A 55,921-nucleotide genomic window follows, 5' to 3' on the forward strand; every position below is an offset into this window, starting at 1 on the left:
CCCGGGCGTGGCGTGGACCGGCTACCACCGCCTGGAGAAGGACCTGTGGGTCACGGGCCTGCAGCCCGACTCGGCCGCGATCGGCGACCAGCTGATGGCCGACCTGCGCGACCTGCAGACGCGCGCCGCCACCGTCCAGCTCACCCCAGTGCAGCTGGCCAACGGCGCCAAGGAGCTGCTCGACGAGGTCGCCACCGGCAAGATCACCGGTGAGGAGGACCGCTACTCGCACACCGACCTGTGGGACTTCCGCGCCAACGTCGACGGCTCGCAGGCGGCGGTCGCGGCGCTGCGCCCCGCCATCGACCAGCGCGACCCGGCGCTGGGCCCGACACTGGACCAGCGCTTCGCGGACGTCGACGCCGTGCTCGAGCAGTACCGATCGGGCGACGGGTACGTCCTCTACACCCAACTGACCGAGCAGGACAAGCAGCGCATGACCCAGGCCGTCGACGCCCTCGGCGAGCCCGTCAGCCAGGTCGCCGGCCTGGTGGCCGCATGACGAGAAGGACCGCATGACCCGCTCCGGACTGCGTGGTGTGTCCCGGCGCCGGCTCCTCGGATGGACCGGCGCCGGGGCCGCCCTGGCCGGGGCCGGCGCGGTCGCCGGCTTCGCCGCCGGCGAGTCGGCCGTGGACGCGCCACCCGACCCCTCGGGCGGCGTCGTCCCGTTCCGCGGCCCGCACCAGGCCGGGATCGTCACCCCGGCCCAGGACCGGCTGCACTTCGTCGCCCTGGACCTGACGACGACCGACCGCCGGGCCGTGACCAGCCTCCTGCAGCGGTGGACGACCGCCGCGGAACGGATGGCCGCCGGCGCCGAGGCGGCGCCCGGCGGGGCGGTCAACCGCAACCCGGAGGCCCCGCCGAGCGACACGGGCGAGGCGCTGGGCCTGCCCGCGTCGGCGCTGACGATCACGTTCGGGGTCGGCGGGAGCCTGCTCGACAAGCTCGGCATCCCGCGCCCGCCCGAGCTCGCCGACCTGCCCCCGTTCCAGCAGGACCAGCTCGACCCCGCGTTCTCCGGCGGCGACCTGTGCCTGCAGGCGTGCGCCAACGACCCCCAGGTCGCGGTGCACGCCGTCCGCAACCTCGTCCGCATGGGATTCGGGACGACGTCGGTGCGCTGGTCGCAGCTCGGGTTCGGGCGGACGTCGTCGACGTCGACCGCCCAGCAGACCCACCGCAACCTCTTCGGCTTCAAGGACGGCACCAACAACCTCAAGGCCGAGGAGGGCGCGCTGCTCGACGAGCACGTCTGGGTGCCGCCGCAGCAGGGTCCGGCGTGGCTGACGGGCGGCACGTACCTCGTGGCGCGCCGGATCTCGATGCACGTGGAGACCTGGGACCGCACGTCGCTGGCCGAGCAGGAGTCGCTGACCGGGCGCACGAAGGGCGAGGGCGCGCCGATCGGGCAGGCGCAGGAGTTCGACCTCCCGAACCTGGGGCCGGGCTCGCCGATCGGGGCCGACGCGCACATCCGCCTCGCGTCGGCGCAGAACAACGGCGGCGCGAAGATCCTGCGTCGCGGCTACAACTTCGTCGACGGCTCCGACGGGCTCGGGCACCTCAACGCCGGCCTGTTCTTCGTCGCCTTCATGCGCGACCCGCACCGGCAGTTCGTGCCCATGCAGAGCCAGCTGGCCCGCTACGACAAGATGATGGAGTACATCGACCACACGGGGTCGGCGGTGTTCGCGGTCCCGCCGGGGCTCGCCGACGGCGCCTTCTGGGGGCAGTCGCTGCTGGGGTGACGACCCTGGCGAGGGCGGGATCCACCGCCCCGTAATCTCCCTCTCGATGAGCGCGCCCACCGATCGGGACCCGGGTTCCCGCGACCGCCTGCCGTCGCCGCGCCGGTCGACGGTGCGCAGCGGCACCGAGGGGGAGCAGGCCCCGCCCCCGCGGCGCCGGCTCGCGGTGCTGGGCCGCCTCGGGCTCGTCGTCGTCCTGCTCCTCGCGGTGGTCGCGACGGTCGTGCTGGTCAACCACCAGGGCGAGTTCGGGCGCGAGGACGCGGGCGCCGAGGAGATCCCCGCACTCGAGGTCGAGCCGGCGCCCGTCGCGCTGGGCACCGTCGCCCAGCCGGGCGCGCTGGCCGTGCCGACGCTCGGGGGCGGCGCCGCGACCGGGGCCGCGCCGACGAGCGGCTCGCTCGCGAGCTGGTCGGAGGGCATCGCGAGCCGCGCCGACGTCCCCGCCCGCGCGCTGCGGGCCTACGGCGCCGCCGACCAGGCCGTGAAGCGCGAGGAGCCCGACTGCAACCTGTCGTGGGTCACGATCGCCGGCCTCGCGCGCATCGAGTCCAACCACGGCCGGTACCGGGGCGCCTCGATCGCCGACAACGGTGACGTCACCCCGCGGGTGATCGGCGTCCCCCTCGACGGCACGGGCGGCAACCGGACCATCGGCGACACCGACCGCGGCGTCCTCGACGGCGACGCGACGCTCGACCGCGCCGTCGGCCCGCTGCAGTTCATCCCGTCGACGTGGGCGAAGTGGCGCTCGGACGGCAACGGCGACGGCGTCGCCGACCCGAACAACATCGACGACGCGGCCCTCGCGGCCGGGCGCTACCTCTGCGCGGGCGGGCGCGACCTCGCGACCGGCCCGGGCTGGCGCTCCGCGGTGCTGTCGTACAACAACTCCGACGAGTACGGCCGCCGCGTCTACGCCGCCGCCGACCAGTACGCCCGCGCCAGCCAGGGGTAGGTCACGCTCCGCGGTCCGCGCGCACGGCGATGTTGGCGCTGACCTCGCCCAGCGCCTCCTGGTACTCCGGGCGCGGGTCCATCGCCGCCGCCATCCGCAGCTGCGTGCGCGCCTCGACCAGCCGGCTCTGGCGCTGCAGCGTGCGGCCCAGCGCGAAGCGCGCGTAGTGGTCGGACGGGTCGAGCTCCAGCACGCGCAGGAAGCCCTCCTCGGCGCGCCGGAACTGCGCCGACGCGAGGTAGGCGCGCGCGGCGAGCAGGTGCACGGACGCGGCGGCCTGCTCGGTCTCCAGCAGCGGCGCGAGGGCCTTCAGCGCGTCGAGCGGGCGCCGGCGTTCGAGGAGATCCTCGGCGCGACGGAACTCGGCCACTGCCCCCCTCGGGTCCAGCTCCGCTCCGCTCCGTGTTCCGGGGCTGTCCGATTCGGCGGGGTCGTGCTGCGCGGCGGACATCTAGGTCACCGTAGGCGGAGTCACGGAACGGCGCGAGGCCCGCCGTCTCCCGTGCACGGGTCGAGCTCCGCAGGCTCCGTCTCCCAGAGCGTGGCTCACCGATCGGGTCAGGGGCGGCGTCTACGATGCGGGCGACGTGCCGTGCCCCGGGGCGCGGCGAGACGATCCATCGTTCGGAGGCATGGTCCGTGGCGGTCATCGAGCAGGTCGGCGCGCGGGAGATCCTCGACTCGCGGGGCACACCCACGGTCGAGGTCGAGGTGGCGCTCGACGACGGCACGCTGACCCGCGCCGCGGTGCCCTCCGGGGCGTCGACGGGCGAGCACGAGGCCGTCGAGCTGCGTGACGGCGACGACTCCCGCTACCTCGGCAAGGGCGTCGAGCGCGCCGTGGCCGGCGTCCTCGACGAGATCGGCCCCGGCCTCGTCGGCATCGACGCCGCCGAGCAGCGCGTCGTCGACCAGAAGCTCATCGACCTCGACGGCACGCCGGACAAGTCGCGCCTGGGCGCCAACGCGCTGCTCGGCGTGTCGCTGGCCGTGGCCCGCGCCGCCGCGGAGTCCGCCGAGCTCGACCTCTTCCGCTACGTCGGCGGCCCGAACGCCCACGTGCTGCCGGTGCCGATGATGAACATCCTCAACGGCGGCGCCCACGCCGACTCGGGCGTCGACGTCCAGGAGTTCATGATCGCGCCGATCGGCGCGGAGTCGTTCCGCGAGGCCCTGCGCTGGGGCGCGGAGGTCTACCAGTCGCTGAAGAAGGTGCTGAAGAAGCAGGGCCTGTCGACGGGCCTGGGCGACGAGGGCGGCTTCGCGCCGTCGCTGCCCAACAACCGCGAGGCGCTCGACCTCATCGTCGCCGCGATCCGCGACGCCGGGTACACGCCGGGCCGGGACATCGTGCTGGCCCTCGACGTCGCCGCGAGCGAGTTCTTCAAGAACGGCGTCTACACCTTCGAGGGCGAGACCCGCAGCGCCGCCCAGATGAGCTCGTACTACGGCGAGCTGCTCGACGCGTACCCACTGGTCAGCATCGAGGACCCGCTCTCCGAGGACGACTGGGAGGGCTGGACGAAGCTCACCGGCGACATCGGCGACCGCATCCAGATCGTCGGCGACGACCTGTTCGTCACCAACATCGAGCGCCTCGAGGAGGGCATCGAGCGCCGCGCGGCGAACGCCCTGCTCGTCAAGGTCAACCAGATCGGCACGCTCTCGGAGACGCTCGACGCGGTCAGCCTCGCCCAGCAGTACGGCTACCGCTGCATGATGAGCCACCGCTCCGGCGAGACCGAGGACACGACGATCGCCGACCTCGCCGTCGCCACCAACTGCGGGCAGATCAAGACCGGCGCGACGGCCCGCTCCGAGCGCGTCGCGAAGTACAACCAGCTCCTGCGCATCGAGGAGGCCCTCGGCGACGCCGCGCGCTACGCCGGCGACCTGGCCTTCCCGCGCTTCGACCCGGACGCCTGAGCGGCGTGCCCGCCGACCGCAGCACCTCCGACGGCGAGGGCCCGGCCGACCGTTCGTCGGGTCGGTCCGGGACGTCGCGCGGACGCGGTCGGCGGGGCGCGACGCCGGCGAAGCGCACCACGGGCGCGTCGTCGCCGACGCGCTCGCGCACCCGCGCCCGCCAGGGACCCCGGCGCGACCCGCAGCGCGTCGTGCGGCGGCGTCCGCTGCGCGTCCCCACCGGCACGGCCGCCGCGGCCGCGCGCGCCCGTCGCGCCGCCCAGGCCACCGGGGGCGCGCTCGGGCTCTCGACGGCACGCCGCGCCGCGGTGCTCGCCGTCGTCGTGTGCGCGGTGGCGCTGACGGTCGCGGTGCCGCTGCGCAACTACGTCACCCAGCGCCACGAGCTGGCCGCCGTCGCCGCCGAGCAGGAGCGCCTCGCCGGCGACGTCCGCACGCTGACCGACGAGCGCGCCGCCCTGCGCGACCCCGCCCACGTCGAGGCCCTGGCCCGCGAGCGCCTCGGCTACGCGCGGCCGGGCGAGGTCCCGTACCGCGTGCAGCTGCCGGGCGACGCCGGCCGGCCCCGCGACCCCCGCGACACCGACCCACGTGCCGGGCTCCCGCCCGCCGAGGCCGAGCTGCCCTGGTACGCCCGCGTCGCGCGGACGACCCTGGGCACCACCCCGTGAGCGAGCCGGGCGACCTGCCGACCGACGCCGACCGCGACGCCGTCGCCGCGCAGATCGGCCGGCGTCCCCGCGGGCTGCGCCGCGTCGCGCACCGCTGTCCGTGCGGGCTGCCCGACGTCGTCGAGACCGCGCCGCGCCTCGAGGACGGCACCCCGTTCCCGACGCTCTACTACGCGACGTGCCCGCGCCTGACCTCGCGGATCGGCACGCTCGAGGCCGACGGGCTCATGCGCGAGCAGACCGAGCGGCTCGCCACCGACGCCGACTTCGCCGCCCGCTACGCGAAGGCGCACGCCGACTACCTCGCCGAGCGCGACGCGATCGAGTCGCTGGGCACCGACGTCAGCGCCGGCGGCATGCCCGAGCGGGTGAAGTGCCTGCACGTCCACGTCGCCCACACGCTGGCCCGCGGTTCCGGCGTGAACCCCGCGGGCGACGAGGCGCTCGACGCGCTCGACGCCTGGTGGCAGGCCGGGCCGTGCGTCGGCCCCGGATCCGACGCAGCACGCGCCGACCCCTCGGGCTGACGTCCGCAGCCCCACACGGCGACGCCGGGGCCGGGGCGGGAGGCACGCACCGTGGCGAGCGCGCCACGGAACGGTGGCGCTGCCCCCTGGCCCGGTCACGACCCCCGTCCCAGATTGATCGTGGCCGTCCGGCAGACCAGACTGGAGGAGCCGGTTCCCCCGACCGGCGCAGCGTGACGGTGCGGACGGCCCGCCGCGCGACCGGGCGACGACCCGCCGCATGGCGCCCTCTCGAGGCTGCCCGACGGGTGGTTCGCCCGCGGACCGGTCGCCGGACGGCCCCTCCCGCCGGGGGCGTCCGGCGACCGGTCCGACACGCCGCGTCACCGGGTGCCCCCCGCGCACGGCACGGACCCGGGGACGTCAGTAGCGTCGTCTCCAGCCCGGTCCACCGGGGAGGCGTCTGGTGCAGGGAGCGCCCATGCCACGGGTCGCGGCCGTCGACTGCGGGACCAACTCGATCCGCCTGCTGGTGGCCGACGTGACGGTCCGCGAGGACGGCTCGGCATGGTTGCGCGACGTCCACCGGGAGATGCGCATCAACCGCCTCGGCCAGGGCGTCGACGCCACCGGCCGCCTCGCCCCGGAGTCGCTCGCACGGACGCGCGAGGCCATGAACGCGTACGCCGAGATGCTGCGCCGCCACGGCGTCGCGGTCGGCCCCGACACGGTGCGGGTCTGCGCGACCTCGGCGACGCGCGACGCGGAGAACCGCGAGGAGTTCTTCGGCGCGGTCCGGGAGGTGATCGGGGTCGACGCCGAGGTGATCACCGGTGACGAGGAGGCGCGGCTGTCGTTCGCCGGCGCCGTCGCCGACCTCGACCCCGACGAGGGCCCGTTCGTCGTCGCCGACGTCGGCGGCGGCTCCACCGAGCTCGTCACCGGGACCTGGGACGCCGTGAACGCCGAGATCACCGGGGCCCGCTCCACCGACGTGGGCTGCGTGCGGCTGACCGAGAAGTTCCTGCACGACGACCCGCCGAGCGCCGCACAGACCGCCGAGGCCGAGGAGTTCACGCGCGCCACGCTCGCGCCGGCGTTCACCGAGGTCGCGGTCGGCGACGTCCAGACCTGGGTGGCCGTCGCGGGCACGGCGACCACGCTCGCCGCCGTCGCGATGGACCTGCGCACCTACGACCCCGAGCGCATCCACCTCTCGCGCCTCGGCCTCGACGACGTGCGGGCCACCGCCCGGCGCCTCGAGGGGATGCCGCGCGACGAGCGGGCCGCGCTCGGGCCGATGCACCCGGGCCGCGTCGACGTCATCGGCGGCGGGTCGCTGGTGATGCGGGTGCTCGCCGACGAGCTGGCCGAGCGCGCCGACATCACGGAGCTGGTGATCTCCGAGCACGACATCCTCGACGGGATCGCGCGGGCGCTCGCCGCCCGCTGGTGACGGCCTGATGACGGCCCAGCCCGCGTACCCGCCCGGGGCGGGGGTGCTGCCGCTCGCGGCGCTGGTGCTGGCCCGGCGCGTGCGGGCGCTGGTGGCCGTCACCGTCGTCAACACGACGGTCCTGGCGGTCGCCGCCTGGCTGATCGGGAACGGTCCGACGCTGCCGAGCGTGGCCGCCTTCGCCGCGCACCTCGCGATCTCGCTCGGCGCCGCGCTGCCGGTGCGCTGGCAGTTCGCGGGCGACCCGGCGCGCCGCGAGCACCGCGCCGTGCGCGCGATGACCGTGTCGTTCGTGATCCTCGCGGTGTACAGCGCGGTCGACGCCGTCGTGGACGCGCTCGCGCCGGCCCGGCCGGGGGAGACGCTCGTCGGCGGCGTCCTCGGCCTCCTCGCGGCCGTCGCGCTGCCGGTGCTGGTGGCGCTGGACGCGCGGACCTCGCGCGCGGAGGGCGCGGACCGCGACCCGAGGGTCCGCCCCGCCGCCCCGCCGGTGCTGGTGGTGGCGCTGTGCGCGGTCCTGGTCGCGGCCTCCGGCGTCGACCTGCTCGCGAGCACCGTCGTCGCCCCGTCGATCGCGGCGCCCGCGGTGTCGGCGGTCGTGGCGGTGCTCGCCGCACGGGAGGCCTGGGGTGCCTGGTACCGCTGACACCGACCCGGCCACCGTGCCCGACCTGGCCGCCCTCGACACCGCCGTCGCCGACTGCCGCGCCTGCCCGCGGCTCGTCGCGTGGCGCGAGGAGGTCGCGGCGACCAAGCGCGCCGCGTTCCGCGACGAGACCTACTGGGGTCGCCCGGTGCCGGGCTTCGGCGCGACCGACGCCCGGCTGCTGATCGTGGGCCTGGCGCCGGCGGCGCACGGGGCGAACCGGACCGGGCGGATGTTCACCGGCGACCGCAGCGGCGACGTCCTCTACGCGGCCCTGCACGCGGTGGGGCTGGCGTCGCAGCCGACGTCGGTCGCGATCGGCGACGGCCTGGAGCTCTTCGGGACCCGCATCACCGCCCCGGTGCGCTGCGCCCCGCCCGAGAACAAGCCGACGCCCGCCGAGCGCGACACCTGCCGGCCGTGGCTCGCCCGCGAGCTCGCGCTGCTGCGCGACACCGTGCGCGCCGTCGTCGTGCTCGGCGGCTTCGGGTGGCAGGCCCTGCTGCCCGTGCTGGCGACGCCGGACCCGGCGGGCGGGCACCCCGGCTGGGTGGTCCCCAGGCCGCGCCCGGCCTTCGGCCACGCCGCGCACGTGACGCTCGCGCCGGCCGACCCGGCGGCCGCGGCCCCGCTCGAGCTCTTCGGCTGCTACCACGTGAGCCAGCAGAACACCTTCACCGGACGCCTCACCCCGGCGATGCTCGAGGACGTCCTCGCGGCCGCCGCCACGTCCGCCGGCCTGGATCCCCGCCCTCCCCGAGACGACCACAGCTAGGCTGCCCAGCGGTTCCGGCAGCCGCCACGGTGTCGGGACCACTGGACGCGGCGCCGCAGGCCTGCAGGTCGGGCGACGAAGGAGTCCGAGCTGCCGGTTCGGCTTGCCGCGACTCCTGGCCCCTGTAGCCCAATCGGCAGAGGCAGGCGACTTAAAATCGCCGCAGTGTGGGTTCGAACCCCACCGGGGGCACTGGTCGTCGCCGGTCAGCGGCCGGCTGCCGGCGGCGGGCGAGGAGCAGGATCTCGCGTGCGCCCATGGCGAGGGCGAAGCCGGCGAACGCGACGCCGAGGACGACGCCGTCGAGCGCCAGGGCGAGGAGTGCTCCGCCGGCGGCTCCGGGGACGGCTCCGAGGCCGACGTAGCCGCTGATGCGCGGTGAAGCGGTGCCCCGGCGTAGGTGGACGACGGCTCCGACGACCGAGTTGGGGACGAACAGCAGCAGGGACGTCCCGGCGGCGGTGTGCAGGTCGGCGCCGAAGAGCACGACGAGCGCGGGGACGGCGAGCAGTCCGCCGCCGAGACCGAGAGCCGCGGCCCAGGCCCCGATGACGATCCCGGCGACCACGGTGACCGGGACGACGAACCAGAGGCTCGCCAGCAGCGCGGGAGAGACCGCGGCCCGGCCGGCGAGCGGGTCGAGGCCGGCGGCGTCGAGGGAGAGCTTGGCCGCGGTCACGAGGACGACGACGATGAACAGCAGCCGCAGGACGCGATCGGGCAATCGGGAGACGATGTCGGCGCCGAAGAACCCGCCGATGATGCCACCGATGATCAGCCCGGTTCCGGCTCGGAGGTCGACCGCCCCGCCGGCGAGGGCGTAGACCGCGGCTCCGATCACGCAGACGGCGATGTTGGCGGTGGTCGCGGTGCCGTGCGCCACCGCGCGGGGTAGGCGCGCGAAGCGGTCGAGGCGGGGACGAAGAGCACGCCGCTGCCTCCGCCGAACAGTCCACTGACCGCACCGCCGACGAGTCCGATGCTCGCGGCCCCCACGGTTCCCAGGGGGCTGTCGGTGGCGTGCTCGCCGCTGGCGTCCATGGGTCCTCCTCGCCGACTCTGTAACCATCACCCGCGTTGTCGAGATTACACAGCTGGTAACCTGCCCGCAGCTCGGGCCGGTTACAGTGGGACCCGTGACCGCCGTGCCTCATGTGCCCACCTCCTGGCTGGTGGAGCTGGTGAACGGGTACGGCAGCCGGCCCCGTGCGGCCGCCGCCAGGACCGACGAGCCGTATCCCGACCTCGGCCCCCTGGTCGACCTGCCCGGGGCGACCACGCTCGGCGAGCGGGGGCTGGTCGACCTCGCCGACCGCCTGTGGCTCCTCTTCGCCTCGACGGACCCGTCCGAGAGGGCGACGGTCATGAACGACCTCCTGGTCCGTTCGCGACTCACCCCGTACCTCGATCACGAGGCCCGGACCTGCTGGTCGACATCAGTGACCGCGCCCGACGAGCTCCTGGCCGCCGGCTGCGCGACGACCCTGATGGAGGTCCTCGCCCACGGGGGCTGGCGCCGTCTCGGGACCTGTGAGGGCGAGGACTGCCAGGACGCCCACCTCGACCTGCCCGGACGCAGCCGCCGGTACTGCTCCACCACGTGTCTCAACCGCGCCCGCGTCCGCGCCTACCGGGCACGCCGGCGCTGAGGCGGACCCGACCTCTCTGGCCACCTCGCGCCGGAGCCCGCGCGACGGGGCTACGCACCCCGCCGGAGCAACACCGCGCGCGAGGTCCCCCGTCCACCCCGGGTGGTCGTCGCAGAGTCACCGTCGGCACACCGGCAGGACGCCCCTTCGTCACCCGCCCGTCGCAGTGGTCGTGCGGAGAACGGTTCCCCACGCGGGCCGGGACGGAGCTCCGCCGGGAGTCCTGACCGCTCGGGCACCCCGGACGGACCGCTCGACGCCGACCCCGCGGAGCTGCTCCGAACGGGCGAGAAGATCAGCGACACTTTCCTCGAGGGAGGTGAGCGTCGTGGCTGACCAGGTGGACCTGTCGGGTCGGATCCCCGCTCCCGGGGACGCCCGCCCACCGTGGCGCGAGCTCGAGGGGCTGCGCCCGCTGACGTTGCGCGCGTGCCGGCGGCTCGTCGTCGTCGCCCCGCACCCGCGCGACGAGATCCGCGCGGCCGGCGGGCTGCTGCGCCGTCTCGCCGCGCGGCACGCCTCGGTCGACGTCCTCGCGCTCACCGACGGTCCCGGTCGCACGTGCACGCCGCCGGAGGGCCTGGCGCTGCCCGCCGCCGAGCCCGACCGTCCGCTCGGCGATCTCGTGGTGCGCCCCGACGACCTCGCGGACCCGGACACGCTGGCCTCGGTGCTGGCGCGTCTCGACGAGGCCGCGGACGACGACCCGGTCGCGGAGTCGCCGGGCGACGCCGAGGAGGCCGCCCTCGACGAGGCGTACGAGGCGCTGGGCGTCGCGGAGGTCCGCCGGCACCGCCTCGGGCTGCCCGACGCGGGCCTCGCCGGGCGCGAGGCCGACGTCGTCGCCGCCCTGAGCGAGATCGTCGGCTTCGTCGAGGACCCGCACGGGCTGTGCGTGCTGGCGCCGTGGTCCGGCGACGGCGACGACGACCACGAGGCCGCCGGGCGCGCCGCGGAGATCGTGTGCGCCGCGTACCGCGTCCGCCTCGTCCGGTGGCTCGACCAGGCCTGGAGCTGGGCCGGTCCGGAGTCCGCGGAGGTGCCGTGGCGGCGGGCGCGCCAGCTCGCGCTGTCGGAGACGGTGCAAGCTCGTAAACTGGCGGCCAGCGCAGCGTTCGGTGGCCGTCCCGGACGCGACCGCGAACTGCCCGACGGCTCGGCCCCTGGTCCCCGCGAGGTCTTCCTGGTGTGAGCACGTCTCCCGTCGCCCGTCCGGGTGTCTCCCTACCCTCTGTTTCGCCCGCCCGGTCGGCGCGTCGCGACGACGTGCCCTCGTCCGGGCGTCACACCCGGACCGGTCACCGGGTGGGGCCGATAGGCTCCGTCACGTGACGGGCTGGACGAACGGCGACCACGGCGAGGTGGCGACGGACCTCTCCGGGCCGGCCCCCGACCTGGGTGCCGACTACGCGGCGGAGGCGCAGCGCGTCCGTGACGCCGTGGCCCCGCCGAGCGGGCTGAACCAGACGGACCTGCCGCAGGTCCTGCACACCGCGCCGGCGGCCGTCGCGCTCATCGACCTCGGTCAGGGTCTCGTCACCTACGCCAACGACTCCGCGTCCGGGCTCACCGGGGGCCGCGCCACCCTCCCGCTCGACATCGACGCGTGGAGCGAGGCGGCGGGGCTCACCGACCTGTCCGGGCGCCCGATGCGCGACACGGCGTCCCCGCTCTCGCGCGTCGCGCAGGGCATCCCGGTCTCCGGCGAGCCCGTCGCGGTGTCCGACGCCGCCCGCCGCGGCTCCTACGCCTCCGAGGAGGAGCGCGAGGAGGCCGAGGGGCGGCTGCTGTGGGTCACCGGCTTCCCGCTCTCGGAGGCGGTGAACGCCGACCAGCGCCGCCTCGCCCTGGTGGTGTTCCTGCAGCTCTCGGGCGCGGGCGCGCAGCGTCACCTCGAGATGGTGCGCGACCGCGCGGTGGTGGCCACCGAGCTGTCGTTCACGATCTCCGACCCGGCGCGCGAGCAGAACCCGCTGGTGTGGGTCAACCCGGCGTTCACCCGCCTCACCGGCTACGAGCTCGACGAGGTGATGGGCCGCAACTGCCGCTTCCTGCAGGGCCCGAACACCGACCCCGCCTCGATCTCGCGCATCCGCACGGCGCTCGACGAGGAGCGCGCGATCACCGAGGTGCTCCTCAACTACCGCCGCGACGGCACCGCCTTCTGGAACCAGGTGTCGATCACGCCGGTGCTCGACGGCGGCGGACGCGTCGTCAACTTCGTCGGCGTCCAGTCCGACGTCACCGAGCGCGTGATGGTCGAGAACGAGCGCCGCGCGGCGCTCGCCGCCGCCGAGGAGACCCGTGAGCAGCTGCGGCTGCTCACCGAGTCGACGCAGGCGATGTCGGCGAGCCTCGACACCACCGGCGTCGCGGAGGCGCTCGCCGGCATCGTCGTGCCCGCCATGGCCGACTTCTGCTGCGTCGACCTGCTCGAGGAGTCCGACGGGACGTCCTCGGTGCGTCGCGCGGCGGTCAACCACCGCGACGAGTCGAAGACCGACGAGGTGCGCGAGCTCGGCCGCTGGGTCAGCCCCACCGACGACGGCCGCGACCCGATCGGCGAGGCCCTCTCGACCGGCACCCCGTCGCTGCTGGCCGAGCTGCCTGTGCGCCCGGCGGGCATCGCCGACCAGCCCGACCTGCTGCGGCGCTACGAGGCGCTGCGGCCCCGGTCGGCGATCGTCGTCCCGCTGCGGGCCCGCGGCCAGGTCCTCGGGTCGCTGACGCTGGGCACCGAGCTGCCCTACGGCCGCCGCTACGCGCAGCGCGACCTCTACCTCGCCGCCGACCTCGCCGCGCGCGCCGGCCTCGCCCTCGACAACGCGCGGCTCTACGCCCGCGAGCACGGGGCGGCCGAGACGCTGCAGCGCAGCCTGCTGCCCGCCGTGCCCGAGATGCCGGGCATGTCGATCGCCTCGCGCTACCTGGCCGCCACCGACGGCGCCCAGGTCGGCGGCGACTGGTACGACATGCTCGCCCTGCCCGACGGCGCCGTGGGCCTCGCCGTCGGCGACGTCGTCGGCCACGACCTGCGCGCCGCCGCCGCGATGGGCGAGCTGCGCGGGGTGCTGCGCTCCTACGCGTGGGAGGGCCTCGGTCCCGCCACCGTCGTCGACCGCTGCGACGACGTCGTCCAGGGTCTCGGGATGGCCGCGATGGCCACCGCCGTCTACGCGCGCTTCGAGCGTGGTGAGGGCGGCGGCTGGCTGCTGCGCTACTCCAACGCCGGGCACCCCCCGCCGCTGCTGCGCCGCGCGGACGGCACGGTCGAGCTGCTCACGGGCAACCTGTCGCCGCTGATCGGGGCGACCCGGGCGATCACCCGCGAGGAGACCTCGGTGCGCTGCGGGAAGGGCGACCTGCTCGTCCTGCACACCGACGGCCTCATCGAGGCGCCCGGCGCCGACCCGGACGACCGAACGCAGCTCATCGCCGACACCCTCGCCGCCCAGGCGGCCGACATGCCCGTCGAGGAGCTGTGCGACCGGCTGCTCGGCATGCTCGGCGTCGACGGGCTCCGCGACGACGCGGTGCTGCTCGCGATCCGCATCGAGGGCGAGGACGGGCCGGCGCCGGTCTAGCCGCCCCGGGACGCACGACGGCCCGGCCCCGCGGGGCGGGACCGGGCCGTGCTGTCGTGCTCTGTCGTGCTCTGTCGTGCCGGGCCTCAGGGGCGCGGGGGCTCCTCGCCCGGCGGGGGCGGCGGGGGCGCCTGGCCCTCCTGGCCCTCCTGTCCGCCGTGCAGGAACTCCTTGGCCTTCTCCCCGGCCTGGTCGACCTGCTCCTCGTGGCCGAAGCGCTGCCCGACGAAGTCGGCGCCCTTGTCCACGAAGCCGTCGGCCTTCTCGGGGTTCTCCCCGGCCCAGTCCTTGGCCTGGTCCGCCATCTTGCCGAAGTCCACCATCGACACCCCTCCTCGTCGCTGGTTGCGAGGTTGCGTCCGCAGCATGCCCCGTCCCGTCGCGGGCCGACACCTCCGACCCGGGCGGGTGCCTCCGATCGGGCGGATAGACTTCCTGACGGACCCCAGGACGGGGCGAAGCGGACACGCTGCGTTCACGACCCATCCGGTAAAGTTCTGTTTACCGAGACGGGAACCGATTCACCCGGCCCATCGTTGGACCGGGTGGACGAACACAGTCCGCGGCCGACCCGGCCGATGACGACCCGCCATCGGTGCCGGCTCCGCGTTGGAGGAGGACCAGAGGTGCGCACCAGCAGCAACCCGGCGTTCCGCAACCTGCCCACCTCTCCGGGTGGGTATGCGCGGTTCGGCGACGCCCCGGCCGGCATGGCCGGCGCCGGCGGCATGTTCGGCGGGGGCGGCAGCCCCATGCCGACCGCGGCGGCGGACGACCGTCCGCTCACCGTGGACGACGTGGTCCAGAAGACCGCGCTCAACGTGGTGCTCGCCCTCGCGGTCGGCGTGGCCACCGCGTGGAGCGGCATCTACGCGCTCGGGCTCCTCGGCTTCGTGGTCGGGCTGGTCCTCGCGCTGATCATCATCTTCAAGCAGAGCACCAACAAGTGGCTGGTGCTCGGCTACTCGGCCTTCGAGGGCATGGCGCTCGGTGCGATCACCGGCGTCTTCCAGAACATGGCGACCTCGCCCAGCGGGTCGAGCTTCGCCGGCATCGGCGTGCAGGCCGTCCTCGGCACGCTCGGCGTGTTCATCGGCATGCTCGTCGTCTACAAGACCGGCGCGATCCGCGTCACCCCGCGCCTCACCAAGATGGTCATCGGTGCGGCGATCGGCGTGATCGTGCTGATGCTGGCCAACCTCGTCGGGAGCTTCTTCGTCCCCGGCGGTCTGGGCCTGCGCGACGGCGGCGCCCTCGCGATCATCTTCAGCCTGGTCTGCATCGCCATCGGCGCCTTCATGCTGATGCTCGACTTCGACCAGGCCGACCAGGCGGTCAAGGCCGGCGTCCCCGCGCGCTTCGCGTGGTACCTCGCCTTCGGCTTCATGACCACGCTGGTCTGGCTCTACATCGAGATCCTGCGCCTGCTGAGCTACTTCCGACAGTAGTGGCCCACGAGTAGGGCGCTGCCCGAGACGACGGCCCCTTCCGGGAACGATCCGGGAGGGGCCGCCGCACGTCCGGGGTCAGTTCAGGCGCTCGAGCACCATCGCCATGCCCTGCCCGCCGCCGACGCACATGGTCTCGAGGCCCAGGGTGGCGTCGCGAGTGCGCAGGCCGTTGATCAGCGTTGTGGCGATGCGCGCGCCGGTCATGCCGAACGGGTGCCCGACGGCGATCGAGCCGCCGTGCACGTTCAGCTTCGCCTCCATGTCCTCGTCGCTCATCCCGAGGCCGCGGGCGGACGGGATGACCTGGGCGGCGAAGGCCTCGTTGATCTCGACGAGGTCGACGTCGGCGATGCCGAGACCCGCGCGGGCCAGCGCGCGGGCCGAGGCCTCGATCGGCCCGAGGCCCATGATCTCGGGGGACAGCGCGCTGACGGCCGTCGACACGATCCGCGCCAGCGGGGCGATGCCCAGGGCGTCGGCGCGCTCCCGGGACATGACCACGAGCGCGGCGGCCCCGTCGTTGAGCGGGCACGCGTTGCCCGCGGTGATGCGGCCGTCGGGGCGGAAGACGGGCTTGAGGTCGGCGAGCGCCTCGTACGTGGTGCTCGGGCGCGGGCTGTCGTCGTGCTCCATGACCGAGCCGTCGGCCAGGCGCACCGGCGTGATCTCGCGCGCCCAGAACCCCGACTCCTGCGCCCGCGCCGCGTTCAGCTGGCTGCGCAGCGCGAAGCGGTCCATCTCCTCGCGGGTGACGCCCTCGGCGAGCGCGACGTTCTCGGCGGTCTGCCCCATCGCGATGTAGGGGTCGGGGTAGAGGCCGTCGGCGCGGGGGTCGTGCCACTCGGTGGCGCCGGCCGCGGCGACGTCGGCCGTGCGCTGCTCGGCGTCGGCGAACAGCGGGTTGTGGGTGTCGGGCCAGGAGTCGGAGTTGCCCTTCTCGAACCGCGACACCGTCTCGACGCCCGCGGCGAGGAAGACGTCGCCCTCCCCGGCGCGGATGGCGTGGGCGGCCATGCGCGCGGTCTGCAGCGACGACGAGCAGTAGCGGGTGATCGTCGCACCCGGCAGCGTGTCGAGGCCGAGCTCGACGGCCACGATCCGCGCGAGGTTGAAGCCCTGCTCGCCGCCGGGCAGGCCGCAGCCGAGCAGGAGGTCCTCGATCTCGGCGGGGTCCAGCGCCGGGACGGCGTCCAGGGCGGCGCGCACCACCTGCGCGGTGAGGTCGTCCGGGCGCGTCGCGGCCAGCGAGCCCTTGCGGGCGCGGCCGATGGGCGAGCGGACGGCGGACACGATGACGGCCTCGCGGGCTGGGTCGACCATGCCGCCGACCCTACGACCGCGCGGCGGGCCCGTCGTCGGGGCGAGTCGGCGCGCATCGACCCGGTGATCCGCCGCACGTCCGCGGGGGCGAGCGGCGAACGAGGCCGTCAGCCCGGAAGATGGTGGTATGCGCTACGTCGAGCACGTCGCCGACCTCGTCGGGAACACCCCGCTGGTCCGTCTCAACCACGTGGTGCCGACGGGCCCGGACGCGCCCCTGGTGCTCGCCAAGGTCGAGTACTTCAACCCCGGCGGCAGCGTGAAGGACCGCATCGCCGAGAAGATGATCGACGCGGCCGAGGCGTCCGGCGAGCTCAAGCCCGGCGGCACGATCGTGGAGCCGACGTCGGGCAACACCGGCATCGGGCTGGCGATCATCGCCCAGCAGCGCGGCTACCACTGCATCTTCGTGGTGCCCGACAAGGTCAGCGTCGCGAAGCAGGACGCGCTGCGGGCCTACGGCGCCGAGGTCGTCGTGTGCCCCGCGGCCGTCGAGCCGGAGAGCCCCGAGTCGTACTACTCGGTCTCCGACCGGCTCGCCCGCGAGACCGAGGGCGGCTGGAAGCCCAACCAGTACCAGAACCCCGCGAACCCGGCCTCGCACGTCGCCAGCACCGGCCCGGAGATCTGGGAGCAGACCGAGGGCCGCATCACCCACTTCGTCGCCGGCGTCGGCACCGGCGGCACGATCTCGGGCACCGGGCACTTCCTCAAGGACATCTCGGACGGCCGGGTGAAGATCGTCGGCGCCGACCCCGTCGGCTCGGTCTACTCCGGCGGCGACGGCCGGCCCTACCTCGTCGAGGGCGTCGGCGAGGACTTCTGGCCCTCGACCTACGACCGCGACATCTGCGACGAGATCGTCGCGGTGCCCGACGGCGAGTCCTTCCACATGACCCGGCGGCTCGCGCGCGAGGAGGCGCTGCTGGTCGGCGGCTCGTGCGGGATGGCGGTGTGCGCGGCGGCGGAGGTGGCCGCGTCCGCCGGGCCGGACGACGTCATCGTCGTCCTGCTGCCCGACGGCGGCCGGGGCTACCTGTCCACGGTCTTCAACGACCAGTGGATGTCCTCGTACGGCTTCCTCGCCATGGACACCGGCGAGTGGACCGTCGGCGACGTCCTGCGCCGCAAGGACGGCTCGATCCCCGACCTCGTGCACGGCCACCCCAGCGAGACCGTCGCCGACGCCGTGTCGATCATGCGCGAGTTCGGCGTCTCGCAGATGCCGATCGTGCGCGCGGAACCGCCGGTCATGGCCGCGGAGGTCCGGGGCGCGGTGACCGTGCGCGACCTGCTGGACAAGGTCTTCAACAACGAGGCCTCGCTCACCGACCCCGTCGAGCGCCACCTCTCGAAGCCGCTGCCGAGCCTCGGCAGCGCCGAGCCGATCTCGAAGGCGGTCGAGGCGCTGCGCGGCGGCGACGGCGCGCTGGTGGTCGTCGACGGGCGCCCCGCGGGCATCGTGACCCGCGCCGACATCCTCGCGTTCCTGGCCACCGGCAGCCGCTACGACGTCGGTGGACCGGCGTGACGACGGTGTGCCTAGGGTGGACGGGGTGAACGGCTTCTCCACCCGCGCCCTGCACGACGGTCAGGAGCCCGACCCGACGACGGGCTCGGTCGTCGTGCCCATCTTCGCGACGTCGACCTTCGCCCAGGACGGCGTCGGCGGCCTGCGCTCCGGCTACGAGTACGCGCGCACCGGCAACCCCTCCCGGACCTCGCTGGAGACGACGCTCGCGTCGCTCGAGGGCGCGCGCCACGCCCGCGCGTTCGCGTCCGGCATGGCCGCCGAGGACGCCCTGCTGCGCGCCGTCCTGCGCCCCGGCGACCACGTCCTCATCCCGCTGGACGCCTACGGCGGCACCTACCGGCTGATCTCCACGGTCTACGCCGACTGGGGCGTCGAGTTCACCGCGGTCGACACCGCCGACCTCGAGGCGGTCCGGGCGGCGATCCGGCCGAACACGAAGATCCTGTGGTGCGAGACGCCGACCAACCCGCTGCTCGGCGTCGCCGACATCGCGGCGCTCGGCGCGCTGGCCCGCGAGCGCGAGCTCATGCTCGTCGTCGACAACACGTTCGCCTCGCCGTACCTGCAGACCCCGATCGCGCTCGGGGCGCACGCCGTCGTGCACTCGACGACGAAGTATCTGGGCGGGCACTCCGACGTCGTCGGCGGCGCGCTCGTCACCGACGACGACGGGCTGCACGAGAAGCTCGGCAAGATGCAGAACGGCATGGGCGCCGTGCCCTCGCCGTTCGACTGCTTCCTCACCCAGCGCGGCATCAAGACGCTCGCGGTGCGCATGGAGCGCCACAGCGACAACGCCGAGCGGGTCGCCGACGTGCTGGCCGCGCACCCCGCGATCACGGCGGTGCTCTACCCGGGGCGCGCCGACCACCCCGGCCACGAGGTCGCCGCCAAGCAGATGCGGCGCTTCGGCGGGATGGTCTCGGTGCGCGTCGCGGGGGGCGAGCAGGCCGCCCGCGCCCTGTGCGCCGCGACCCGCGTGTTCACCCTCGCCGAGTCGCTCGGCGGGGTGGAGTCGCTCATCGAGCACCCCGGCGCCATGACCCACGCGTCGACGGCCGGCTCGCTGCTCGAGGTGCCCGACGACCTCGTGCGCCTGTCGGTGGGCCTGGAGGACGCCGACGACCTCGTCGACGACCTCCGCCAGGCCCTCGACACGCTGGCCTGACCAGCGAGGACTAGCCCCGGACGCTGTCCCCGTAGATCCGATCCACGAGCATGACCATCAGCACGCGGCGGTCGGCCACCATCGTCGCGCGGTACTCGTCCCAGTCGGGGTGCTCGCCCGCCGCCGTGCGGTAGTACTCGACGAGCGCGTCGACCTCGGGGGAGTGCGGGTCGGTGCCGGGGCCGGTCAGCGTCACGGGGCCCTCGGCGGTCGCCCACGCCCACCCGTCGGCGGCGGTGACCTCGAGCGCCGCGCGCGGGTCGCGCCGGAGGTTCGCGGTCTTGGCGCGGCCCTCGGTCATCGAGACCGACACCGTGCCCGCCACGGGGTCGTAGAACGGCTGGACGGGGGAGAGCTGGGGCAGCCCGCTGGCCTTGATGGTGGCGAGCACGCCGAGGCGGCTCTCGGCGAGCAGGGCGACGGGGTCGAACGAGGGGGCGGTCACCCCCCGATGATGCGCCTACCCGCGCCGCGACATGGGGTCGTGATCGCTCGCGTCGCCGACCAGCGGGTCGATGTCGGCGGGCTTGAGGCAGCCGCCCTGCAGCGAGATGCCGTCCGGGGTGCTGACGTACCGGGCGGGGTCGTCGCAGCCCGCGGAGCCGACCGTGCCGACGGCCGCGAGCGCGAGCAGCGCGGCGAGGAGCAGCGGGAGGGCCCGGGCGAGGCGCGTCACGCGCGCGTCGGGAGGCGACATCGTGCCCACGGTGCCCACCCCCCCTCCGATCGCCGCCGGCGGAGCCTCACGCCGATACCACAAGGCTACCGGCGCTCCGCGAGTGCGAGCCCGACGCGCACGATCGGGCGACCGGCGACGGCGGAGGCGCGACGACCGGTCGTGCCGGACGGCCTCACAGCGCCCTCACCGCTCACCGTCCGCTCGTCCTGAGCGGGACCTGAGGAGGGCCTGAGCGGGCCCCGAGCGAAGCGCGCGGGCGTGGCTGCCAGGATCGGCGGCGTGGAGCTCGTCCGTCCTGCCGACGTCCGGGCGGCGCGGGAGGCGCTGGCCGGGGTCGTCCGCGAGACCCCCGTGACGCCCTCGCGGGCCCTCGACGCCGTGACACGGGGCCCCGTCCTCCTCAAGTGCGAGAACCTCCAGCGGACCGGCAGCTTCAAGATCCGTGGGGCCTACCGCCGCATCCAGCGCCTCGCCCCCGGCGAGCGCGCCGCCGGGGTGGTGGCCGCGAGCGCCGGCAACCACGCCCAGGGCGTCGCGCTCGCCGCACAGCTGCTCGGCACCCGGGCGACGGTGTTCATGCCGGCCGGGGCGCCGCTGCCCAAGATCGAGGCCACCCGCGAGTACGGGGCCGACGTCGAGCTCGTCGACACGCTCGACGACACGTTCACCGCGGCCGCCGCGTTCGCCGAGCGGACCGGGGCGGTGCTCATCCACCCCTTCGACCACCCCGACATCGTCGCGGGCCAGGGCACGGTCGGGCTGGAGATCCTCGAGCAGGTCCCGGACGTCGCGACGATCGTCGTCTGCACGGGCGGGGGCGGGCTGCTCTCCGGCATCGCCGCGGCGTGCGCGCCGGCCGGCGTCCGGGTCGTCGGCGCCCAGGCCGCGGGGCTCGCCGCCTGGCCGCCGTCGCTGGCGGCGGGCGCCCCGACGAGCGTGGCCGGCGCGACCATCGCCGACGGCATCGCGGTCTCGCGCCCCGGTGAGGTGACGTTCGCGCACGTCCGGGCCCTGGTCGACGAGATCGTCACCGTCGACGAGGAGGCCATCGCCCGCGGGGTGCTGCGCTGCCTGGAGCGCGAGAAGCTGCTCGTCGAGCCCGCCGGCGCCGCGGCCGTGGCGGCGGTCGCGGAGTACCCGCAGCGCTGGCCCGCGCCGGTGGTCGCGGTGCTCTCCGGCGGCAACGTCGACCCGATGCTGCTGGTCGACATCGTCCGCCGGGGCCTCGTCGCCGCCGGGCGCTACGCCGCGCTGCGCGTGCGCCTCACCGACCGCCCGGGCTACCTCGCGGACGTCCTGCGCCGCGTGGGGCAGGCCGGCGGCAACGTCGTGGACGTCGAGCACCGCAGGCTCACCGGGTCGGGTGCGGCCCCGGGGACCGTGGACGTGGCCCTCACGCTCGAGGCGCGGGGCCACGACCACCGGGAGGCGATCCTCGCCGACCTCGCGGGTGCCGGCTACGAGGTGGCGGCGGAGTGAGCGTCAGGCGCTGTACGGCTCGGCCGACACCAGCGTGACCTCCATCGACCCGCCGTCGGGCAGGTCGTAGCTCACGGTGTCGCCGGCCTTGTGGCCCAGCAGGGCCGACCCGAGCGGGGAGTTCGGCGAGTAGACCTCGAGGTCGCCGTGGGCGCCCTCCTCGCGGGACCCGAGCAGGAACGTCTCGGTGTCGTCGTCGCCCTCGAAGCGGACCTTCAGCACGGTGCCGGGCACCGCGGTGCCGCTCTCGGTGGGCGTCTCGCCGACCTTGGCGGTGTGCAGCAGCTCCTGGAGGTGGCGGATGCGGGCCTCCATGACGCCCTGCTCCTCGCGGGCGGCGTGGTAGCCGCCGTTCTCCTTGAGGTCGCCCTCCTCGCGCGCGGCGTTGATCTTCTGCGCGATCACGGGACGCTGGCCGACGAGGTCGTCGAGCTCGGCCTTCAGCCGGTCGTGAGCATCCTGGGTCAGCCAGGTCACCTGCGTCTGCGTCTCGGTCACGTCGATCAACTCCTCGGAGGTCCGTTCCCGCGCTGCGCGGGTCGGCGGCCTGTTCTCCTCGCGGGCACTTCTGACACCACGCCGGCGTGCGTGGCGCCGGCGGCCCGGGGGCCACAGACGGAAAAACACGGCCCGCGGCATGCGGGCCGTGTCGCCCTACGGTAACACGCCCGAGCCGGTGCGAAACCCGTTCGAGGGTGCCGCCGGGAGGATCGGGTGGGCGTGAAGGGCCTTGACCACCTGCACTTTTCCTGATCCACGGACGGCCGCAGCCGCCTCGTGGAGATCCCCGCGGGCGTGCTCGTCCATGATCGGGCACGGCCCCGGAGAGGGTTGGCGGCGGGGCTGTCGGGGGTGCCCGGGATGATGGAGGCACGCGGGGGCGTTGTTCCCCGGTGGCCACCAGTTCGACGCACGAGGACGGCTCCGGACAGACGATGAGCGCACTCCCTTCCGATCAGCCCCTGCGGCTGATGTCGGTCCACGCCCACCCCGACGACGAGTCCAGCAAGGGCGCCGCGTCCTGCGCGCGCTACGTCGCGGACGGCGTCGAGGTCATGGTCGTGACGTGCACCGGCGGCGAGGCCGGCAGCATCCTCAACCCCGCGATGGACACCCCCGAGGTCCACGCCGACATGGTCGGCACGCGCCGCGCGGAGATGGACAAGGCGGCGGCGATCCTCGGGGTGCAGCACCGCTGGCTCGGGTTCGTCGACTCGGGGCTCCCCGAGGGCGACCCGAAGCCCCCGCTCCCGCAGGGCTGCTTCGCCCTCGAGCCGCTCGAGGTGCCCACCGAGGCCCTGGTGGGCCTCATGCGCGAGTTCCGCCCGCACGTCGTCGTCACCTACGACGAGAACGGCGGCTACCCGCACCCGGACCACATCCGCACCCACGAGGTGTCGATGGCGGCGTTCGACGCCGCGGGCGACCCGGACCGGTTCCCGCTGGCCGGCGAGCCGTGGCAGCCGCTCAAGGTCTACTACTCGCACGGGTTCTCCAAGGCCCGCATCCAGGCGTTCCACCAGGCCCTGCTCGACGCCGGCATGGAGTCGCCGTGGGCGGAGTGGCTCGAGAAGTGGGACGACTCGCGCCAGGACCCGGGCACGCGCATCACCACCCGCATCACCTGCGCGGAGTACTTCCCGGTCCGGGACGACGCGCTGCGGGCCCACGCCACGCAGATCGATCCCAACGGCCGCTGGTTCCAGATGCCGATGGAGATGCAGCAGCGGGTGTGGCCCACCGAGGACTACGAGCTCGCGCGCTCCCTGGTCGACACCGACGAGACCAACGAGAACCCCGGTGACGACCTCTTCGCCGGCGTGCGGGAGCGGGTCGAGGCATGACCCGCCTGGCCGTGTGGTGGACGCTGCTCCCGACGGCGGTGCCCGCGCCGCCGCCCGGGGGTGCGCCCGGCAGCGAGCGCGGCGAGGAGTTCGGCAAGACCTCGCCGATCGCGCTCGTCGTCATCCTGCTGCTCGGCGTGGCCACGGCCCTGCTCATCCGGTCGATGACCAAGCACCTGCGCAAGGTGCCGGCGTCGTTCGACGCGGCGGAGGAGGACGGGTCCGGCCGTCCGGACGCCGAGGCTGCTCCGGACGACGAGGACCGCTCGGCGCCGGCGCACAACGGCACGGACCGGACGGACCGGCCGCCCGGCGCCGGCTCGCCCTGAACTCGCTCTGACGGGCCCCGGCTGAGACCATCTCCCGTCATGCCCAACCGGCTCGCCGGCTCCACCAGCCCCTACCTGCGACAGCACGCCGACAACCCGATCGACTGGCAGCCCTGGTCGTCGGAGGCGTTCGCGGAGGCGCGGCGGCGTGAGGTCCCGGTGCTGCTGTCGGTGGGCTACGCGGCCTGCCACTGGTGCCACGTGATGGCGCACGAGTCGTTCTCCGACCCCGGGGTCGCCGCCCTCGTCAACGAGCACTTCGTGGCCGTCAAGGTCGACCGCGAGGAGCGCCCGGACGTCGACGCGGTCTACATGGAGGCCACGCAGGCGATCACGGGCCAGGGCGGCTGGCCGATGACCTGCTTCCTCACCGCCGACGGCGACCCGTTCCACTGCGGGACGTACTACCCGGCGCGCCCGTACGGCGGGATGCCGTCGTTCACCCAGCTGCTCGGCGCGGTCGTGACGGCGTGGACCGAGGACGGCGAGCGGGTGCGCACCGCCGCCCGGTCGATCACCGAGCGGCTCGAGTCCGTGTCGCGGTCGCTGCCCGCGGCCGGGGTCGACGAGGAGACGCTCGCGGGTGCCGTCGCGGCGCTGACCGAGGACTTCGACGAGCACCGCGGCGGTTTCGGCGGCGCGCCCAAGTTCCCGCCGTCGGCCGTGCTCGAGTTCCTGCTGCGCCACCACGAGCGCACCGGCGGCTCCGACGCGCTGGCGATGACCGAGATCACCGCCGAGGCGATGGCCCGCGGCGGCCTGTTCGACCAGCTCGCGGGCGGGTTCGCGCGGTACTCGGTCGACGCGTCGTGGACCGTGCCGCACTTCGAGAAGATGCTCTACGACAACGCGCAGCTGCTGCGCGTCTACGCCCACCTCGCCCGCCTCACCGGCTCCGAGCTCGCGGCGCGCACCACCGACATGACGGCCGCGTTCCTCCTGCGCGACCTGCGCACGCCCGAGGGCGGGTTCGCGTCCGCGCTCGACGCCGACGCCGCGGGCGAGGAGGGCTCGACGTACGTGTGGAGCCCGGCCGAGCTCGCCGAGGTCCTGGGGCCCGAGGACGGCGCGTGGACGGCGGCGCTGCTCGGGGTGACCGACCAGGGCACGTTCGAGCACGGACGCTCGACGCTGCAGATGCCCGCCGACCCCGACGACGCCGGCCGCTGGCAGGCCGTCCGCAAGTCCCTGCTCGCCGCCCGGGGCCGCCGCCCGCAGCCCGAGCGCGACGACAAGGTCGTGGCCGCGTGGAACGGGCTCGCGGCCACCGCGCTCATCGAGGCGTCCGCGGCGCTGGGGCGCAGCGAGTGGCTGGCGGCGGCCCGGCGCGCGCTCGCCCTGCTGCTGCGCGTGCACGTCGTCGACGGGCGCCTGCGCCGGACGTCGCGGGACGGCCAGGTCGGCGACGCCCCCGCCGTGCTCGAGGACCACGCGGCGCTCGTCGACGGCCTGCTCGCCCTGCACCAGGCCACCGGCGAGGCCCGCTGGCTCACCGAGGCCCGCGCGCTGCTCGACACCACGCTCGACCACTTCGCCGAGATCGGCGAGGACGGCGCGTTCACGGGCCGGTTCTGGGACACCGCCGACGACGCCGAGTCCCTCGTCACCCGCCCGCGCGAGGTCACCGACGGCGCCTCGCCCTGCGGGTCGTCGCTGCTGGCGGGCGCCCTGCTCACGGCGTCGCTGCTCGTCGAGCCCGAGTCGTCGTCGCGCTACCGCGAGCTCGCCGACGCCGCGGTCGCCGCGGTCGGCGGGCTGCTCACCCGGCACGCGCGCTTCGCCGGCGGCTGGCTGGGCGTCGCCGAGGCCGCCGCGCAGGGCCCGTTGCAGGTCGCCGTGGTGGCCGTGGACGACGCCCCGGGACGCGACCGCCTCGCCGACACCGCCCGCCGCCACGCCCCCGGCGGCTCGGTCGTCGTGGCCGGCGAGCCCGACGCCGACGGCGTGCCGCTCCTCGCCGAGCGCCCCCTCGTCGACGGCGCCCCCGCGGCGTACGTGTGCCGCGGCTTCGTCTGCGACCGCCCCCGCACGGCCACCGACGACCTCGCGGCGGCCCTGTCCCGCTGACGCCCGTCCGGGGGGCAGCGAACGGGCGCTTCGCTGCTTCTCCGCGTCCGACGTCCCCGTCGATCACCGGCCGTGCCGCTTCGCGCCCGGCGAACACCGACACAGGTGTTTCCGTGTAATGCTGTAAGCGTTGCAGGAGCTCGGAGGGAGTGGGCGATGATGGTGGGACGCGGAGGACACCGGGGACGGCCCGGGCGAGGCGGCCCGGGGCGTCGCGGCGGCGGACGGGTCCCGACCGACCTGCCCGCGACCGACGACCTCGTCGGCTGGCTCGCCGGCCGCCTGCCCGACGGCTGGTTCACGGGCACGCCGGCGGTCACGGTCGACCGCGAGGAGATCCTGGTGGTCGGTGACCTGCCGGCCCCGACCCTCGACGACGGCGCCGACGAGGCCGCGCGCTCGGCCGCGGCGCGCGGGCGCATCGAGCGCTTCCGCGAGGAGACCCGCGGCGAGCGCATGGAGGTGGCGCGCCAGGCCGAGCACCGCTACGGGCGCAAGGTCGCCTGGGGCGCGCGGATCGGCGACGTCGAGGAGCTGTTCACGACGCTGTCGGTGCCGGTGATGACGCGGCTGCGCCAGCCCGAGCGCCTGGTGCTGGACACGCTGGTCGACGCGGGCGTCGCGCGGTCGCGGTCGGACGCGCTGGCGTGGGCCGTGGCGCTGGTCGGCGAGCACGCCGGCACGTGGCTCGAGGACCTGCGCGGCGCGATGAGCGCGGTCGACGAGCTGCGGACGAAGGGCCCGGTGCTCGACGACGACACCTCGGGCGACGCCGGGGGCGTCGACGACCGGCCGGACCCCGGTGACGGGGGCGGCGGCGACCCGGTCCCGCCGCAGGGCTGAGCAGCACGCCGGACCGAGAGACGCCCTCGCTGCGCAGGACGCAGCGGGGGCGTCCCTCGCTGCGCGTCCGGGACGCGCTCAGCCGGCGTAGAGCACCAGCCAGATCGCGATGTAGTGGCAGGCCGCCGCGATGACCGTCGCGGCGTGGAAGAACTCGTGGAAGCCGAAGGTGTCCGGCCAGCCGACCGGGCGTCGCAGGGCGTAGAAGACCGCGCCCAGGCTGTAGAACGCCCCGCCGACGATGAGCAGGACGAGCGCCGCGACGCCGCCGCGGTGGAGCAGGTCGGGGATGACGAACACCGCGACCCAGCCCAGCGCCAGGTAGAACGGCACCCCGACCCAGCGCGGGGCGTGCGGCCACACCAGCTTGAGCACCACGCCGCCCAGCGCGCCCGCCCAGACCACGGCGAGCACGATCAGCCCGGTGCGCTCCGGGAGGGCGAGCACGGCGAACGGCGTGTACGTGCCGGCGATGAAGACGAAGATCATCGCGTGGTCCAGGCGCTTCATGACGCCCCGGGCGCGCGGGGAGACCCACGTCCGCCGGTGGTAGAGCGCGCTGATGCCGAAGACGCCGCAGACCGTCAGCGAGTAGACCGCGACCGCGAAGGCCGCCTCGGCGGAGACGGTGGCACCGGCCAGCGACACCAGCGTGATCCCGGCCGCCACGGCGACCACGAACGACCACAGGTGCAGCCAGCCCCGCATCCGCGGCTTGACCGGAGCCGGTTCGGCGAGGGGGTCGATGAGGGTCACGCCGTCAGGGTAGGTGGCGGACCCGTGCGGGCCCCGCCCGTTGTGGCGAGCCCGGCACCGTCACCACCCCGTCACGGGGATCCCCGGCCCGGGAGGCACCGTCTAGCGTGGTGGCCCGTGACACTGCGGGACGATCTGCGCCGGGTCGCCTACTCGCTCTACGAACGGCGACTGCGCCGTCGCGGGGCGACGAGTGAGCCGCCACGCCACATCGGGGTGATCCTCGACGGCAACCGGCGCTGGGCGCGGGAGGCCGGGCTCGCCGACCCCAGCGAGGGGCACCGCGCGGGCGCGGCCAAGATCGTCGACCTGCTCGACTGGAGCCAGGAGGCCGGCGTCGAGCTGGTCACCCTGTTCCTGCTCTCGACCGACAACCTCGACCGGCCCGCCGCCGAGCTCGACCAGCTCCTCGAGATCATCGCGTCGGCGGTGGAGGGGCTCGCGGCGCCGGACCGGCGCTGGCGGCTGCGGGTCGTCGGCAACCCGGACGCCCTGCCCGGCCCGATCGCGGAGCGCATCGAGGCCGCCGCGAACAGCACGGCGGGCCGCGACGGCATGCAGGTCAACGTCGCGATCGGCTACGGCGGGCGTCAGGAGATCGCCGACGCCGTGCGCAAGCTGCTGCTGCGCCACGCCGAGGCGGGCACGTCGATCGAGGAGCTCGCCGAGGTGCTCGACGTCGACCACATCGCCGAGCACCTGTACACGTCCGGTCAGCCCGACCCGGACCTCGTCATCCGGACGTCGGGTGAGCAGCGGCTGTCGGGGTTCCTCATGTGGCAGTCCGTGTACTCGGAGTTCTATTTCACCGAGGCGATGTGGCCGCAGTTCCGCCACATCGATTTCCTCCGCGCGCTGCGCGACTATTCGCGACGGAATCGTCGGCTCGGACAATAGTCCTCCGTACGCGGAACGGCCCCGGGAGCGATGCTCCCGGGGCCGTTCCTCACCCGTGTGTTTCTCACCCGGTTCTGTCCGGCGGCCGTGTCATCCCCCGATAAACACGGACGCCGGGTCGGGTCGGGGGGTCAGTCGTCCGAGCTGAGGACGTTGATGTCGCGGATGTCGGCGTTCGCGAGGAGGTTGTCCGCGCTGATCAGCCGGTCGCCGTTGGAGAACGCGACCTTGCGGTCGCCGCCGCCGTCGCGGTCGCGGTCACCGTGGTGCCCGTGACGGCCGTGGCCGCGGTCGCCGTCGCAGTCGTTGCCGCGGTCACGGTCCCGCGACAGGACGTCGACGTCGGAGATGGTGGCGTTCGAGGCGACGTTGTCGAGGCTGATCAGTCGGTCCCCGTTGGAACCCGCGAGCTTGCTGCAGTCGCCGCGGCCGCCGTGGCCACGGTCGCCGTCGTGGTCGTGACCCGCGTGGTGGCCGTGGTGGTCCCCACCGCCGTGCTGGGGGGCCTCGCCGGCGCTGGCCAGCGGGGCCAGGGAGAGCATGCCCGCCGTCGCACCGAGGACGACCATTCCCGCCTTCTTCAGCATCCAGAACTCCAGTTTCGTTCGTGGTACCGGAGGGAATTCGGGGTTCCCGCCGGATGGCTCCAGCCCCACGGACGGTGCGGCTGATGGGTTAAAAGCTAGCCGCCGTCGAGCAGGCATTTCCAGCCAGCCACCCCCATCGAGTGATTGACAATTCCCGCTGCAACTGTAGTGGGATATCCGGGTGATCCACGGCGCTCTCTCGCCGCGGATCCCACGGCCGGCGGCGCATTCAGTGTCCCTGCGTCGCCGACCTCGACACCCGGGTGTCGTATCAAGGGGCGGTCGCCGTCGGACGAGGCCTCGCGGGGCCACGCGGCGTAGCCTCGTCCGGTGGTTGCCGACCCGGGCCTCGACGGGCTCGCGCGGGCCTACGTCGGCCTCGCGCTGCGCCTGGATCGCGTGCTGCCCGGGGTGCTCGACGCCCACCTCGGTGCCCCCGAGGACGCCGCGCGCGTGGCGGCCGAGCCGGCGCCCGATCCCGGGGCCCTGGCCCGCGAGGCCGACCGGCTGCGCGGCGAGCTCGCCGGGCACGCCACCACGCCCCGCGCCGCGTTCCTCGACGCCCAGCTGCGGGCCTGCCGGGTCCTCGCGGAGCGGGCCGCAGGCCGCGAGGTGGGGTTCGTGGACGAGGTCGAGCGCTGCTTCGGCGTGCGCACCGCGTCGGGCGACCCCGACCGCTACCGCGAGGCCCACCGCACGCTGGGCGCGCTGCTCGGCGGCGGGGGCCAGGGCGGGGACGACCTCGCGGACCGCCTCGCCGCCTTCCGCGACCGCGACCGGCTCGCCCCCGAGCACCTGACGACGGGCCTGCGGGCGGCGCTGCGGGCCCTGCGGGAGCGCACGGCGGCGACCGTCGGGCTGCCGCCCGGGGAGGACGTCGCGCTCGAGGTCGTCGACGCCGCGCCCTGGAGCGGGTTCAGCCGCTGGATCGGGCCGCGGCGCTCGGCGGTGACCGTCAACGCCGGCATCGGGCACCGCGTGACGCACCTGCCGCTGCTCGTGGCGCACGAGGCCTACCCGGGCCACCACACCGAGCACTGCCGCCTCGCCGCCGACCCCGAGGGCCTGCGCGCGCGCCCGGAGCGGCAGGTCTTCCTCGCCCGGACCCCGCAGAGCCTCGTCGCCGAGGGGGCCGCCGAGCTCGGGCTCGAGGCGGTCGTGGGGCCGGGGTGGGGGCGGTGGAACGCCGAGGTGCTGGCCGCCGCCGGCGTCCCCGCCGACCCGGAGCGGGGCGCCCTGGGCGAGGCCGTCGAGACGGTGATGGCCCGCCTCGCCCCGGTGCGCCAGGACGCGGCGCTGATGCTGCACGACGAGCACCGCGACGCCGACGAGGTCGTCGCCCACCTGCGCCGCTGGCTGCTGGTCGACGAGCCCCGCGCGCGGCGGATGCTCGAGTTCCTGGCCCACCCGCGCTGGCGGACCCACACCACGACCTACGTCGAGGGCGCGCGCCTGCTGCGGCCCTGGCTGCTCGGCGCCGAGGACGACACGCCGGCCCGCGAGGTGGTCACGGCGCGTCTCCGCCGCGTGCTCGACGACCCGCCCACGCCGGCGGAGCTGGGCGCCGGTCCGCCCGCCGCGGCGCCGCGCCCGGTACCCGCCCGAGCCGTCCGGACGCCGTGGCTGCGACGAACGGTCGGTGTCGACGGGGCGTCTCCCGGAAATCGGTGAGCCACGTCACCAAGTCGTCACGCTCGGCGCGCGACAACGACCGGCTACCGGCGGTAGCGTCCGCGCCGACGGACCCGCACCGGATGCGGGGCGTCCGGGGAGGCCGGTAGTGGCAGATCGGAGCGGGACGGGGACGTCCACCGCTCGCGGCGCAGGTGCCTCGGCACCCGTGTCCGTGGCCGGCGCGACGCGACCGCCCTGGTCCGGTCCCGGGGGAGGGCCGGCACCCGGTCCTGCCCCGCGATGGCGCAGGACGGCCCCCGGGCCGCGCCACCGCGCCGTCGAGCCGCCGGACTAGTCGACCCGTTCCGACGAGGAACACAGTGGTCGCGGGTGCCGTGGCCGCTCGAGGGAGTAGTCGTGAGCGCAGCACCAGCCGAGCGTCCCGCTTCCGTGAGCCCCCACAGCACCGCCGTCCCCTCCGGGGCCGCCGACGGCGCACGCTGTTACGTCCTCGACACCTCGGTACTGCTGTCGGACCCGTGGGCGACCACGCGGTTCGCCGAGCACGAGGTGGTCCTCCCGCTCGTCGTCATCAGCGAGCTCGAGGGCAAGCGTCACCACTCCGAGCTGGGGTGGTTCGCGCGTGAGGCGCTCCGGCTGCTCGACGATCTCCGCATCCGTCACGGCCGCCTCGACCAGCCGCTGCCCATGACCCCCGAGGGCGGCACGCTCCGCGTCGAGCTGAACCACTCCGACCCGTCGGTGCTGCCGGCAGGCTTCCGGACCGCGGAGAACGACAGCCGCATCCTCGCCTGCGCGCTGAACCTCGCGGCCGAAGGTCACCAGGTCACCCTCGTCACCAAGGACATGCCGCTGCGCGTCAAGGCGGCGTCGGTCGGCCTGCCCGCCGACGAGTACCACGGCCAGGACGTCACGACGACGGGCTGGACGGGCACCGAGGAGGTCGCCGCCACCCCGGACGAGGTGTCGGCGCTCTTCGCCGACGGGCTCGCCGACGTCGAGGCCGCCCGGGAGCTGCCCTGCCACACCGGGCTGCGCCTGCTCGGCGGCGGTTCCTCGGCGCTCGGGCGCGTCACGCCCGACAAGCAGGTCCGCCTCGTGCGCGGCGACCGCGACGTCTTCGGCCTGCACGGCCGCTCGGCGGAGCAGCGCATCGCGATCGACCTGCTCACCGACCCCGAGGTCGGCATCGTCTCCCTCGGCGGCCGCGCCGGCACCGGCAAGTCGGCGCTCGCGCTCTGCGCCGGCCTCGAGGCGGTCCTCGAGCGCCAGCAGCACCGCAAGGTCGTCGTGTTCCGCCCCGTCTACGCGGTGGGCGGGCAGGACCTCGGCTACCTGCCCGGCGGCGAGAACGAGAAGATGGCGCCCTGGGCGCAGGCGGTGTTCGACACCCTCGGCGCGCTGGTCTCGTCGAACGTGGTCGAGGAGGTCATCGAGCGCGGGATGCTCGAGGTCCTGCCGCTGACCCACATCCGCGGGCGCTCGCTGCACGACGCGTTCGTCATCGTCGACGAGGCCCAGTCGCTGGAGCGCAACGTCCTGCTCACGGTGCTCTCGCGCCTCGGCACCAACTCGCGCGTCGTGCTCACCCACGACGTGGCCCAGCGCGACAACCTGCGCGTCGGGCGCCACGACGGCGTCGCCGCCGTGATCGAGAAGCTCAAGGGCCACCCGCTGTTCGCCCACGTCACGCTGACCCGCTCGGAGCGCTCGCCGATCGCCGCGCTGGTCACCGAGATGCTGGAGGGCGAGCGGCTCTAGCGCTCGCCACCGGACGAACGAACGGCGCTCTCGCTGCTACCGAAGCAGCGAGAGCGCCGTTCGTTCCCCGGAGCGGGGCGCACGCGGACGCGTGCACTCCGCCGAGCGGCTCACCAGCCGGCGGGCAGGGGGCGGCCCTCCGCGAAGCCGGACGCCGACTGCACGCCGAGCGTCGCGCGCGCGTGGAACTCCTCGAGCGACGCGGCGCCGGCGTAGGTACAGGCCGAGCGCACGCCGGCGCAGATGCTGTCGAGCAGGTCCTCGACGCCGGGGCGCTGCGGGTCCAGGCGCATGCGCGAAGAGGAGATGCCCTCCTCGAACAGGCCCTTGCGCGCCCGGTCGAAGGCGCCGTCGCCGCGGGTGCGGGCGGTGACGGCGCGCTTGGACGCCATGCCGAACGACTCCTTGTACGCCGCGCCGTGCTCGTCGCGCAGCAGGTCGCCCGGCGACTCGTAGGTGCCGGCGAACCACGATCCGACCATCACCGCGGACGCGCCGGCGGCGAGGGCCAGCGCGACGTCGCGGGGGTGGCGCACCCCGCCGTCGGCCCAGACGTGGGCGCCGACCTCGCGCGCCGCGGCCGCGCACTCGGCGACCGCCGAGAACTGCGGGCGCCCGACGCCGGTCGCCATCCGCGTCGTGCACATGGCGCCGGGGCCGACGCCGACCTTGACGACGTCCGCGCCCGCGGCCACGAGGTCGCGGGTCCCGTCGGCGGTGACGACGTTGCCGGCGACGATCACGGCGTCCGGCGCGGCCTCGCGGGCGGCGGCCAGCGCGGTGAGCATCTTCTGCTGGTGGCCGTGCGCGGTGTCGACGACGAGCACGTCGACGCCGGCGGCGCCCAGCTCCTTGACCCGGGTCGCCACGTCGCCGTTGACGCCCAGCGCCGCGGCGATCCGCATCCGCCCGTCGGCGTCGAGCGCGGGCCGGTAGACCTCGGCGCGCAGGGCGCCGGTGCGCGTGAGGATGCCGGCGAGGCGGCCGTCGTCGTCGATCCCGAGCGCCGGGGCGCCGGCGTGCGCCGGGTCCTGCAGCGCGTCGAACACCGCGCGCGGGGCCGTGGTGACCGGCAGCGTCACGGCGGGGGAGAGGACGTCGGCGAGCCGGGTGAAGCGGTCGACGCCGGTGCACGCCGACTCGTTGACCACCCCGACCGGGCGCCCGGCCCCGTCGACGACCACCACCGCGCCGTGCGCCCGCTTGTTGACGAGGTTCAGCGCGTCGGCCACCGCGTCGCCCGCGTGCAGCACGACCGGCGTGTCCCACACGGTGTGGCGGGACTTCACGCCGGCGACGATGTCGGCGACGGCCTCGGCGTCCACGTCCTGGGGGATGACGGCGAGCCCGCCGCGTCGCGCGAGGGTCTCGGCCATGCGACGCCCGCTGACCGCGGTCATGTTCGCCGCGACGATCGGGATCGTGGCGCCGGAGGGGTCCGCCACGCCGAGGTCGACGTCGAAGCGCGAGGCCACGTCCGACCGGGTCGGGACGAGGAAGACGTCGTCGTAGGTCAGGTCGTGGGGCGGGCGCTGCCCGTCGAGGAACTGCACGTGTGACGAGGCTACGCGGGACGTGAGGATCGCGGCTCCGGCAGGCAGAGTGGTCTCGTGTCGACGATCATCGCCGGGTCCCGCGCCGCCGCCCTCGCCCGCGTGTTCCGCGTGGTCGCGATCGCCGAGGCCTGCTCCTGGATCGGGCTGCTGGTCGGGATGGCGTTCAAGTACCTCGTCGTGTTCGAGGACGTCGGCGTGCGCGTGTTCGGGCCGATCCACGGGGCGCTGTTCGTGGCCTACGTCGTGGTCGCGCTGGTCACGGCCCGGGTGTTCCGGTGGAGCGCGACGACGACGCTGCTGGCCCTGGCCGCGAGCATCCCGCCGGCGGCGACGATCTGGTTCGAGCGCCGCGCCGTGCGCCGCGGCGAGCTCGGATCCGCCGCAGCCTAGAGACGGAGCGCCCGGACCGTCTCGATCGTGTCCGCCTCGGCGGCGGTCTTGTCGTCGCGGTAGCGCACGACGCGCGCGAAGCGCAGGGCCACGCCGCCGGGGTAGCGGGTGGAGGTCTGCACGCCGTCGAGCTCGATCTCCACGACGATCTCGGGGCGCAGGTACACCGCCCACGAGTCCCGGTGGGTCTCGTACCGCGGGAACGTCTCGGTCTGCCAGGTCAGCGTCGCGTCGGTCATGCCCTTGAAGGTCTTGCCGATCATGACGAAGTCGCCCGTCGCGGGGTCGCGCGCGCCGAGGTGGATGTTCGACAGCCACCCGCGCCGCCGCCCCGAGCCCCACTCGCAGGCCAGGACGACGAGGTCGAGCGTGTGCGACGGCTTGACCTTCTGCCACGCGCGACCTCGGCGCCCGGCCGAGTAGGTCGAGTCGAGCGCCTTGACCATCGAGCCCTCCTGCCCGGCGGCCAGCGCGTCGGCGACGGCCTGCTCGGCCTCCGCGGCGCTCGGGCGCACGACGCCGGGGATCAGGCGGTCGCCGACGACCTCGGCGAGCACCTCCCGGCGCACGGCGAGGGGCTCGTCGAGCAGGTCGACGCCGTCGCGGTGCAGGCAGTCGAAGAACCACGGCTGCATGGCGCCGCTGCCCAGGCCCTGCATCGACTCCTGGAACGGGCGCGGGCGCCCGTCCTCGGCGACGGCGAGCGTCTCGCCGTCGAGGACGACGGTCTCGACGGGCAGCGCCCGGGTCAGCGCGACGATCTCGGGGACGGCGCCGGTGATCTCCTTCAGGGTCCGCGACCACACCCGGACCTCGTCACCGCTGCGGTGCACCTGGATGCGGGCGCCGTCCAGCTTGTGCTCGACGACGACGCCCGGCTCGCCGTCGGGCGGGCCCAGCTCGGCGAGGGCCGCGTCCAGCGAGTCGCCGGGCGAGGCGAGCATCGGGCGGACCGGGCGCATCACCTCGAGCCCGAACGCCGCCAAGTCCCCGCCGGTCAGCGCCGTGTGCGCGGTGGTCGGCAGGCGCCCCGAGAGCATGAAGGCACGCCGGACGGCCTCGCCGGGCACCTCCGCGGCGGCCGCCACCGCCTCGATCATGATCCCTTCCAGCGCGCCCTGGCGGAGCTCGCCGCCGAGCAGGCGCACGAGGAAGCGGCCCTCGTCCTCGGTGGCCGCGTCCAGCAGGGCGCCGAGCTCCGCGGCCCGCCGCGCGCCGACACCGGTGCCCGAGCCGGCCATGGCGGCGAGCCGGTCGAGCGCGGCGTCGACGTCGCCGACGGTCAGGGTCGAGGTCTCCGCGGGCGAGGGCGACACCGCCTGCAGCGTCCGCCACCCGATCCCCGTGCGGCCCTGGAGCATCTCCCCGGCGAGCCACGCCGTCGCGGGCCGGATCTCGTCGGGCTCGAGGCGGGCCAGCAGCGTCGCGAGCGTCGTGGTCTTGGCCTTGCGCGAGCGGGTCGCCGCCACCTCGCCGGAGGCGGCGACGACCTCGCCGAGCAGGGTCACGCCTTGTCCATGGGTCGAGCTCCGCTCCGCTCCGTCTCCCTAGCTGTCGACCCGGGTCATCGCCAGCACGTCGAGCGCCGTGTCGAGCTGCTCCTGGGTGAGGCGCCCGTCCTGCACGTAGCCCTCGGCCTCGATGACCTCGCGGATCGTCTTGCGCTCCTTCATCGCCTGCTTGGCGATCTTCGCCGCCTCCTCGTAGCCGATGAGGCGGTTGAGCGGGGTGACGATCGCCGACGACGACTCGGCGTAGCGGCGGCACGCCTCCTCGTCGGGCTGGGTGTTCTCGAGGACGCGGTCGGCGAGCAGGCGCGCCGCGGCGGCCAGCAGGCGGCACGACTCGAGGACGTTGTAGCCCATCACCGGCATCATGACGTTGAGCTCGAGGTTGCCCTGGCTGCCGGAGAACGCGACGGTCGCGTCGTTGCCCATGACCTGGGCGGCGACCATCATCGCCGCCTCACAGATCACCGGGTTGACCTTGCCGGGCATGATCGAGCTGCCCGGCTGCAGGTCCGGGATGCGGATCTCGGCGAGGCCGGTCGACGGGCCGGACGACAGCCAGCGCACGTCGTTGGCGATCTTGTAGACGCTCACCGCGACGGCCCGCAGCGCGCCCGAGGCCTCGACGAGCCCGTCGCGGGCGCCCTGCGCCTCGATGTGGTTGCGAGCCTCGGCGAGCTCGGGGATGCCGGTCGACTGCCGCAGCTGCTCGACGACCTTGCCGCCGAAGCCCTCCGGGGTGTTGATGCCGGTGCCGACCGCGGTGCCGCCGATGGGCAGCTCGGCGAGGCGGGGCAGGACGGAGCGCAGACGCTCGACGCTGTGCTCGGCCTGGCTCGCCCAGCCGCCGGCCTCCTGGCCGAGGGTGATCGGCACGGCGTCCATGAGGTGGGTGCGGCCGGCCTTGACGACGTGGCGCCACTCGTGGGACTTGCGGCCCAGCACCTCGCCGAGGTGCTCGAGCGCGGGCACGGTGTCGCGCACGATCGCCTCGGCCGCGGCGACGTGGATGGTCGTCGGGAACACGTCGTTGGAGCTCTGCGAGGCGTTGACGTGGTCGTTCGGGTGGATCTTCTGCCCGGAGGCCTTCGACGCCAGGGTCGCGATGACCTCGTTGGCGTTCATGTTCGAGCTGGTGCCCGAGCCGGTCTGGAAGACGTCGATCGGGAACTCGGCGTCGTGCGCCCCCGACGCCACCTCGTCGGCCGCGGCGGCGATCGCGTCGGCGTGGGCGGCGTCGAGCACGCCGAGGTCCTTGTTGACCCGCGCGCAGGCGCCCTTGACCAGGCCGAGCGCCCGGATCTGGGCGGGCTCGATCGGACGGCCGGAGATCGGGAAGTTCTCGACGGCGCGCTGGGTCTGCGCGGCCCACAGCGCGGCGGCCGGCACCCGGACCTCGCCCATGGTGTCGTGCTCGGTCCGGTACTCCTCCTGGATGGGTCGAGCTCCGCTTCGCTGCGTCTCCTGCTCCTCGGTCATGCCGCCCAGTCTTTCACCGGACCTAGGACACCACCTGCACGGTGTCGCCCGGCGAGAGGTTCGCGAAGAAGCGCTTCGACGCCGTCTTGCCGAGGTGGATGCAGCCGTGCGAGCGCTGCGACAGGCTGCCCGTGTGGAACGCGATGGCCGGCGCGAAGAACACCGAGAACGGCATGTCGGCGTCGTAGAGGTTGCTGACGTGGTCGGCGTCCTTGTAGTCGACCGAGAAGGTGCCGGTCGGCGTCGGGTACTTCTTCGTGCCGCCGAGCGCGCCCACCGGGCCGTAGGTGACGTTGCCCTGCCCGTCGGTGAGCCAGGCCTGCTGCGAGGAGAGGTCGACGCAGGCGTCGGCGGACGCGTCGCACGGCGTCCCCGCGGTGAGCGCCACGGCGGGCGCGGGGGCCGCGACCGGGGCCGGGGCGGCGGCCGGCGGGGCCGCGGCGGGGGCGGGTGCCGCCCCGGCGGTCCCGGCGCCGACGAGCAGCGCCGTCACGGCGCCGAGGATCACGGTGACGAGGGCGAGCGGGGTGCACCGACGCGCGTGAGAGGACACGAGAACCTCCGAGGAAGATCTGGTCACATCGGATTACCCCGAGTGGCGCGGGATCATCCCAGACGCGTGGTAGCCCGACAGAGCGACCCGCCGGTCCCTACAGCGTCGAGTGGTCCGGCCCCCACACCGGGCCGTCCGGGTCGACGTGGTCGTCGTCGACGCCCAGGTCGATCGCGGAGTACTCCCGGAGCTTCCGCAGCCGGTGCCAGGCGTCGATCATCCGGACCGTGCCGGACTTCGAGCGCATCACGATCGACTGGGTGGACGCCCCACCCGCGCGGTAGTGCACGCCGCGCAGCAGGTCGCCGTTGGTGACCCCCGTGGCGCAGAAGAAGATGTTCTCGCCGCGCACGAGGTCGCCGGTGCGCAGCACGCGGTCGAGGTCGTGGCCCGCGGCGAGCGCCTTCTCGCGCTCGGCGTCGTCCTTGGGCCAGAGCTTGGCCTGCAGCTCGCCGCCCATGCAGGCCAGCGCGGCCGCGGTGATGATCCCCTCGGGCGTGCCGCCGATCCCCAGCAGGATGTCGACGCCGCTGTCCGGGCGGGCCGCGGCGATCGCGCCGGCGACGTCGCCGTCGGAGATGAAGCGGATGCGCGCGCCGGCGTCGCGGATGTCCTGCACCAGCTGGTCGTGGCGCGGGCGGTCGAGCACGACCACCGAGACGTCGGCGACGTTGATGCCCTTGGCCCGGGCGACCGCGCGCAGGTTGTCGCGCACGGGGGCGTCGATGTCGACGACGTCGGCGCAGTCGGGGCCGACGGCGAGCTTCGACATGTAGAAGACCGCGGACGGGTCGAACATCGCGCCGCGCTCGGCGACGGCGAGCACGGCCAGCGCGTTCGGCATGCCCTTGGCCATGAGGGTCGTGCCGTCCACGGGGTCGACGGCGACGTCGACGTGGGGCCCGTCGCCGTTGCCGACCTCCTCGCCGTTGTAGAGCATCGGGGCCTCGTCCTTCTCGCCCTCCCCGATGACGACCGTGCCCCGCATCGACACCGAGCCGATGAGCTTGCGCATCGCGTCCACCGCAGCGCCGTCGCCGCCGTTCTTGTCGCCGCGGCCGACGAAGCGGCCGGCGGCCATGGCGGCGGCCTCGGTGACCCGGACGAGCTCGAGCGCGAGATTGCGGTCGGGCCGCTCGGGGGACCGGACGGTTTCCTGCGAGCTCACCGGCTGCACCTCCGTGGGGCGGCGTGGGGGCGGGTCGTGCGGGCCGCCCATCCTCGCAGAATCCGGCGCCCGGGGCCGTCGTGCGGATCCGCTTCACACGACCTCCTCGCGGGCCGGGTGGTGCGTTCGTTGCGAGGATGTCGCCGTGGCCACCCCCTCGCCCGGTCCCGGCGCCCGCGATCCCGAGCCGCAGCGCGGCCCCGCGGCCCTGCTGCGGAGCTTCCTGGTGGTCGGGGTCGCGGTGCTCGTGGTGGCGGGGCTGCTGCGGGCCTGCTCGTTCGCGCCGGGCGCGCCGCAGGTCGACCGGGAGAGTGTGCCGCGCATCGACCCGGCCGCCGAGCTGCTCGGGGACGCGCCGACGATGCGCATCCCGCTGCGGGTGCCGGCGCTGCCGGCCGACTGGATCCCGCAGTCGTCGGACGTCGTGCTGGTCGCCGGGACCCGCGCCGCCCGCGTGGGCTGGGTGACGCCGGACGACGAGTTCGCGCGCCTCGTGCAGTCCGACGCCGACGAGGCCGCCCTGGTCGTGTCCGAGGCCGGTGACCCGACCGCCACCGGCACCGTGCAGGCCGGCGGACGGACGTGGGTGACCCACACCGGGCGGCGCGGCGAGCCGATCTGGGTGGCCGACGTCGACGGCGTGCGGCTGCTCGTCACGGGCAGCGCGACGCCGGAACGCCTCACCCAGCTCGCGGAGGCGGCGCTCGTGGCGCCGTTCGTCGTGCCCCGCTAGGAACTCACCACCGGTCGCGCGGCGGCGGTCCCCAGCCCTCGTCGGCCTCGCGACGGCGTGGCTCCCGGCGGACGGTCACGCGCTCGTCCCGGTCGTCGTGCTCCTCGTGCTCGGCGCCGCGCCGTGGGGTGCTCCAGCCGCCGGTGTCGGTGCCGGCGGGCCGGTAGGGCCCCGACGTGGGGAGCGCGTCGGGGGCCTCGTCCGGGTAGTGAGGTTGCTGCTGGGGCTGGGGCTGGGGCTGGGGCTGCGGGTGCTCGCGCGGCGGCGCCGGCCGCTCGGGGTGGTGGGTCTCCGGCTGCGGGAACGGGCCCGACGCGGGGGACTGGGCGGCGGGGGCGCCGAGGTGCGTGGCCGCCGCGACGCCCTCCCGCGAGAGCGAGTGCACGCTCTCGCGCAGCGCGCGGGTCGCCGCCGCCCGCAGCTCCGCGGAGAAGCGCGGCGCCGGGGCGAAGCGGCCGAACGTGTCGCGCAGGAAGTGCGCGAGCAGCGTCGCGGTGGAGCGCGAGCGCCACATCGTCCAGCCGACGTAGAGGTCGCGGCCGTAGGGCTGGACGAGCAGCATCGCCCGCTCGCTGTACTGGCGGAACAGCAGCACCGGCACGCCGGCGACGGTCGAGGGCGCCACCTCGGCGGGGCTCTGGCGGGCCTCGGCGGCGGCGCGGACGTACTCGAACGCGCTGGTCGCGACGTCGCCGCGGTTCTCCAGGAGCCGGGAGTGCTCGGCGATCGGCTCCTTGGCGGGCGCGAAGAACGACGCGATCCCGGCGATGTAGAGCACGACGACGACCAGCCCCAGCAGCGTCGAGACGATGTCCGTGACGTCGTCCGGGGTGGACATCGACGCGAGGTAGTCGAGGACGACCTTGAGCAGGAGCAGCACGGTCGGCGTCACGAGGAACAGCAGCGTGCGCATGAGGTGCGGCGCGAGCATGCGGTAGGTGACGACGTCGTCGACCAGCCCGTCCGGCTCGACGTGCTGCTGGATCTCGCGGTGGTAGTCGGCGTGCGCGCCGGTGACCGCCCGGTCGACGTCGCCTCCGCCGTACGGACTGCTCATGGCCGTCGAGTCTGGGGCATCACAGCGTGACGACGGGTGTGCCTCGCCGGGCGTCACCCGCGCGCGGGATCGTCCCCACCCTCCGCGTCCTGCAGGACCGCCTCCACCCGCTCGCGTGCCCCGGCCAGGTGACGCTCGCAGATCCGGGCGAGCGTCTCGCCCCGCTCCCACAGCGCCAGCGAGTCCTCGAGGCTCAGGCCGCCGGCCTCCAGACGCCCGACGACCTTCTCGAGCTCCTCGCGCGCCTCCTCGTAGCCGGGTTCGTCGCCCGGCCCGTCACTCGCCGTCATGCGTGCATCCTCCCCCGGAGTCACTCGTCGTCCTGGGCGACCACGGCGTGCACGGCGCCGTCGGCCAGGCGCACGCGCAGGGCGTCGCCGGGCGAGGGCGTCTCCGCCGACCGCAGGACGGGCGCGTCCACGGCGCCACCGTGCTGCACGATCGCGTAGCCGCGGGCCAGCGTCGCCGCCGGGCCGAGGGCGGTGAGCGACGCGCGCAGGTGGCGGACGTCGGCCTCGCGGGCCACGAGCCCGGCCTCGAGCACCTGGCGGGCGCGGGCGCGCCGGGTCGCGACGGCGTCCTCGCGCGCGCTGACCGGGCCGAGCGGGTCGGCGAGCACCGGGCGCCGGCGCAGCGCGGCGATCCGGGCGTCCTCGCGCTCCACCCACGCGTGCAGGGCGCGATGGGCGCGGCGGCGCAGCTGGGCGAGGTGGGCGGTCTCCTCGGAGAGGTCGGGGACGATCCGCTTCGCGGCGTCGGTCGGGGTGGCGGCGCGGACGTCGGCGACGTGGTCGACGAGCGGGGTGTCCGGCTCGTGCCCGATCGCCGAGACCACCGGCGTCCGGCACGCCGCCACGCCCCGGCAGAGCGCCTCGTCGGAGAACGGCAGCAGGTCCTCGACGCTGCCGCCGCCGCGCGCCAGGACGATCACGTCGACGTCCGGGTCGCGGTCCAGCGCGCCGAGTGCGTCGAGGATCTCGGGCACCGCCTGCGTCCCCTGCGTCGGCGTGTTGACCGTCCGGAAGCGCACGGCGGGCCAGCGGGACGTGGCGACGGTGACGACGTCGTGCTCGGCGGCGCTCGCCCGCGACGTGATGAGCCCGACGCAGCGCGGCAGCCGCGGCGGGCGGCGCTTGCGGCCCGGGTCGAACAGGCCCTCGGCGCCCAGCAGCGCGCGCAGCCGCTCGATGCGCGCGAGCAGCTCGCCGACCCCGACCGGGCGGATCTCGTCGACGCGCAGCGAGAGCGTGCCGCGGCCGAAGAAGTACGACGGCTTGCCGTGCACGACCACGCGCGCGCCCTCGGTCAGCGGCGGGACCGTGCCGCGCACCATGGACGTCGGCGCGGTCAGGCCCAGCGACACGTCGGCGGCGGGGTCGCGCAGCACGAGGAACGCCGTCTGCGAGCCCGGGCGGGCGGTGACCTGCGTGAGCTGCCCCTCGACCCACACCGCGCCGAGCCGGTCGATCCAGGCCTGGATCTTGCGCGCGACCGTGCGGACCGGCCAGGGCTCCTCGGCGCTGGTGGGCGGGGGCGTGCTCACCTACTGGGCGTTGAGGGTCGCGATCCGGTTGGTCAGCATCGTGACGAACGGCGGCCGGTTGGCGTGGGACTCCTCGAACGCGAGGAGGTCGGCCACCTCGTCCACCGACAGCGAGCGCAGCTTGCCGCGCAGCTGGGCGATCGTCATCGACTCGTAGCCGGGCAGCGTCGCCGGGCTCTGCTCGGCCGCGCGCGGCTTCGTGTGGCCGTTGACGCGGGGCGTGCTCGCGAGGTCGGTGTACTCGAGCGACGTGTCGTCGAGCTCGGGACGCTCCCAGGTGCCGGGGCGGGCCGGCGGCAGGGTGTCCGGCAGGTCGTCGTCGAAGCGGGCCCACGAGGGCGCCTCCTCGACCGGCCGCGCCCCGTCGAGCGCGCTGTCGCCCTTGATCGCCAGCTCGGTAACGACCTGCTGCGCCCGCATCGACAGCTGCAGCACCCGGCTGACGGCGGTGATGGGGAGACCGGCGACGGTGCGGGGGAGGTCCCGGGCCTCCTCCACGGCGGTGACGACCAGACCGGCGGCGACACGCACCGGGAACGGGAGCGAACTCATGGGACACAGGGTGCCAGCAGCAGGCCGGTGATGTGTGGACGGCCACGACGGAGGGAGACGAAGCGCAGAGAGGGGAGCACGCCGATAGGGGAGCTCGACCCGTGATGCGGGCCGCACGCCCGGACCGTGACGCTCGTCGCCCGTAGGCTGGAGGTATGTCCACTGAGCACCCCGGCGAGCAGACCGCCGCGCAGACCGATGGCCTGCGCGTGCTGCTCGCGAAGCCCCGTGGCTACTGCGCCGGTGTCGACCGTGCCGTCGTGGCCGTCGAGAAGGCGCTCGAGACCTACGGCGCGCCGGTGTACGTCCGCAAGGAGATCGTGCACAACCGCCACGTCGTGAACACCCTCGCCGAGCGCGGCGCCGTGTTCGTCGAGGAGACCGACCAGGTGCCCGAGGGCGCCACCGTCGTGTTCTCGGCGCACGGGGTCTCCCCGGCGGTGCACGCCGAGGCCGCGTCGCGCGAGCTGCGCACCGTCGACGCCACGTGCCCGCTGGTCACGAAGGTGCACCAGGAGGCCAAGCGCTTCGCGCGCGACGACTTCGACATCCTGCTCATCGGCCACGAGGGCCACGAGGAGGTCGAGGGCACCGCCGGCGAGGCGCCCGACCACGTGCAGCTCGTCGACGGGCCGTCCGCGGTGCCGAACGTCACCGTCCGCGACCCCGAGAAGGTCATCTGGCTCTCCCAGACGACGCTCTCGGTCGACGAGACCCTCGAGACCGTGCGCGCCCTGCGCGAGCGCTTCCCGTCGCTGGCCGACCCGCCGTCCGACGACATCTGCTACGCCACCCAGAACCGCCAGGTCGCGGTGAAGCAGATGGCGCCCGAGTGCGACCTCGTGCTCGTCGTCGGCTCGCGCAACTCCTCCAACTCGGTGCGCCTCGTCGAGGTCGCGCTGCAGGCCGGCGCCAAGGACTCTCACCTCGTCGACCACGCCGGCGAGATCGACGAGGCGTGGCTCGAGGGCGTGCGCACCGTCGGCGTCACCAGCGGCGCCTCGGTGCCCGAGATCCTCGTCGGCGACGTCCTGCACTGGCTCGCCGAGCGCGGCTGGGGCGACGTCGAGGAGATCACCACCGCCAACGAGAAGCTGACCTTCTCGCTGCCCCGCGAGCTCAAGCGCGACATGAAGCCGCAGGCGGTCCGCTAGCGCTGTCCTCGGCCGGGCGTTGTCCTCGGCGCGCGGGCGCCGCACAGTGTCCCCGTGCTGCTGGCCCTGACCCTGCTCACCGGGGGTGCGCTGCTCACCCTGGTGCTCGGGGTGGCCGGTGGCGACCCGGTGGCGGTCCTCCCGCTCGGCGTCGCGTTCGCGCTGCTGGCGACGCTCGGGTTCCGCTGGGTGCTCGCCCGCGGGCAGCGGTGGTGGTCGGCAGCCCACGTCCTCGTCGGGCTGGTGCTCGCGTCGGTGGTGTTCGCGCTCGCGCCCGGCGTCGGCGGGACGCTCTTCCTCGTCGTGCTGGTCAGCGAGTGCGTGCTGCTCCTACCGCTGCCCGTCACCGTCGTCGTGATCGCGATGGTGCCGATGGTGCACACCGGGATGCCGCTGGTCGACGGCCTGCGTGAGGGCCTCGGCACGCTCGTCGCGGTGGTGTTCGCGGCCGTCGTCACCGAGCTGCTGCGCCGCGAGCAGGCGATGCGCCGCGAGCTCACGGCCGCGCAGGAGCAGGTCGAGCGCCTCGCCGCGGCGCAGGAGCGCAACCGGCTCGCCCGCGACATCCACGACGGCCTCGGGCACTCGCTCACCGTCATCGGGATGCAGCTCCAGGCGGCACGCGCGCTGGTGGAGAGCGGGTCGGGCGACGTCGACGAGGTCCTCGCGAAGGCCCAGCACCAGTCGCGGGAGGCGCTCGCCGAGGTCCGGCGCTCGATCGGGACCCTGCGCGAGCCCCGCGAGACGCCGCCGCTGGCCACGGCGCTGCAGGATCTCGCGGCCGAGAGCTCGGCGGCGGGGGTGCCGACGCGCCTGACCGTCGAGGGCGACGAGCGCCCCCTGTCCGCGGCCGCCCGCGAGGCGCTGTTCCGGACCGCGCAGGAGGGCCTGACCAACGTGCGCAAGCACGCCGGCGCGAGTCGCGCCGAGGTCGTCCTCGACTACGCGGCCGGCGCGGTGCGGGTGGAGGTCCGCGACGACGGGCGGGGTGCCCTCGCCGGCGGCTCCGGGGGTGACGGCGTCGGTCTGCTGGGTCTGCGCGAACGCGCGGAGGAGCTGGGCGGCACCCTCTCGCTCGGGCCGGGCGCCGACGGTGGCTGCGCGCTGCGGGTGGAGGTGCCGGCGTGACGTCCTCTCCCGTCCGCGTGCTCCTCGTCGACGACCAGGCCCTGTTCCGCGAGGCCCTCGCGACGCTGCTGGGGGTGCGCGACGACGTCGTCGTGGTCGGCGAGGCGGGCGACGGCGAGGAGGCGCTGCGCCGGGTCGCGGAGCTCGCTCCCGAGGTGGTGCTCATGGACCTGCGCATGCCGGTGCTCGACGGGGTCGGGGCGACGCGGCGCCTGCACGTCGAGCACCCCGGGGTGCGGGTCATCGCGCTGACCACGTTCGACGACGACGAGGACGTCTTCGCCGCCCTGCGCGCCGGCGCGGTCGGCTACCTGCTCAAGGACGTCCCCTCCGCCCGCCTGGTGGAGGCCGTGCTCACCGCGGCGGCCGGGGGCTCGGTGCTCGACCCGTCGGTGGCCGCCAAGGTGGTCGCCCGCGTGGCGCGCCTGCCCGCCGACGAGCCGGTGCCGCGGGCCCAGCCGCTGGTCGTGCCGCTCTCCGAGCGCGAGGCCGACGTGCTGCGCCTGCTCGCCGACGGCCGCAGCAACCGCGAGATCGCGCGCACCCTGCACCTCGCCGAGGGCACGGTGAAGAACCACGTGACGAACGTGCTCGGCAAGCTCGGGGCCCGCGACCGCACGCAGGCCGCGCTGCGCGCCCGGGCGCTCGACCTGCTCTGAGGTCGTGACCCCGGGCATGACCTTCGGCACGTCAGCGCCGGGGCGTCCCTCGCGATGCTCGTCCACGTCGCCATCCCGGCCTCGTGGAAGGACCCACCATGACCGCGCTCACCGCCCCTCCCCGTCCGCTCCGCCGCCGCGCGCTGCGCTTCGCCGGCCACTACCTCGAGATGGTGGCGGCGATGGTCGTCGGCATGATGCTGCTCGCCCCGCTCTGGCCGGAGGCCTGGACCGCGCGCCCGGACGTCGGCGCCCTGGTCATGGCGGCGGACATGACCATCGGCATGGCGCTCTGGATGGCCGTCCGCCGGCACACCGCCCGCCAGATCACGGAGATGTCGGCGGCGATGTGCGCGCCGTTCGTCCTGGGCCTCGTGCCCTACTGGCTCGGGCTGATCACCGGCGAGACGCTCATGATCGCCGGTCACGTCCTGATGTTCGTGACCATGCTCGCCGCGATGCTGTGGCGCCGCGACGAGTACGCGCACTGAGGTCCGGGGCCCGGGCGTCAGCGGGGGCCGTCGGGCCCGTCGACGCGGCGGGGGACGCGGCGGACGCCGGGCCCGAACTCGTCGTCCGGGTCGTCGGGACGCACCGGTCGGCCGCGCTCCTCGGCGGGCCGCCGTCGCTCGTCGCGCGCCGGCCGGGCCTCGATGGACACGCGACGCGGCTTGTCGCGGTCACGGGGGACGCGGTCGCGGGGGTCGCGGTCGCGCGGGTCCCGGTCGCGGGGGTCCCGGTCGCGGGGGTCCCGGTCGCGCGGGTCCCGGTCGCGCGGGTCCCGGTCGCGCGGGTCCCGGTCGCGCGGGTCCCGGTCGCGGGGGTCGCGGTCACGGGGCGGCCGGTCGCGGTCGCGAGGGTCCCGGTCGCGGGGGTCGCGGTCGCGGGGGTCGCGGTCGCGCGGCGGCCGGTCGCGGGGGTCGCGCTCCTTCGGCGGGCGGTCGCGGGGGTCGCGGTCCTTCGGCGGCCGGTCCCGGGGCCCGCGGTCGCGCGGCGGGCGCTCCCGCAGGGGTCGGTCGCGGGGATCGGGGCGGCCGTCGGGGTCGAGGTCGTCGTCCGCGCGCCGCCAGGGCTCGACGCGCGAGCGGATGAACCCGAGCGCGAGGCAGATCGCCGTGGTCACCGCGAGCGTGGGGAAGGCGTTGACCAGCGGGCCGCCGACGGCGAGCAGGGTCGACGCGAGGCCGCCGGAGCGGGGCAGCGACCCGGTCGCCGCGACCACGGCGGGCACACCCACCGCCAGCAGCAGCGGCGGCTGCACGAGCGGGACGAACAGCGAGTCGCGCCGGGCCCAGGCCGTCGCGAGGATGCAGCCGCCGGCGAAGCAGGCGGTGAACACGACACCGAGCTCACCGGAGGCGAGCATGTCGATGACCAGGCCGGCGCCGGACAGGACCCCGGCGAGCAGCAGCGATCCCCACCACCGCAGCCCGCGCAGTGACCGCACGACGGAGCGCTCGCCGGGGCCGACGGCCCCGACGCCTGCGGCGTCCTCCCGTGTACTGGTCACCCCTCAACGCTAGCGGTCGGCTGATCGCCGACCGTCCAGCCGCCACCGACCCCGGCGATCTCCGTGACGTGGACCACCCGATCGGCGCTGGGCACCGTTCGGTGGAGTGCGGAACGACAGCACGGCCGTGGCCGGGCGTCCGCGACCGCACGCAGGCGGGCGACTCCTCGGTGAGGATGGTTCGGTTTCCGAAAAGCTTCCGCCAGAGCGAGGACGTGCCCGGCGAGCGCGAGGTTCTCGGCTCGTCGCTGCGACCTCCCCGAATCGACGACGAGACATAGACCCAAGATCGCATCGAGACCGACCGTCCGACTCGACGCGATCATGCGCATAGGTCGGCCGGGACCCTCGTTCCGAGACCCGGGCGAGAGTGGTCCTGCCACGAGCTCGTGTCCTTGCCGTCCTACGGCCTCGACCCGTCGGACACGCTCTAGGCGTCCTCCGCCGCGTCGTGCGCGGGCGAGCGGGGCCGGCGTTCGATCTGGTCCGGGCTCTCCAGGTCGGCGGTGGTGACCGAGAGGTCGGTGAACCGGCGGGCGCTGACCAGCACCCGCGACTCCAGCGAGCTCACCGTCTCGTTGAACGAGCGCACGCTGCCGTCGAGGGACCGCCCGAGGCGGGCGAGGTGACCCGCGAGCGTCGCGATGCGCCCGTGCAGCTCCCGCCCGAGCGCGTGCACCTCGGCGGCGTTGCGGGCCAGCGCCTCCTGCCGCCACGCGTAGGCGACCGTGCGCAGCAGGGCCATGAGCGTCGTCGGGGTGGCGATGACGACGTCGCTGCCGAACGCGTGCTCGAGCAGCGTGGGGTCGGCCTCGAGCGCGGCGGACAGGAACACCTCGCCCGGCACGAACATCACGACGAACTCGGGCGTCGGGTCGAAGCGCCGCCAGTAGGCCTTGGCCCCGAGCGTGTCGACGTGGGCGCGGACCTGCTTGGCGTGCGCCGCGACCCGCTCGCGCCGCGCGGTGTCGTCGCGGGCCTCGGTGGACTCGAGGTAGGCGGTGAACGGGACCTTCGCGTCGACGACGACCTGCTTGCCGCCCGCGAGGTGCACCACGAGGTCGGGCCGCTGCGCGCCGTCGTCGCCCCCACGGGCGTGGGCCTGGCGGGTGAAGTCGCAGTGCTCGACCATGCCCGCGAGGTCGACGACCCGCTCCAGCTGCAGCTCGCCCCACCGCCCCCGCACGTGCGGGGCGCGCAGGGCGCCGACCAGCGCGCGCGTCTCGCCCGCCACGCCCTGCGCGCTCGCCGCGACCGCCCCGACCTGCTCGCGCAGCGAGGCGAACGCCGCCTCCCGCTCGCGCTCGGCGCCGGCCATCTGGCGCTCCATGCGCCCGAGCGCCGTCGACACCGGCTCGAGCACGCGGTCGAGCGCGTCGGTGGAGGCGGCCGTCGCCGCCGGGACCAGCGCCCGCTCGCGGTCGCCGGCCCCGCGCCGCTCGGCGTGGAGCTCGGCCCGGGCGGCCGCCACCTCCGCTCCCGCCCGCCGGACGGCCTCGGACACCGCGGCGTCGCGCCACGCCCGGGCGAGGCGCAGCGCCACCCACGCCCCGATCACCGCGCCCAGCACGAGGCCCACGAGCAGCCCGGCCAGCACCCCGTCGATGGTCATGGCCGTGAGGATGGATCACACCCCCGACACCGCTGTCTCCTCGGGCAGCCACGACTTCTCCATCATGAGCAGCCGGTCCTTGATCTCGAGCCCCCAGCGGTAGCCGCCCAGCCCGCCGCCGCGGCGCAGCACCCGGTGGCAGGGCACGAAGAGCGTCGCCGCGTTGTGCACGCACGCCCGCGCGGCCAGCCGGTGTCCCCGCGGGTGGCCCGCCGCGGCCGCGAGCTCGCCGTAGGTCGTCGGGTGACCCGCCGGGACGAGCCGCAGCCGGTCCCAGATCGCCGTCGTCGCCGGCCCGCTGATCTGGCGAACCGGGACCGCCGCGGCGGGCGCCGGGTCCCCGTCGTGGAACGCCGTCACCGCCGCCGTCACCGGGCCGAGGTCGGCGCGGCGCGCGGGATCGGTCGGGCGGATGTCGGCGTGGACGAGGGCGAGGAGGGCGTCGACGTCGTCGGTCCAGCCGGACGCGAGCACGACGCCGTCGTCGTCGACGACTGCGGTGAACGGGCCGAGCGTGGTGGGGATCGTGGCGTGAGCGGGCACGGGAGCCTCCGGGGTGAGAACGCTGTCACCCTGGTTGGACGCCGCCGGGGCCCGTCCGGATCCCTCGCTGGCAGACTGGGATCCCGTGAGCTTGACCCTCGGCATCGTCGGCCTCCCCAACGTGGGCAAGTCGACGATGTTCAACGCCCTGACCCGCAACGACGTCCTGGCCGCGAACTACCCGTTCGCCACCATCGAGCCGAACGTCGGCGTCGTGCCGCTGCGCGACCCCCGGCTCGACACGCTCGCCACGATGTTCGCCTCCGAGAAGATCGTTCCCGCGACGGTGTCGTTCGTCGACATCGCGGGCATCGTCGCGGGCGCCAGCGAGGGCGCGGGGCTCGGCAACAAGTTCCTCGCCAACATCCGCGAGGCCGACGCGATCTGCCAGGTCGTGCGGGTGTTCGCCGACGACGACGTCGTGCACGTCGACGGCCGCGTCGACCCGGCGGCCGACATCGAGACGATCGCAACCGAGCTCGTCCTCGCCGACCTGCAGACCATCGAGAAGGCCCTCCCGCGCCTCGAGAAGGAGGCGCGGGTCAAGAAGGAGACCAAGGCCGCGGTCGACGAGATCCAGCACGCGCAGGCGGTGCTCAACGAGGGCCGCACCCTGTTCCAGGCCGGGCTCGACTCGCCGCGGCTGCGCGAGCTGAACCTCATGACGGTCAAGCCGTTCCTCTACGTCTTCAACGCCGACGAGCCGGTGCTCACCGACGACGCGCGCCGCAAGGAGCTCGCCGAGCTGGTCGCGCCGGCCGAGAGCGTGTTCCTCGACGCGAAGGTCGAGCAGGAGCTCCTCGAGCTCGACGACGAGTCGGCCCTGGAGCTGCTCGAGTCGATCGGCCAGCCCGAGCCGGGCCTCGACGCCCTGGCCCGCGCCGGGTTCCGCACCCTGGGCCTGCAGACCTACCTGACCGCCGGCCCCAAGGAGTCCCGGGCCTGGACGATCCGGATCGGCGCCACCGCCCCCGAGGCGGCCGGCGTGATCCACACCGACTTCCAGAAGGGCTTCATCAAGGCCGAGATCGTCTCCTACGACGACCTCGTCGCCGCGGGCTCGATGAACGCGGCGAAGACCGCGGGCAAGGTCCGCATGGAGGGCAAGGACTACGTCATGGCCGACGGCGACGTGGTGGAGTTCCGCTTCAACGTCTAGGCCGGCTCCCGGAGCTCAGAACGGCGGGCGCTCGGCGGACACCTCGAACAGGCTCACCTTGGTCGCGAGGACGGCGTCGCCCACGTCGGGGGCGTGGGCGATCGAGCGCCAGTGGTCGAGGTCGGCCTGCGACGCCCACCGCTCGAGGACGTCGATGCGCCCCGGATCGACGGAGTCGGCGGTGATCGCCGCGTCGAGGCAGCCCGGCGCCTCCCGCGCGCGCCGCACGAGGTCGGCGAACTCCGCGACCAGCGCGTCCCGGCGCTCGGGTGCGACCCGGCTGTGGCCCGCGATGATGAGCATGGCGGTCGATCCTAGAAGAGGACCAGTCGATCCTGTCAAGGATCTGCTGTCGGCGCATGATCGGCGGTTGTAGGTTCCGGAGCACCGTCGACCATCGCTGCGGAGGCCACCGATGCTCTTCCACCTCGACTTCCACGTGGAGTACGGCGCCACGATGAGCCAGCAGGACCTCTTCGCCACGTGGTCCCGCGAGGCCGAGGCCGCACTCGGTGCGAAGAAGGCGGGCGTCGTCGTCGACCTCTGGAAGGTCGCCGGCGAGCGGCGCGTGATCGCGATCGTCGACGTCGACAGCCACGACACCCTCGACGAGATCTCGCTGACGCTCCCGATCATGATCGAGATGGGGCAGCACGTGACGATCAACGTCTCGGCGCTGCGCCGCTACGAGGACTTCGCCGGCACCGTCAACAAGTTGCTCGAGAGCTGACCCGGCTGACTCAGCGCCAGCCCAGCTCCGGGGCGAGGTGGGTGAGCACGGCCTCGACGACGTGGGCGTTGTAGTCGACGCCGAGCTGGTTGGGGACGGTGAGCAGCAGCGTGTCCGCGGCCGCGATCGCCTCGTCCTCGGCCAGCTCGGCGATCAGCTTGTCCGGCTCGCCGGCGTAGGTCCTGCCGAAGCGGGCGTCGCCGCCCTCGAGGTGGCCGACCTGGTCGGTGGAGTGCCGCTCGCGCCAGAAGAGCTGGCGGTCGAGGTCGGACACGATCGGGAAGATGCTGCGGCTGACCGACACGCGCGGCTCGCGCTCGTGCCCGGCGGCGGTCCAGGCGTCGCGGAAGCGCTGGATCTGCTCGGCCTGCAGGCGGTGGAACGGCACGCCGGTGTCCTCGGTGAGCAGCGTCGAGCTCATGAGGTTGAGGCCCTGCGTCCCCGCCCACTCGGCGGTCGCGCGGCTGCCGGCACCCCACCAGATCCGCTCGCGCAGGCCCTCGGAGTACGGCTCGAGGCGCAGCAGGCCGGGCGGGTTGGCGAACATCGGGCGCGGGTTGGGCTGCGCGAACCCCTCGCCCTTCAGCACGTCGAGGAAGAGCTGGGTGTGGTTGCGCGCCATCTCGGCGTCGGTCGAGCCGTCCTGCGGGGCGTAGCCGAAGTAGCGGTAGCCCTCGATGACCTGCTCGGGGGAGCCGCGGCTGATGCCCAGCTGCAGGCGCCCGCCGGAGATCAGGTCGGCGGCGCCGGCGTCCTCGGCCATGTAGAGCGGGTTCTCGTAGCGCATGTCGATCACGCCGGTGCCGAGCTCGATCCGGCTCGTCTTCGCCGCGGCCGCGGACAGCAGCGGGAACGGCGAGGCGAGCTGGCGGGCGAAGTGGTGGACGCGGAAGTACGCGCCGTCGGCGCCCGCCTCCTCGGCGGCCACGGCCAGGTCGATCGACTGAAGCAGCGCGTCCTGGGCGGAGCGCACCATCGACTGCGACGACGGCGACCAGTGCCCGAAGGACAGGAACCCAATCTTCTTCACGGTTCAACCAACGGTCGGGCGCCGGGCGGCATTCCGCGTCAGCGCCCCGCCACGGTGCGGACCGCGCCGATGACGGCGTCAGGGCGCTGGATCTGGATGTAGTGGCTGGTGTCCGGGACGGTGACCAGCTGCGCGCCCGGGATGTCGGCGGCGAGGCGGGCGAAGGCCTCGGGGCGCACGCGCTCGATCGCCGCGACGGCGTCGGCCGACGGGTCGCCCGGGGGGACCGCGTCCACGTTCTGCGCCACGAGGATCGTCGCGGGCACCCGCGGCGACGGGGGAGCGTCGCGGACCTGGTCCATGCTCGCGCCGAGCTCGTAGGCCTCGACGGTGTAGCCGGGGATCGGGCTCGGCGGCGCCGCGACCGTGCCGGCGAACGTCTCCCACTGCGCCGGCGTGACGAGGTCCCGCAACGCCGGGGGCGTCGGGTCCACGAGCACGATCCCGGCGACCTCGTCCGGGAAGGTCCGGGCGTAGAGCTGGGTGAACGGCCCGCCGAGCGAGTGCCCGACGAGCAGGTACGGGCCGGGAACGCCCGCCGTCGTCAGCAGGGCGTGCAGCTCGCCGACCACGTCCGCCGCGGTGCGGGGCATGGGCGCCGGCTGGCTGCGCGCGGGGAGCGGCGTCTCGGAGATCTGCCCGTCATCGGTCGACACCCGCGTCGAGCCCGGCCGGTCGTAGGCGCAGACGCGGGTGAACCCGGCGACGCCCTCCATCACCGCCGGCGGCCGCTCCGCCCCGACCGACCAGATGTCGGCCGCGTTCCCGAACCCGGATTGCAGGACGACGGTCGGGCCCCCGCTGCCGTGGCACTCGAGGTAGAGCTGCCGGCCGTCGACGGTGACGAGCCCGGCGAAGTCGCCCGGACCCGCGGCCGGCGGCGGACTCTCCCCGCGCGCCGTCGAGCACGCGACGAGCATCGCCAGACCGGCCGCCAGGACCGCCACCCCCACCATCGGCCGCCGCACGGGAGTCACGATCACCCCCGGCGGGCGGTGGCGCAGTCACCGTCGTGACCGGCGATCAGCCCTGGTCCATGTGGAACAGCTCGAGCTGGACGTTGTCCGGGTCGCGGAAGACGAGCGCCGAGTAGGGAGCCGGGTCCGTGGCGTCGACGACCCCGGAGTGCGCGATGCCGAGGGAGTCGAGCCACGACGCCCAGGAGTCCATGGCGTCGCGCGAGACCATCGCGAAGGCGATGTGGTCGACCCCGCAGCGGAGCTCGTCCGCGGGCACGCCGTCGTTGTCGGGGTGGTGCTCGACGGCGAGGCACATGCCCGTCTCCGGCTCGACGAGCACGGTCGCGTAGCCCTTGGCGTCGGGGCCGTGGTGGGGGAAGCGCGGCGGCAGCCGGTCCATCCCGAAGACCCGCTGGTACCAGGCGACGCTGGTCTCGACGTCGCTGGCGGTGACCGCGACGTGGTGGAAGCCGCCGAAGGCGGGGCGACTGTCGGTGCTGGTCATGGCGCTCCTCGGAGAGATCGGGAGACACGCAGTGTCCGGCCCGCGCGGGCGCCGCGGGATTCGCAGTTCCCGGGGGTTGACACGCCGCCCGAAACCCCTCGATCTTGCTCGGACCATCGTGGCTCGAGGAGGAGTGCCGTGGCGCAGCAGGACTTCGACGTGGTGTCCGACGGGTGGTCGTACCTGGAGTGCCCGCGGTGGCACGAGGGCCGGCTCTGGGTCTCGGACTTCTACACCGAGCGCGTGGTCGCGATCGATCCCGACGGCGGCCACGAGGTGATCGCCGAGGTGCCCCAGCAGCCGTCCGGTCTCGGGTTCCTGCCCGACGGGCGCCTGCTGATCGTCTCGATGCGCGACCACCGCATCCTGCGCCGCGAGGACGACGGGTCGCTGGTCGAGCACGCCGACCTGTCGGGGCTGGTCGGCCACCACCTCAACGACATGCTCGTCGACGCCCGCGGCGGCGCGTACGTCGGGAACTTCGGCTTCGACCTCATGAGCGGCGCGCCGATCGCCCGCACGTCCCTGACCTACGTCGCCCCCGACGGCACGGCGCGCGCCATCGCCGACGACCTGCTCTTCCCCAACGGCATGGTGCTGTTCGACCGCGTCCTCGTCGTCGCCGAGACCTTCGGCGCGCGGCTGACCGCGTTCGACGTCGCCGACGACGGCGGGCTCGCGCGGCGCCGCGACTGGGCGCGGTTCTCCCCGCCGCCCGTCACCGACGACGTCGGCGAGGCCCTCGGCGGCCTGGCCGTCGCGCCCGACGGGATGGGCGGCGATGCCGAGGGCGCGATCTGGGTGGCCGACGCCCTGCACCAGCGGGTCATCCGCGTCGCCGAGGGCGGCACGATCCTCGAGGAGCGCCCGACCGGGGGCCTCGGCGTCTACGCCTGCATGCTCGGCGGCGACGACGGACAGACGCTGTACGCCTGCGCGGCGCCGTCGTTCGCCGAGCACGAGCGCCGCCCGGTGCGCGAGGCCGTCCTGCTCGCGACCCGCGTGGACGTGCCGCACGGGGGGATGCCGTAGGCACGTGAGTGATCCGGGTCGCCGGGGCGACCCGGATCACTCACGTGGCCGCAGGCCATGGACGGGCAGGGCGGCGAGCCTGCTGCCCTCGACGCCGCCGGGGTCGACGCGGCGCAGGTCGGCGGCGGGGACGGCGAGGCGCGCGTGCGGGAAGTCGGCGACGAGGACCTCGACGGCGGCGGCGAGCTCGGCGCGGGCGAGGTGGATGCCCGCGCAGACGTGCGGCCCGGCCCCGAACGCGAGCCCGCTGCCCGCCGCGGCGCCGGGGTCGTCCGCGAGCCCGGCGAGGTCGACGAGCACGGGGGTGCGGGGCGCGAGCACGACGCCCGCGAGCTCGACCTCCTCGGTGGTGAAGCGCCACAGCGTGAACGGGGCCGGCGGGTCGCGGCGCAGGACGTCGTCCACGAGCGCGGGCATGTCGGCCGGCGGGCCGCCTGTCCGGGTCGAGCTCCGCTGCGCCCCGTCTCTCGCGACCAGCACGCGGGCGAGCAGGAAGCCCAGCGCGATGTCGGTGGTCAGCTGGCCCGCGAAGATCAGCGCGAAGAGCAGGTAGTGCACCTCGTCGTCGGTCACCGACGCCGGGAGGCGCCCGCGCAGCTCGCGGGCGAGGCCGTCGTGCTGCAGTGCGGCGGCGCCGAGGCGGGCGAAGGCCCCCATCGCCGCCGCGCCGTCCGCGGCGTCGCCGAACATCCGCCGGCAGGCGTCGACCGCGTCGTCGATCATCGTGCGCGGGAGGCCGAGCAGGTCGCCGACGACGGTGAGCGGGTAGCGGGTGGTGAAGTCGGCGGTGAGGTCCGCGGCGTCGCCGAGCCCGGCGAGCAGCTCGCGGGCGGTGTCGCGCATCAGCGGCTGCCGGGCGCGCATCCGGCGCGGCGAGAGCATCGGGGCGTGGGCCCGGCGCAGGGCGGCGTGGGCCTCGCCCTCGGCCGTGGTGAGTGACAGGGCGTCGGCCGCGGCGGGCTCGAGGCCGGCCGCGCGGGGCTCCCAGTCGGGCGGCGCGAGGGCGGTGTCCTTGACGATCCGCGGGTCGCCGAGCACCGCCCGGGCGAGCGCCGCCGTCGTCACGACCGCGACCGGGCCGCCGGCCGGGGCCTCGGTGACGACGACCGGCCCCGCGGCCCGCAG

At 74.8% G+C, this 55,921-nt stretch carries 58 protein-coding genes and 1 tRNA gene (2 of these 59 only partly in view); 33 read left to right on the forward strand and 26 right to left on the reverse strand.

Annotation, left to right across the window (positions count from 1 at the left end; genetic code table 11):
- The 3 genes in view from efeO to EV188_RS15660 are tightly spaced (at most 46 nt apart) and all read left to right on the forward strand, a layout consistent with a single transcriptional unit that may run on beyond the window.
- A protein-coding gene (gene efeO / locus EV188_RS15650; protein ID WP_133827230.1) for an iron uptake system protein EfeO crosses the window boundary here: on the forward strand, positions 1–502 show its end. The gene continues 674 nt to the left of window position 1, outside the view; 502 of the gene's 1,176 nt are visible here — the last part of the coding sequence; the start codon falls outside the window, past its left edge; it ends in the stop codon at positions 500–502.
- A 13-nt stretch (positions 503–515) separates the two neighbouring features.
- Positions 516–1,754: an iron uptake transporter deferrochelatase/peroxidase subunit gene (efeB, locus tag EV188_RS15655; RefSeq protein WP_133827231.1), complete on the forward strand. Its 1,239-nt coding sequence runs from the start codon at positions 516–518 to the stop codon at positions 1,752–1,754.
- Positions 1,755–1,800: 46 nt separating this feature from the next.
- Entirely contained in the window at positions 1,801–2,712 is a 912-nt protein-coding gene (locus EV188_RS15660; protein ID WP_243741738.1) for a lytic transglycosylase domain-containing protein, read from the forward strand.
- Between the two features lies 1 nt (position 2,713).
- Here EV188_RS15660 and EV188_RS15665 read toward each other — a convergent pair whose 3' ends face one another.
- Positions 2,714–3,082: a tetratricopeptide repeat protein gene (locus tag EV188_RS15665; protein WP_243741739.1), complete on the reverse strand. Its 369-nt coding sequence runs from the start codon at positions 3,080–3,082 to the stop codon at positions 2,714–2,716.
- Positions 3,083–3,351: 269 nt separating this feature from the next.
- On the opposite strand from EV188_RS15665, the gene eno reads away from it, so the two are divergent.
- The 7 genes from eno (at position 3,352) to EV188_RS15700 (ending at position 8,845) form a co-directional block, all read left to right on the forward strand.
- Complete coding sequence (gene eno, locus EV188_RS15670; protein WP_133827233.1) at positions 3,352–4,638, forward strand: phosphopyruvate hydratase; 1,287 nt, start codon at positions 3,352–3,354, stop codon at positions 4,636–4,638.
- A 5-nt stretch (positions 4,639–4,643) separates the two neighbouring features.
- The gene (locus EV188_RS15675; protein WP_243741740.1) at positions 4,644–5,309 is read left to right on the forward strand and encodes an FtsB family cell division protein; all 666 of its coding nucleotides are present in this window, start codon (positions 4,644–4,646) and stop codon (positions 5,307–5,309) included.
- Positions 5,306–5,836 (forward strand): DUF501 domain-containing protein, encoded by a 531-nt coding sequence (locus EV188_RS15680; protein ID WP_133827234.1) that lies wholly within the window; start codon positions 5,306–5,308, stop codon positions 5,834–5,836. Before EV188_RS15675 ends, EV188_RS15680 begins: the two co-directional genes overlap by 4 nt.
- Positions 5,837–6,257: 421 nt before the next feature.
- Positions 6,258–7,232, forward strand: a complete 975-nt coding sequence (locus EV188_RS15685) for a Ppx/GppA phosphatase family protein (RefSeq protein ID WP_133827235.1) — start codon at positions 6,258–6,260, stop codon at positions 7,230–7,232.
- Positions 7,233–7,239: 7 nt separating this feature from the next.
- On the forward strand, positions 7,240–7,878 hold the full coding sequence (locus EV188_RS15690; RefSeq protein ID WP_133827236.1) for a hypothetical protein: 639 nt from the start codon (positions 7,240–7,242) through the stop codon (positions 7,876–7,878).
- Positions 7,862–8,653: a uracil-DNA glycosylase gene (locus EV188_RS15695; protein WP_133827237.1), complete on the forward strand. Its 792-nt coding sequence runs from the start codon at positions 7,862–7,864 to the stop codon at positions 8,651–8,653. The genes EV188_RS15690 and EV188_RS15695 overlap by 17 nt, the downstream gene beginning before the upstream one ends.
- A 118-nt stretch (positions 8,654–8,771) precedes the next feature.
- Positions 8,772–8,845 (forward strand) — tRNA-Leu (locus EV188_RS15700).
- Here EV188_RS15700 and EV188_RS15705 read toward each other — a convergent pair.
- A complete protein-coding gene (locus EV188_RS15705) occupies positions 8,805–9,722 on the reverse strand; it encodes a sulfite exporter TauE/SafE family protein (protein ID WP_243741795.1) in 918 nt (305 codons plus the stop codon). The two genes, EV188_RS15700 and EV188_RS15705, sit on opposite strands and share 41 nt — an antisense overlap.
- Positions 9,723–9,789: 67 nt before the next feature.
- Between EV188_RS15705 and EV188_RS15710 the strand changes: the two genes are divergently transcribed.
- The 3 genes from EV188_RS15710 (at position 9,790) to EV188_RS15720 (ending at position 13,886) form a co-directional block, all read left to right on the forward strand.
- Positions 9,790–10,302 (forward strand): CGNR zinc finger domain-containing protein, encoded by a 513-nt coding sequence (locus EV188_RS15710; RefSeq protein WP_133827238.1) that lies wholly within the window; start codon positions 9,790–9,792, stop codon positions 10,300–10,302.
- Positions 10,303–10,630: 328 nt separating this feature from the next.
- Positions 10,631–11,494: a PIG-L deacetylase family protein gene (locus EV188_RS15715; RefSeq protein WP_166659915.1), complete on the forward strand. Its 864-nt coding sequence runs from the start codon at positions 10,631–10,633 to the stop codon at positions 11,492–11,494.
- Between the two features lie 136 nt (positions 11,495–11,630).
- Positions 11,631–13,886, forward strand: coding sequence for a GAF domain-containing SpoIIE family protein phosphatase (locus EV188_RS15720; protein ID WP_166659916.1), 2,256 nt, complete (start codon positions 11,631–11,633; stop codon positions 13,884–13,886).
- A gap of 86 nt (positions 13,887–13,972) precedes the next feature.
- Here EV188_RS15720 and EV188_RS15725 read toward each other — a convergent pair whose 3' ends face one another.
- The gene (locus EV188_RS15725) at positions 13,973–14,209 is read right to left on the reverse strand and encodes an antitoxin (protein WP_243741796.1); all 237 of its coding nucleotides are present in this window, start codon (positions 14,207–14,209) and stop codon (positions 13,973–13,975) included.
- A 303-nt stretch (positions 14,210–14,512) separates the two neighbouring features.
- Between EV188_RS15725 and EV188_RS15730 the strand changes: the two genes are divergently transcribed.
- Positions 14,513–15,334, forward strand: a complete 822-nt coding sequence (locus EV188_RS15730) for a Bax inhibitor-1/YccA family protein (RefSeq protein ID WP_133827241.1) — start codon at positions 14,513–14,515, stop codon at positions 15,332–15,334.
- Between the two features lie 78 nt (positions 15,335–15,412).
- Here the strand turns inward: EV188_RS15730 and EV188_RS15735 are convergent, their stop codons facing one another.
- On the reverse strand, positions 15,413–16,657 hold the full coding sequence (locus tag EV188_RS15735) for an acetyl-CoA C-acetyltransferase (RefSeq protein WP_133827242.1): 1,245 nt from the start codon (positions 16,655–16,657) through the stop codon (positions 15,413–15,415).
- Positions 16,658–16,784: 127 nt separating this feature from the next.
- On the opposite strand from EV188_RS15735, the gene EV188_RS15740 reads away from it, so the two are divergent.
- Positions 16,785–18,188: a cystathionine beta-synthase gene (locus EV188_RS15740; protein WP_133827243.1), complete on the forward strand. Its 1,404-nt coding sequence runs from the start codon at positions 16,785–16,787 to the stop codon at positions 18,186–18,188.
- A gap of 25 nt (positions 18,189–18,213) precedes the next feature.
- Positions 18,214–19,359, forward strand: a complete 1,146-nt coding sequence (locus EV188_RS15745; RefSeq protein ID WP_133827244.1) for a cystathionine gamma-synthase — start codon at positions 18,214–18,216, stop codon at positions 19,357–19,359.
- 10 nt (positions 19,360–19,369) lie between these two features.
- Here EV188_RS15745 and EV188_RS15750 read toward each other — a convergent pair whose 3' ends face one another.
- Positions 19,370–19,804 (reverse strand): PPOX class F420-dependent oxidoreductase, encoded by a 435-nt coding sequence (locus tag EV188_RS15750; protein ID WP_133827245.1) that lies wholly within the window; start codon positions 19,802–19,804, stop codon positions 19,370–19,372.
- Positions 19,805–19,819: 15 nt separating this feature from the next.
- Positions 19,820–20,056: a hypothetical protein gene (locus EV188_RS15755; protein WP_133827246.1), complete on the reverse strand. Its 237-nt coding sequence runs from the start codon at positions 20,054–20,056 to the stop codon at positions 19,820–19,822.
- Positions 20,057–20,317: 261 nt separating this feature from the next.
- On the opposite strand from EV188_RS15755, the gene ilvA reads away from it, so the two are divergent.
- A complete protein-coding gene (gene ilvA, locus EV188_RS15760; protein WP_133827247.1) occupies positions 20,318–21,517 on the forward strand; it encodes a threonine ammonia-lyase in 1,200 nt (399 codons plus the stop codon).
- 3 nt (positions 21,518–21,520) lie between these two features.
- Here ilvA and greA read toward each other — a convergent pair whose 3' ends face one another.
- A complete protein-coding gene (gene greA / locus EV188_RS15765) occupies positions 21,521–22,015 on the reverse strand; it encodes a transcription elongation factor GreA (protein ID WP_133827248.1) in 495 nt (164 codons plus the stop codon).
- 437 nt (positions 22,016–22,452) lie between these two features.
- On the opposite strand from greA, the gene mca reads away from it, so the two are divergent.
- The 4 genes from mca to EV188_RS15785 all read left to right on the forward strand — a co-directional run bounded on the left by mca (position 22,453) and on the right by EV188_RS15785 (position 26,600).
- A complete protein-coding gene (gene mca / locus EV188_RS15770) occupies positions 22,453–23,361 on the forward strand; it encodes a mycothiol conjugate amidase Mca (protein ID WP_166659917.1) in 909 nt (302 codons plus the stop codon).
- The gene (locus tag EV188_RS15775) at positions 23,358–23,690 is read left to right on the forward strand and encodes a hypothetical protein (RefSeq protein WP_243741741.1); all 333 of its coding nucleotides are present in this window, start codon (positions 23,358–23,360) and stop codon (positions 23,688–23,690) included. Before mca ends, EV188_RS15775 begins: the two co-directional genes overlap by 4 nt.
- A gap of 39 nt (positions 23,691–23,729) precedes the next feature.
- Entirely contained in the window at positions 23,730–25,757 is a 2,028-nt protein-coding gene (locus EV188_RS15780) for a thioredoxin domain-containing protein (protein ID WP_133827249.1), read from the forward strand.
- A 159-nt stretch (positions 25,758–25,916) separates the two neighbouring features.
- Positions 25,917–26,600, forward strand: coding sequence for a hypothetical protein (locus EV188_RS15785; protein WP_243741797.1), 684 nt, complete (start codon positions 25,917–25,919; stop codon positions 26,598–26,600).
- Between the two features lie 78 nt (positions 26,601–26,678).
- Here the strand turns inward: EV188_RS15785 and trhA are convergent, their stop codons facing one another.
- On the reverse strand, positions 26,679–27,308 hold the full coding sequence (trhA, locus tag EV188_RS15790; protein WP_133827734.1) for a PAQR family membrane homeostasis protein TrhA: 630 nt from the start codon (positions 27,306–27,308) through the stop codon (positions 26,679–26,681).
- Positions 27,309–27,473: 165 nt separating this feature from the next.
- On the opposite strand from trhA, the gene EV188_RS15795 reads away from it, so the two are divergent.
- Complete coding sequence (locus EV188_RS15795) at positions 27,474–28,253, forward strand: isoprenyl transferase (RefSeq protein WP_133827250.1); 780 nt, start codon at positions 27,474–27,476, stop codon at positions 28,251–28,253.
- Between the two features lie 131 nt (positions 28,254–28,384).
- Here EV188_RS15795 and EV188_RS15800 read toward each other — a convergent pair whose 3' ends face one another.
- Complete coding sequence (locus EV188_RS15800) at positions 28,385–28,840, reverse strand: hypothetical protein (protein WP_133827251.1); 456 nt, start codon at positions 28,838–28,840, stop codon at positions 28,385–28,387.
- A 330-nt stretch (positions 28,841–29,170) separates the two neighbouring features.
- Here EV188_RS15800 and EV188_RS15805 point away from each other — a divergent pair, with 330 nt between their 5' ends.
- Positions 29,171–30,511, forward strand: a complete 1,341-nt coding sequence (locus EV188_RS15805) for a DUF885 domain-containing protein (RefSeq protein ID WP_208114222.1) — start codon at positions 29,171–29,173, stop codon at positions 30,509–30,511.
- 393 nt (positions 30,512–30,904) lie between these two features.
- Positions 30,905–32,236: an RNA 5'-3' helicase PhoH2 gene (locus EV188_RS15810; protein WP_133827252.1), complete on the forward strand. Its 1,332-nt coding sequence runs from the start codon at positions 30,905–30,907 to the stop codon at positions 32,234–32,236.
- 110 nt (positions 32,237–32,346) lie between these two features.
- Here EV188_RS15810 and EV188_RS15815 read toward each other — a convergent pair whose 3' ends face one another.
- On the reverse strand, positions 32,347–33,789 hold the full coding sequence (locus EV188_RS15815; protein WP_133827253.1) for a GuaB1 family IMP dehydrogenase-related protein: 1,443 nt from the start codon (positions 33,787–33,789) through the stop codon (positions 32,347–32,349).
- Positions 33,790–33,846: 57 nt separating this feature from the next.
- On the opposite strand from EV188_RS15815, the gene EV188_RS15820 reads away from it, so the two are divergent.
- On the forward strand, positions 33,847–34,182 hold the full coding sequence (locus EV188_RS15820) for a DUF3817 domain-containing protein (protein ID WP_243741742.1): 336 nt from the start codon (positions 33,847–33,849) through the stop codon (positions 34,180–34,182).
- On the opposite strand, the gene EV188_RS15825 is transcribed toward EV188_RS15820, so the two are convergent.
- The 4 genes from EV188_RS15825 to glpX form a co-directional block, all read right to left on the reverse strand.
- Positions 34,179–35,690: an ATP-dependent DNA ligase gene (locus EV188_RS15825; RefSeq protein WP_133827254.1), complete on the reverse strand. Its 1,512-nt coding sequence runs from the start codon at positions 35,688–35,690 to the stop codon at positions 34,179–34,181. The two genes, EV188_RS15820 and EV188_RS15825, sit on opposite strands and share 4 nt — an antisense overlap.
- Before the next feature lie 39 nt (positions 35,691–35,729).
- On the reverse strand, positions 35,730–37,169 hold the full coding sequence (locus tag EV188_RS15830) for a class II fumarate hydratase (RefSeq protein ID WP_133827255.1): 1,440 nt from the start codon (positions 37,167–37,169) through the stop codon (positions 35,730–35,732).
- A 22-nt stretch (positions 37,170–37,191) separates the two neighbouring features.
- On the reverse strand, positions 37,192–37,722 hold the full coding sequence (locus EV188_RS15835; protein WP_243741743.1) for a L,D-transpeptidase: 531 nt from the start codon (positions 37,720–37,722) through the stop codon (positions 37,192–37,194).
- A 97-nt stretch (positions 37,723–37,819) separates the two neighbouring features.
- Positions 37,820–38,941: a class II fructose-bisphosphatase gene (gene glpX / locus EV188_RS15840; RefSeq protein WP_133827256.1), complete on the reverse strand. Its 1,122-nt coding sequence runs from the start codon at positions 38,939–38,941 to the stop codon at positions 37,820–37,822.
- Between the two features lie 94 nt (positions 38,942–39,035).
- Between glpX and EV188_RS15845 the strand changes: the two genes are divergently transcribed.
- Positions 39,036–39,623 (forward strand): DUF4245 domain-containing protein, encoded by a 588-nt coding sequence (locus EV188_RS15845; RefSeq protein ID WP_166659918.1) that lies wholly within the window; start codon positions 39,036–39,038, stop codon positions 39,621–39,623.
- A gap of 4 nt (positions 39,624–39,627) precedes the next feature.
- On the opposite strand, the gene EV188_RS15850 is transcribed toward EV188_RS15845, so the two are convergent.
- From EV188_RS15850 to EV188_RS15865, 4 genes are read right to left on the reverse strand one after another with little or no spacing between them, the layout of a single operon-like run.
- On the reverse strand, positions 39,628–40,680 hold the full coding sequence (locus EV188_RS15850) for a hypothetical protein (RefSeq protein WP_133827258.1): 1,053 nt from the start codon (positions 40,678–40,680) through the stop codon (positions 39,628–39,630).
- Positions 40,681–40,733: 53 nt separating this feature from the next.
- Positions 40,734–40,970, reverse strand: a complete 237-nt coding sequence (locus EV188_RS15855; RefSeq protein WP_133827259.1) for an exodeoxyribonuclease VII small subunit — start codon at positions 40,968–40,970, stop codon at positions 40,734–40,736.
- 20 nt (positions 40,971–40,990) lie between these two features.
- Entirely contained in the window at positions 40,991–42,223 is a 1,233-nt protein-coding gene (xseA, locus tag EV188_RS15860; RefSeq protein WP_133827260.1) for an exodeoxyribonuclease VII large subunit, read from the reverse strand.
- A complete protein-coding gene (locus tag EV188_RS15865) occupies positions 42,224–42,775 on the reverse strand; it encodes a lipid droplet-associated protein (protein WP_133827261.1) in 552 nt (183 codons plus the stop codon).
- A gap of 155 nt (positions 42,776–42,930) precedes the next feature.
- Here EV188_RS15865 and EV188_RS15870 point away from each other — a divergent pair, with 155 nt between their 5' ends.
- The 4 genes from EV188_RS15870 (at position 42,931) to EV188_RS15885 (ending at position 46,207) form a co-directional block, all read left to right on the forward strand.
- Positions 42,931–43,929 carry a 4-hydroxy-3-methylbut-2-enyl diphosphate reductase gene (locus EV188_RS15870; RefSeq protein WP_133827262.1) on the forward strand — a complete coding sequence of 333 codons (999 nt, stop codon included), beginning with the start codon at positions 42,931–42,933 and terminating at the stop codon, positions 43,927–43,929.
- Between the two features lie 54 nt (positions 43,930–43,983).
- Positions 43,984–45,057, forward strand: coding sequence for a sensor histidine kinase (locus tag EV188_RS15875; protein ID WP_133827263.1), 1,074 nt, complete (start codon positions 43,984–43,986; stop codon positions 45,055–45,057).
- The gene (locus tag EV188_RS15880; RefSeq protein WP_133827264.1) at positions 45,054–45,716 is read left to right on the forward strand and encodes a response regulator; all 663 of its coding nucleotides are present in this window, start codon (positions 45,054–45,056) and stop codon (positions 45,714–45,716) included. The genes EV188_RS15875 and EV188_RS15880 overlap by 4 nt, the downstream gene beginning before the upstream one ends.
- A gap of 98 nt (positions 45,717–45,814) precedes the next feature.
- Positions 45,815–46,207: a hypothetical protein gene (locus tag EV188_RS15885; RefSeq protein WP_133827265.1), complete on the forward strand. Its 393-nt coding sequence runs from the start codon at positions 45,815–45,817 to the stop codon at positions 46,205–46,207.
- A gap of 17 nt (positions 46,208–46,224) precedes the next feature.
- Here EV188_RS15885 and EV188_RS15890 read toward each other — a convergent pair whose 3' ends face one another.
- The 3 genes from EV188_RS15890 to EV188_RS15900 form a co-directional block, all read right to left on the reverse strand.
- Complete coding sequence (locus EV188_RS15890) at positions 46,225–47,226, reverse strand: DUF6542 domain-containing protein (RefSeq protein WP_133827266.1); 1,002 nt, start codon at positions 47,224–47,226, stop codon at positions 46,225–46,227.
- Positions 47,227–47,656: 430 nt separating this feature from the next.
- On the reverse strand, positions 47,657–48,838 hold the full coding sequence (locus EV188_RS15895) for a DNA recombination protein RmuC (protein ID WP_133827267.1): 1,182 nt from the start codon (positions 48,836–48,838) through the stop codon (positions 47,657–47,659).
- A gap of 15 nt (positions 48,839–48,853) precedes the next feature.
- On the reverse strand, positions 48,854–49,381 hold the full coding sequence (locus EV188_RS15900; protein ID WP_133827268.1) for a methylated-DNA--[protein]-cysteine S-methyltransferase: 528 nt from the start codon (positions 49,379–49,381) through the stop codon (positions 48,854–48,856).
- A gap of 85 nt (positions 49,382–49,466) precedes the next feature.
- Here EV188_RS15900 and ychF point away from each other — a divergent pair, with 85 nt between their 5' ends.
- On the forward strand, positions 49,467–50,540 hold the full coding sequence (gene ychF / locus EV188_RS15905; RefSeq protein ID WP_133827269.1) for a redox-regulated ATPase YchF: 1,074 nt from the start codon (positions 49,467–49,469) through the stop codon (positions 50,538–50,540).
- A gap of 15 nt (positions 50,541–50,555) precedes the next feature.
- On the opposite strand, the gene EV188_RS15910 is transcribed toward ychF, so the two are convergent.
- Positions 50,556–50,843, reverse strand: coding sequence for a putative quinol monooxygenase (locus EV188_RS15910; RefSeq protein WP_133827270.1), 288 nt, complete (start codon positions 50,841–50,843; stop codon positions 50,556–50,558).
- Positions 50,844–50,955: 112 nt separating this feature from the next.
- Here EV188_RS15910 and EV188_RS15915 point away from each other — a divergent pair, with 112 nt between their 5' ends.
- Positions 50,956–51,270, forward strand: a complete 315-nt coding sequence (locus EV188_RS15915) for a muconolactone Delta-isomerase (RefSeq protein WP_133827271.1) — start codon at positions 50,956–50,958, stop codon at positions 51,268–51,270.
- Between the two features lie 10 nt (positions 51,271–51,280).
- Here EV188_RS15915 and EV188_RS15920 read toward each other — a convergent pair whose 3' ends face one another.
- From EV188_RS15920 to EV188_RS15930, 3 genes are read right to left on the reverse strand one after another with little or no spacing between them, the layout of a single operon-like run.
- Positions 51,281–52,300: an LLM class flavin-dependent oxidoreductase gene (locus EV188_RS15920; protein WP_133827272.1), complete on the reverse strand. Its 1,020-nt coding sequence runs from the start codon at positions 52,298–52,300 to the stop codon at positions 51,281–51,283.
- Between the two features lie 38 nt (positions 52,301–52,338).
- Positions 52,339–53,268 (reverse strand): alpha/beta fold hydrolase, encoded by a 930-nt coding sequence (locus EV188_RS15925; RefSeq protein WP_208114223.1) that lies wholly within the window; start codon positions 53,266–53,268, stop codon positions 52,339–52,341.
- 55 nt (positions 53,269–53,323) lie between these two features.
- Positions 53,324–53,764, reverse strand: a complete 441-nt coding sequence (locus EV188_RS15930; protein ID WP_133827273.1) for a VOC family protein — start codon at positions 53,762–53,764, stop codon at positions 53,324–53,326.
- A 138-nt stretch (positions 53,765–53,902) separates the two neighbouring features.
- On the opposite strand from EV188_RS15930, the gene EV188_RS15935 reads away from it, so the two are divergent.
- The gene (locus EV188_RS15935; protein ID WP_133827274.1) at positions 53,903–54,796 is read left to right on the forward strand and encodes an SMP-30/gluconolactonase/LRE family protein; all 894 of its coding nucleotides are present in this window, start codon (positions 53,903–53,905) and stop codon (positions 54,794–54,796) included.
- A 36-nt stretch (positions 54,797–54,832) separates the two neighbouring features.
- On the opposite strand, the gene EV188_RS32985 is transcribed toward EV188_RS15935, so the two are convergent.
- Positions 54,833–55,921 carry the 3' portion of a cytochrome P450 family protein gene (locus EV188_RS32985; protein ID WP_133827275.1) on the reverse strand. Its footprint extends 84 nt past the window's final position, so only the last 1,089 of its 1,173 coding nucleotides appear in the window; its start codon lies off the right edge, out of view — the gene reads right to left on this strand; its stop codon occupies positions 54,833–54,835.

It is taken from the genome of Actinomycetospora succinea (assembly GCF_004363095.1).
In the GTDB taxonomy this organism is placed as follows: Bacteria; Actinomycetota; Actinomycetes; order Mycobacteriales; family Pseudonocardiaceae; genus Actinomycetospora; species Actinomycetospora succinea.

Coding starts and splice junctions, on each gene's coding strand:
- efeB (WP_133827231.1), top strand. CDS start 516: ATGACCCGCTCCGGACTGCGTGGTGTGTCCCGGCGCCGGCTCCTCGGA.
- EV188_RS15660 (WP_243741738.1), top strand. CDS start 1,801: ATGAGCGCGCCCACCGATCGGGACCCGGGTTCCCGCGACCGCCTGCCG.
- EV188_RS15685 (WP_133827235.1), top strand. CDS start 6,258: ATGCCACGGGTCGCGGCCGTCGACTGCGGGACCAACTCGATCCGCCTG.
- EV188_RS15690 (WP_133827236.1), top strand. CDS start 7,240: ATGACGGCCCAGCCCGCGTACCCGCCCGGGGCGGGGGTGCTGCCGCTC.
- EV188_RS15705 (WP_243741795.1), bottom strand. CDS start 9,722: ATGGTTACAGAGTCGGCGAGGAGGACCCATGGACGCCAGCGGCGAGCA.
- EV188_RS15725 (WP_243741796.1), bottom strand. CDS start 14,209: ATGGTGGACTTCGGCAAGATGGCGGACCAGGCCAAGGACTGGGCCGGG.
- EV188_RS15735 (WP_133827242.1), bottom strand. CDS start 16,657: ATGGTCGACCCAGCCCGCGAGGCCGTCATCGTGTCCGCCGTCCGCTCG.
- EV188_RS15740 (WP_133827243.1), top strand. CDS start 16,785: ATGCGCTACGTCGAGCACGTCGCCGACCTCGTCGGGAACACCCCGCTG.
- EV188_RS15755 (WP_133827246.1), bottom strand. CDS start 20,056: ATGTCGCCTCCCGACGCGCGCGTGACGCGCCTCGCCCGGGCCCTCCCG.
- mca (WP_166659917.1), top strand. CDS start 22,453: ATGAGCGCACTCCCTTCCGATCAGCCCCTGCGGCTGATGTCGGTCCAC.
- EV188_RS15775 (WP_243741741.1), top strand. CDS start 23,358: ATGACCCGCCTGGCCGTGTGGTGGACGCTGCTCCCGACGGCGGTGCCC.
- EV188_RS15780 (WP_133827249.1), top strand. CDS start 23,730: ATGCCCAACCGGCTCGCCGGCTCCACCAGCCCCTACCTGCGACAGCAC.
- EV188_RS15785 (WP_243741797.1), top strand. CDS start 25,917: ATGGTGGGACGCGGAGGACACCGGGGACGGCCCGGGCGAGGCGGCCCG.
- trhA (WP_133827734.1), bottom strand. CDS start 27,308: ATGCGGGGCTGGCTGCACCTGTGGTCGTTCGTGGTCGCCGTGGCGGCC.
- EV188_RS15800 (WP_133827251.1), bottom strand. CDS start 28,840: ATGCTGAAGAAGGCGGGAATGGTCGTCCTCGGTGCGACGGCGGGCATG.
- EV188_RS15830 (WP_133827255.1), bottom strand. CDS start 37,169: ATGACCGAGGAGCAGGAGACGCAGCGAAGCGGAGCTCGACCCATCCAG.
- glpX (WP_133827256.1), bottom strand. CDS start 38,941: ATGGGCGGCCCGCACGACCCGCCCCCACGCCGCCCCACGGAGGTGCAG.
- EV188_RS15850 (WP_133827258.1), bottom strand. CDS start 40,680: ATGAGCAGTCCGTACGGCGGAGGCGACGTCGACCGGGCGGTCACCGGC.
- EV188_RS15855 (WP_133827259.1), bottom strand. CDS start 40,970: ATGACGGCGAGTGACGGGCCGGGCGACGAACCCGGCTACGAGGAGGCG.
- EV188_RS15865 (WP_133827261.1), bottom strand. CDS start 42,775: ATGAGTTCGCTCCCGTTCCCGGTGCGTGTCGCCGCCGGTCTGGTCGTC.
- EV188_RS15870 (WP_133827262.1), top strand. CDS start 42,931: ATGTCCACTGAGCACCCCGGCGAGCAGACCGCCGCGCAGACCGATGGC.
- EV188_RS15885 (WP_133827265.1), top strand. CDS start 45,815: ATGACCGCGCTCACCGCCCCTCCCCGTCCGCTCCGCCGCCGCGCGCTG.
- EV188_RS15895 (WP_133827267.1), bottom strand. CDS start 48,838: ATGACCATCGACGGGGTGCTGGCCGGGCTGCTCGTGGGCCTCGTGCTG.
- EV188_RS15910 (WP_133827270.1), bottom strand. CDS start 50,843: ATGCTCATCATCGCGGGCCACAGCCGGGTCGCACCCGAGCGCCGGGAC.
- EV188_RS15915 (WP_133827271.1), top strand. CDS start 50,956: ATGCTCTTCCACCTCGACTTCCACGTGGAGTACGGCGCCACGATGAGC.
- EV188_RS15930 (WP_133827273.1), bottom strand. CDS start 53,764: ATGACCAGCACCGACAGTCGCCCCGCCTTCGGCGGCTTCCACCACGTC.